This window comes from Flavobacterium sp. RSP15 (assembly GCF_003968755.1).
Lineage (GTDB): Bacteria > Bacteroidota > Bacteroidia > Flavobacteriales > Flavobacteriaceae > Flavobacterium.
On the sequence record NZ_RYDL01000001.1, the window covers coordinates 461,373 to 519,043 of the forward strand.

The following is a 57,671-nucleotide window of genomic DNA, read 5'->3' on the forward strand; positions in this document are numbered from 1 at the left end:
GCTTTATCGCCAATAGCATTAGGAACCAACTCGGCTTTCAATTTGTAATTTATCACATCAGCATTCAGGTGCATGACCGGATAATTGACAACCGCAGCTTCAAAAATGTTGAGATACAAACCTGATGGTGCTTTCATCATCAAAGGTGTTTGAACCATATATTTTCCCGGAATAGATTTTACTCCAATTCCATTATTCATATTGATTTTGCTGTTATCAATTTCAGAAAACTTAGTTTCATTGTATTCGTATTCATTGCTGTCAAAATCTCCTGGAATCCAGAATACTTTATTATTTTCGGTCAAATTGAATTGCGTAACCTCATCCGAAATGATGAAATAATTCAACTCCGCTTGTCTTGGAAAATCGTATCTGAAAGCTACACCTTCATCAAAAACTCTAAAAATGATGTTCATTTTTACTTTAGATTCTTTATTTATTAAAGAAACATTAAGCTCATTATACTGATTTTGAATACTGGTTTGTTCCCCTAAAACGGGTTTCCAGGATTCGCTGAAACTTGAAGTTTTTGAAGTCAGAATTTCAAAATTAGTGTCGAAATCCGGTTTTTCCTTTAATTTTATGCCTAAAAGACTTTCTAAAACAACTGTCTTTTTTTTGTAATTTACAGAATATGCCGGTTGGCCATTTCCTACTAATTTAAAATTTAGAGCTAGAGTACCTGATGGAGACTGAACGGTTTGGGCATGTCCAAAACTGAACATAAAGAGTAGAAAAAGAGAAAAGAAATATTTCATTTTGAATGATTTTTTGAATTGATAAAAGTAAATAAAATAGTCGTGTATCACAGTCTCACATGTAACAAATACCATTATTTTGTTTAAAAAAACCCTTCAGTACAAATACTGAAGGGCCGATCATAAATTAATAAACCAAATCTATTTAATCAACTCAAAACTAACTTTCCGGTCCGTGTTCGAATCTGTTCCTACAAAAACTTGAAAAGTTCCCGGTTCTGCAATAAACTTCAAATCCGAATTATAAAATTTCAATTCTTTTAATGAAATTTCGAAAGTAACTGTCTGTTTTTCTCCTTTTTTAATTGCTATTTTCTGGAATCCTTTTAACTCTTTGACTGGTCTTGTAACCGTACCCACTAAATCCCTTATATATAATTGAACGACTTCCTTACCATCAAAATTTCCGGTATTGGTGACATCAACAGTCACACTTAATTTCTCGATGAAACTCATTTTATCTGCTGATATTCTCAAATTCGAGTACTCAAAAGTGGTGTAACTCAATCCAAATCCAAAAGGATATAAAGGTTCATTTCTTTCGTCGATATAATTCGATCTGAATTTTTCGAACTTCCCTTCTTTGTTCCCTAAAGGTCTTCCTGTATTTTTTTGGTTGTAATAAATAGGTACCTGCCCTACGCTTCTAGGGAAAGTAGCAGTCAATTTTCCCGAAGGATTTTCATCGCCAAACAAAACATCAGCAATTGAACTGCCTGCTTCACTACCGGCAAACCAAGTATTCAAAATAGCAGGAACGGTTTCGTTTTCCTGAACCAAAACCAATGGACGGCCAGTAAATAAAACCAAAACCACCGGTTTTCCCGTTTTCAATAAGGCTTGCAATAAGTCTTTTTGCGCTTGTGGAATTTCTAAGTTCGTTCTGCTGCTGCTTTCTCCGGACATTTCTGCTGATTCTCCAAGTGCGGCAACAATTACATCCGATTGATTCGCAATTTTCAAGGCTTCCTCCAATAATTCTTCGGGAGTTCTGACATCGCGATGTAAGGTTTTGCCAAACATAGTTGCTTTTTCCTCGAAAGCGGCATCATAATCCAGATTGCTTCCTTTGGCGTAAAGCACTTTGGTCGAATTCCCAACCACTTCTTTGATTCCTGTCAAAAGTGAAATGGATTTATCCTGATTTGTGGCTACACTCCAGGTTCCAGCCATATTTTCTTTGGCATCAGCCAAGGGTCCGATTAAAGCAATAGTTCCTGACTTTTTTAAAGGAAGCAACTGATTTTGATTCTTTAATAAAACTAAAGACTGAGAAGCCGTTTTTCGAGCTTCCGCTCTGTTGCTGGCGGTGAATATTTCTGTTTTAGCTCTTTTAGCATCTGTGTAGCGATACGGATCATGGAACAAGCCCAAATTATATTTGGCATTTAAAATAAGACGAACGGCATTATCGATTTGTTCGATGCTAACTTTTCCTTCCTCCACTGATTTCTTTAAAGTCGTCAGAAAACCTTCGCCCACCATATCCATTTCAATTCCGGCATTTAATGCCAAAGCCGATACGGTTTGTAAATCTCCCATTCCGTGCTCAATCATTTCAGGAATTCCTGTAAAATCAGTAACCACAAAACCGTCAAATCCCCATTGCTTGCGCAACACATCCGTCATTAACCATTTATTTCCGGTTGCGGGAATTCCATCTACTTCATTAAAAGAAGCCATAACCGAACCAACTCCCGCATCAACAGCGGCTTTGTAAGGTGGAAAATAATCATTGTACATCCTGATTCGACTCATGTCAACCGTATTGTAATCACGTCCTGCTTCGGGCGCGCCGTATAAAGCAAAATGTTTGACACAAGCCAAAATGGTATTATTAAGAGACAAATCATCTCCCTGATACCCTTGGACCATTGCTTTTGAAATTTGGCTTCCCAAAAACGGATCTTCACCCGAACCTTCGGAAACTCTTCCCCAGCGAGGATCTCGGGAAATATCAACCATAGGAGAAAAAGTCCAGTTGATTCCATCAGCACTGGCTTCTTGTGCTGCAATTTGAGCACTTCGTTCTATCAGTTTCATATCCCATGTACAAGACAATCCAAGCGGAATAGGAAAGGTCGTTTCATACCCGTGAATTACGTCCATCCCAAAAAGCAACGGAATTTTTAATCGGCTTTTTTCGACCGCGATCTTTTGAACTTCATATATTTTTTGAACTGATTTGATGTTGAATAAACCACCCACTTTACCTTCTTCGATATTCTTTGCGACATTGGAACTGTTAGCCTGACCCGTGGTAATATCTCCCGAAGTAGGTAAATTTAATTGCCCTATTTTTTCTTCCAAAGTCATTTTAGAAAGTAACACTGAAACGAATTCTGTTTTCGGTTTAATTTTAACGTTCTTTTTAGTTGTCTTTTTTTGGCTGTAGCCAAAAAGAGAAATTCCAAAAATTAATATAATAAGTTTAATTTTCATTTTGTCTGTTTTTTGTTTGTTGGAACATCCAATCATAAATTTCTTGGTTGTCATACACACGCGGCCAACTGTCGTGGTTTGCATTATCAAAAATGGTTAATTCCACATTGAAGTTCTTTGGAATGTGCAAAACGTAATTTAGTTCGTGATTTTTAACGACTTCCGTTTTAATTTTCCCGTTGCTCTCAGTTTGAGAAAAAGAATTCCATTACATTAAAAAGGCGAGTATTAAAATTAGACCTTTCATCATTATTTAAAAATTATATTTTGTAGAATTAAAGCCCAATTTTGTCAAACCTGGTTTAATTTCCGGAGCGTTCATAAATAATTTCCATAATAAACCGGAACGGTGATTTTCAATCATAGGTGCAATTGTACCTTGATCAATAGCTAAATATCGTGGTGTTACCCAGTTATAATGCGGTGAAAAGGCATCATAAGGCCCTGCAATTCCAACATATTCTGTTCTTTTTTCATCATATAAATAATGAAGAAACTTCATGGACTCTACTGGTGTAAAAGGAAATGAAGACAGTGCAGCCGTAGGCGTAATTACCCCCAAATCATTGTTAGGCTGGTGTGCTGAATATCCTGTAGAACCATCAGTGTTGCGGGAATAACTAGCCGTTAATCCCCAACATTTATCTGAATATCCTTTCCATTGGCGTGGATTAGCAATGCAATATTGATTGATGATTTTAGAATGATTTTGGGTCAATGCCCAATAATCGGCATATTGATCTTTCAATGTAGTGGGATCTAATCCTAAATAAGAATATTGCGCCCAGAACAAAGGCCCTACATTTCCTGAAGCTCCATTATAATTGAAAATCACAGGAATTCCATATTGTGATCCTCCATTTGTAATGGCTCCATTTCTGGCCCAAGCCTGATGATAGGCCTGTGCCGAAATAGGATGCGTAGGCGAAGCGGCACCCAAAACATAGGTAATCAAACATTCGTTGTATCCTTCTAATTTAAAATTCATTTCCCAACCGTATTGCGGAGACCAATGCCAGTAAAGGGCGTTTTCTCCTTTGGTATACCAATCCCACTCTACTCCTTTCCAAAGTGCATCGGCTTTTGCAGCTAATTCTTTTTCTGAGGCAGAACCATTTTTAAAATATTCTCTGATGCTTAATAATCCTTGGCACAGGAACGATGTCTCTACTAAATCACCTCCATTATCTTTTATTCCAAAGGGAATTACTTTTCCGGTTGAACCATCCATCCAATGGGGCCAAGCACCGTGAAACCGTTCTGCTTTTTCGAGAAAATTCATGGCAGTTGTAAGACGTGAAACTGCTTCTGACCGATTTACAAAACCGCGTTCAATACCTACTATTATTGACATCAACCCAAAACCGGAACCTCCCGTGGTGACAATATTAGCTTCAAAACCAGGATCATTGGTATAATACCGTTCTCTTGCCAGTTTAGAATTAGGTTCTGCATACTCCCAAAAATACTTGATGGCATCTTTTTGAACCTGATCCAGAACCTCAATATCCGTCAAAGGAACTGTTGGAGTAACAGGATTTGTTGGCAATGGAGTTCCAGTACCTCCGTTACTCTCCGGAGTTGAGGAAGAACAGGAAATAAAAAAACTAATACAAAATAGTAAACTCAGAGAAATCTTCATTTTAATAAAAATAATAGGATTAATAGTTTTAAGATAAACCCCTAGTTTTAGAAATCTAGGGGTTTACAATCTTTTATCTGTTGTCTTTTTCTAATTTATATAAAGCAACAACTTCATTGTCAGAAAGAGCTGCGTTATAAATTCTAAACTCATCCATCATACCTGTATAATTCAACATCCAACCATCCGGAGCGTTCCATGGAGCACCTAAATGTTGCTGGAATCCACCAATAATGAACTTTGAAACATTCGAATTAGCTAAGGTTCCATATCCAAGCCCCCCAGTAAGAGGATCACTTGCATATCGCTTAGATAGTGATGCAGGCAAATCAAGCTTTTTTCCGTCAATATACATGCTGTAAGTAGAACTGGCCCCATTGTATGTCCATACCAAATGTTTCCAGGTCCCATACATATTCTTCAAAAGATTATCTCCTGAATGTTCCATAAACTGGCCTGACCATGCAATGCTTGGAGTCACATCTTTTTGAATATGATTTTTTAATAACATAGTTGCAGCAGGGCCTGTTCCTTCAACTAAAGTAAAAATGTTTCCCCAGAAATCTGATGTTTTTGGTAATGTATATAAAGATTGCGCTCCTCCTGTGTGTGGATTTGTATTAATCCACATAGAAACACTAATACTTTTTACATCAACTAAAACGCTTGGTACTGTGCTGTAGGCTATAAAAGAACTTGCAGATCCTTTGTAAGCCAAACCTTTGATTCCGTTTCCATAAGTCACATTTGTTCCAACTCCACCAGTTATTCCATTTTTTGAATCTGAAATAGTATTCTCAAAGCTGAATTTAGTTATTAAATTACCTGCAGCGATTTCATCTGAGCTTTCGTAACCTCCAATTGCTTCATAAGCAATTGGACTGTTTACGGTGTCGATACTGTCTTCATTGCAGCTCACAAAAAATGAGGAAACCAGAACAGAGGCGAACAAGAAAATATATTTATTTTTTTTCATTTTTACTGTTTTAAGAATTAATATCCAGGATTTTGAGTTGACAATCCAGACGCTTCGCTAATAAAGTTTTGTGGTAAAGGAAACACTTCATGTTTTCCTGCTACAAATGTTTTGCCATGAACAGCAAAAGCAGCTACAGCGCGAGCAGATCCTGTTCGAACTAAATCAAAAAATCTGTCGTGTTCAAAAGCCATTTCGACTCTTCTTTCTTTCCAAATTGCAATTTTTATATCCGCTTGTGAGGAGAATGTTGTATTGGCTAATCCGGCTCTAGTTCTTATTTGGTTCAATAAAACAATTGCTTCAGAAGTTTGATTTAATTCGTTCAGCGCTTCTGCTTTCATTAAGATCACTTCAGCATAACGCAAATACTTGATATTGGTATCTGAATTATCCTGACCAGAATAAGCGGAAGAATAGGCTTTGTAATTATACATTGGATTATCAGCATCGGCGGGAACTTTTCTTCCATCGTATAAAGTTGCGCCTCTAAACATAATTGTTGCATTTTTTCTGACATCATTCGCTTCATAAGCATTTAATAAACTTTGAGAAGGCGTATTGAAACCCCAACCCCAACCTTCGGTACCACGAGCACCTTGAGTTTGCGAATATTGTTTGATTCCTTGAGCAGGAAGAGATCCTCCTACACCTTGAATTTCAAATATAGATTCGGCATCATTTTCTCCAGCTAATCTAAACATAGATGCATAATCCGAAACAAGAGAATATCCGGTAACTAAATTGCAATTGTCAATCACTTTTTGCCAATTTTTTTGGTACAAATTTACTTTGGCTAACAAGGCATAAGCAGCTCCTTGAGAAGCTCTTCCTTTTTCGGAAGCGTTGTAAGCAGCTTTATTTGGTAACGCTGCAATCGCGTCAATTAAATCATTTTCAATAAATGCATAGACTTCTGCAGTTGATTTACGCGTTAATTGCATAATTCGATCTTCATCAGAAGAAGGATTTGGCAAACGATCTACAATGGGAACACCACCATAGGTTTTGACCAAAGTAAAATACATGAAAGCACGCAAAAACTTAGCTTCGCCAATTAATCTACTACGCAATGCAGCATTAGCCTGATCTAATTGAGGAATAATATTTAATGCTTGGTTGCATCTGTTGATCCCTTCGTAATTGGCTGCAAAAATTTCAGTGGTCGAAGGACTTGATGGATTATAGGTCAAGGCATCTAATAAGTCTTTATCAGAACCTGTGTCACTTGGTGATGATCCTTTATCGGCATCATCAGAAGCAATACTAGAAACCCCATTCCAAGAAAAGGAAGACATATTCCAATCTAAAAACTTATTATAAATTGCAGTAACAAAAGTTGCTGCACCGGCATCATTGTTTAATAATGCAACATCTTTGGTAGAAATAGATTCGGTTTGATCTACGTCTAAATACTCATCTGAACATCCTGAAATAAAGCAAGCGGATAGAACAAAAACGGAGATATATATTTTTTTCATACTCTTAAAATTTTAAATTAGCACCAATTACAAATGATCTTAAAGTAGGATAAGCATCTAGCTCGATTCCCTGACTTCCATAAGGATCACCATTTCCATTCAATTCAGGTGAAAAACCAGAGAATTTTTGTGTAATTAATGGATTGATCGCATTAACATATATTCTGCAAGAGTTTATAAAATCTCCTTTTAACGGAATTTTATACCCTAAAGTAATATTGTTGATTCTAAAAAAGTCACCTGATTCTAAATAATAAGTAGAAGCTACCGGAACTTGATTGAATGCTGCTGGATTAGAAGCTGTTGTATTGTTTATGGTCCAGAAATCAGTAGCTAGAGACTCTTCGATGTTTTCGTTTCCAAAACGTTGTGCTTTTTTACCATTGTACACTTTAGCTCCTGAAGTTCCGTACCCATCAACCGAGAAATCAAAGTTTTTATAGTTCAGTCCTAAAGTAACTCCATACGTTGAAGTGGGTAAAACAGATCCTACATATTTTTTATCTGCATCATTCAAGGTTCCTTGACTCACTTTTTCGCCTGCTGTATTGTAATACAACATAGCTCCATTTGTAGGATCAAAACCCGCGTATTCGTACATAAAGAAACTACCTAATGGTTGACCAACAGAACTATTGTCTAATACTTTTGTGTTTTGTCCGTTTCCTAAGCTTCCACCAAGACGTTGTGGTAACCTAACATCTTTTAGCCCTGAAAGTTCATTTTGGTTATTTGAAAAATTACCTCCAACCCAATAACTCAAATTATCAACTAATTGATCATCCCAACGCAAAGCAATTTCATATCCTTTGTTTGACACTTCACCCACATGTGCAGGAGAATCATTACTTATTCCAGACGTAATATAAGGTCTTGTATATAAAATAACATTTGTTGTGGTTTTGTCATACACATCAAAAGAACCTTTTAATCTGCTATTCAAGAATTCAAAATCGATACCTGCAGAAGCTTCCTCGGTAATTTCCCAGGATAAGCTAGGATCAATCTGAGAATTAATCGTAGTTCCTTCACTTAACAATATGGAACCTCCTAAAGGATAGCTCAATCCTGAAGAAAACGCTTGATTGTTGAGCGGTACGTTTTGGTTCCCCAGTTTACCCCAACCACCTCTTAATTTCAATAAATTAACTCCTTTGACATCCGCCATAAAACCTTCGTTGGTGATAATCCAACCTAAACCAAAGGCAGGAAAGGTTCCCCAACGGTAGTTTTTCCCAAAATTAGAAGAACCATCGCGTCTTAGCGTTCCCGTAATTAAGTAACGATCCATTAATTTATATTGGAAACGACCAAAATAAGACGCTAATTTACTTTCATTAGACACTGCATCAGTATAATTCATAATGTCAGCAGAATAATCAACTCCGTTTAAAGCCCAATAATTAGCATCTGCATTTACATTTTTTCTGGTAACAGTCAATGTTTCTCTAGACCCTCTAATAGAAGTTTCAATTCCTCCGGTAAGTTCCACATCATGAATTTCCCCAAAAACTTTATTATAGGTAAAGTAATTCGTTAAATTCCAATTGAAATATTGGGATCTCCCTTTTGTCAATAAATTTAAAGGAACTCCCTCATTAGCTGCTTCATAATCCGCAGCACTTGTATTTGGGTTGCGCGCCATCCAGATTCCTTCTGAATCAGAAAAGTTATAATTTTTCCAAGAATAGTATTCCCCATTAAATTGGGAAGTAAACTTCAAAGACTCTAAAATTTCATAATCTAATTTCAAACCACCCTGCAAAGTCAAACTCCTTTGCTCTTCATCAAAAAAGTCCAATTGCGCTACCGGATTGCCCACATTGTTAAATAAATTACCAGAAGTACCTGCAAAACCATTTGCGCCTACTAGAGGAACCCCATATTGACCGTCAGGAAAAAAAACAGGAACAATTGGTGATTGTTTATAAGCGGTGGTAAAAGCGCCCAAAGGTTTGGGAGTTGAATTAGTCGAACCAAAACTAAAGTTCTGACTTAAGGTTATCTTATCAGAAATCTTATACTCATTATTATTTCTAAAGGTGGTACGACCATAATCTAATCCGTTAAGAATACCTTTTTCTTCATAGTTTCCAATACTGAAAAAATATTTGATCTTTTCTGTTGACCCGGAAACCGAAACGTTATTTTGAGTATACATTCCTGTTCTGGTAATAGCATCAAACCAATCTGTATTTACCGGTTGATCTTGCGAGAAAGTAGTAGTTTGCAAAGCGGAATTCGAATAATGCGAAAACTTGTTACTTCCTGCCATTTTCACTTTTTTCAAAGGCTGTCTAAAACCTACAAAAGTTTCAAATTCTACTAAAACTTTATCACCTTTCCCTTTTTTGGTGGTAATAATGATAACTCCATTGGCCGCTCTGGTACCATAAATAGCAAGAGAAGAAGCATCTTTCAAGATCTCATAAGAAGTAATATCATTAGTATTGATGTTATTAATGTTATCTGTAGGCATCCCATCTACAACAAATAAAGGAGTTCGCCCCCCAATTGCCGTTCCTAAACCTCTAATGACTACCGTAGGTGAACTACCCGGTACATCCGAAGAAATGACTTGAACTCCCGCAGCTTTACCTTGTATGGCTTGCGAAGCATTCAAGACTTTAGTTTTAGAAATTTCTTCCGCTTTCAATGAAGTAATAGAGGACGTATTATCAATTATTTTACGGGTTCCGTACCCAATAACAACCACTTCATCTAATTGAGTGTCTTGATCTTCTTGCAGAACAACAGCCATGCGGTTTAACGACGCAGCTAACGACGTTGATTCAAAACCTAACATCGACATTTGTAAAATTTCACCTTCTGCTGCCCTAATTTCAAAATTCCCATCAAAGTCAGTAGTTGTATTCGTTTTTGAATCAACAGCCACTATAATGGCGCCCGGAATTCCTATGCCATTTTTATCTGATACCTTTCCTTTAATTACTTGACCAGACATATATGCCGGAAGTAGAATGAGTGCTAAAAAGCCCAAAATAAAATTTCTCATATAGTATTAATTTGTTAATATATTGCTAAAGCTAAAGTAGATAATTACAACGTTATAGTGAACAGAACAGAGTTACTACATAAATACATCAAAAAATAAAAATAGCAAAACAAATCAATGATTGGAAGTCGTTAGTAAAGAAAACGGGTATTGCAATAGATATCCATGATGTAATAATGATGTATTGTAATTTCAAAAAAATACAACACATTAACTACAGTATCTATAAAAAAAAGAAGGTATTTATATGTTTAACAAAAATTTAGAAAGGTTTTCATCCTGAGTAAGAGTTAATTTTTTTCTAAGGCGATACCGTTGCAACTCAACTCCTCTAAATGAAATGTTCATCATTGGAGCAATTTCTTTAGAAGAAAGATTCATTTTTAAGTAAATACAAAGTTTAATATCCTTACAGGTAAGGTTGGGATATTTCTTTGCTAGCTTGACAATAAATTCATTGTGAATCTGATTTAGGTTGGTCTCAAAAGTCTCCCATTCATGTTTATTCAAGGCATTTATTTTTATCACTTTTTTGATGTCACTTTTTAGTTTATTAAAGTCCGATTCAGAGTCTAAAATGCCTTGAATACTTTCTATCATTTCACTTTGTTTTGCTATGGAAAGAGACTTACCGGCAACCTCAGATGACTTTGTTTGCAATTCGAGTTCCAAAATGTGCTTTTCATATTCTTGAATATTCAACTTGTTTTGGGCTTTTAATTCCATTTCCAAAATTTTATTTTGATGTTTTAACTCCTCATCACGAAACTTTAATTTTTGAACATATCGTATTTTATTCCACTTATAATATAGGTATAATATTGTGCTTATCACAATAAGATACAACGAGATCATCCAAAAAGAAAAATACCAAGGCTTAGCCACAATGAATTGAAAATTAGAAATTGTAGTGTAATTCAGCCCATCATTTCCGTAAATAGTAACGCTATGAGCGCCACTGCTAAGGTTATTCAAAACAATCAATCCTTGCTTGATGGGTATAAAATGAGACGTGTTAGTGGTTTTATAAAATAAATTTGGCTTTGCTGCTCCAAATTTTCCAGATATTACATATATCTTCAACTCTGAATTGTACTTTATACTTGATTTATCCTCAATCAAACTATCTTCAGTAAAAGCTTCTATTTTTATATTCGTATTTTGTTTTTTTTCTTGTTGTAACTGAAGTGAAATAAAACCATCGTCAAGATTTAATAAATAACTTTCGTTGTTTTTAAAAATTTTCAAATTGTCATTGATAATCTTACCTGAGTAATATTTTTCCTGAATAACATTCCAAACAAATTTATTTGCATTGGCATAAATATGATACAAAAGACCACTCTGAAGTACTATGAATTGATTTTCGTCAATAGCGGCAATATTGGATATATTTTTGAAATTAGAATTAAATAATTTATTTTTCTCGAGTTGGTTCGTGATTGAATTATAAGTGTACCAAAACTTATTTATCAGAAAAAGAATTTCATTTCGGAATTCAAATATTTTCACGCCAAAATCATTCTCAATCTTACTGTGCTGGGTAATGTTTTCGACCTGTGTTTCATAGGCATCATTGTATTTGATCAAATACAAGCCTCTATAATTATCTGCAGCCCATATTTCATTTTTTCGATTTTGAGCTACATATTTTATAGGCTTCAAAAGACCTTTTATAACTTTTTTCTGATTTAAATCATTCTTGTCGTTGTAAATAATAATACCGCTGTAAGTAGCTTGCAAATAGGAATTGTTGATGCCACTTTTTACTAAATTCCAACCGCCATTTACCGTACTTAATTTAGAGATGCTTCCGTCCTTGTAAACAAAAGTACCTTCATTATGTCCTATAAGAAATTTATTGTTTATTTTACTGATGTTCCAAGCTTGCCCTTGTGTAGTTGGAATCAAAGAGAGTTCCTTATCCTCATATTTATAAACCCCGTGATTGGAAGCCATTAAATAGCCTTTGGTAGTACTTGCAACTGAATACACCGAACCTAAAATCCCAGAATTATCATAAAAAATTGAGATGGGAGAATTGACTTCAACATGGGCAATTCCATTATCCAAGCCAAGCCATAAATCATTTTCTTTGTCCAACCCCATGCTCAAAATCGAGTTGTTCATCAATACATTATTTCTATTAATGTTTTTATAGGAATTGGTTTTTAAATCAAACAGATACAACCCTTTGCTGGCAGTTCCAATAACTAATTTATTGTTTTTTATAAACGCCGCTGCATTGATATTAGCCGTTTTCAAAATAGCGTTTAAAGGATTTTTCCAAGGACTCAAAACACCTTTTTCATCAATGTAAACTCCATTTTTTTTTGTAAAAATATAGGTTTTGTTTTGGAACTTTTCTACAGCATGAATCACATTATTTTCTAATATGGACCATCTTTGAATTTTTTCAAAAGTGGAATTATTCATTTTATAGATTCCATTTTTTACTGAAGCAACGAGCAACTGATCGTCAACTACGAAACAATAAGAAATCAAAAAAGAAAACTTTTCCTTCTTGATTGCTTTTCCATCAAACAAAAAAATCCCATTGAATGATTGAAAGTGAATTTTTCCTTTGAACTTAAATATCTTCCAAATTTCTTCATTATCACTATCTTCAAAAACCTTCGTTTTATCAGAAAGGGAGACGTACAACATTTTTCCATTTTTTCTGTACCAATACCCAAATTCTTTATAAGAACCCGAATAAATCCTGTCGCCATCCACAAGTATCGAACGGATAATCGTTTTGTTGGGCAGTGTGTATTTCTCCCATTTTACACCATCATATCGCAACAAATAATAATTATTAGCAAAGTACATTGCGTCATCATTTCCCTGGGCTACATTCCAAATCTGGTTGTCGCCTTTATAATCTGATTTGTTATAATTTTCCACAAAAGGAAGTAGCTCCTGAGCAAAAAGTTGGGATGAAATAAAAGATAAAAGGATTATTATTGTAATTTTTACTTTCAAAACGCGGCATTTTTTATCTCCAAATATAGATAGATTTCTTAAATAAAAGGCATAAAAAAAGCATCTGAATACAGACGCTTTTTTTAGAACAGAGAATTTTCTTAATTTTTTAATAATTCAAATACCTGATTGGCAATTTCGATTTCCTCGTTCGTTGGTACGATCAATATTTTAGTTTTTGATTCCGGTTTATTGATTTCTCGAATTTTTTTTGAACGAACTTCATTTTTACCTTGATCCAGTTCAATTCCAAAATATTCCATCTCCGTACATACTAACTTTCTGATGTACGAAGAATTTTCTCCAATTCCCGCCGTAAAAACAATGGCATCCAATCCATTTAAAACTGCCGTGTAAGAGCCAATATATTTTTTTATTCGGTAGGCGTTCATGGCCAGTGCCAACTGACAATCTGCATTTCCCGCTTCTGCATTTGCTTCAATATCTCTTAAATCACTGTATCCCGTAAGCCCAAGCATTCCGCTTTGTTTTTGTAACATATCGTTCACGTTTTCAAACGAATACCCCAAAGAATTTACCAGGTAAAAAATCACTGATTGATCAATATCACCACTTCGAGTTCCCATGATCAAACCATTCATTGGAGCAAATCCTAACGTATGATCGATACTTTTTCCGTCTTTTATAGCAGTCATACTGCAACCGTTTCCTAAATGTATTGTTATGATTTTAGTCCCTTTATTCTTAAAATTTTGCTGTAAATAACCAATCGCTTGTTCTGAAACATATTTGTGGCTTGTTCCGTGAAAACCATACACACGAATTTTATTTTCTGTCAAAAGATAATTGGGCACCGCGTATTTGTGTGCCACAACAGGAATAGTTTGATGAAATGCAGTATCAAAAACAGCTACTTGTTGGGCCGAGTTAAAAATTGCTTCGGCAACATTTATCCCTTCTAAATTGGCAGGATTGTGCAAGGGTGCTAAATCAAAAAGCTGTCTGATTTTATCTTTTACCTCATTGGTAATGATTACCGTATTCGAAAAAGCGCTTCCACCATGCACCACACGATGCCCGACAGCTTCTATTTCATCCGTACTTTTAATCACTCCAACTTTTTCATCCATCAATAATTTAGCGATTTTTTCCAACCCAATTTTATGGTTAGCAATAGCTAAAGTCTCTTCTAATTTAGTCGCTTTGGTTACGTAAGTTAGATTCGAAGTTTCCAGTCCTATTCTGTCAATCATTCCCGAACAAATCACTTCATTTTCCGGTATTGTGATTAATTGGTATTTTATTGAGGAACTTCCGGCGTTTATAATTACTATTTTCATTATTTATTGTTTTTCTTCTCCCATCCCAAAGTTTCGGGACTCTATATAAAAGAGAGACTAGGTAGCACTACGTTATAAATATATTTTCTGTTTTTTTACTTTTAAAACCGTTAATCAATTAAACGATTAAACCTTTACCTTTTTTACAATCCTTGCGCTTGAATGGCTGTAATCACTACGGTATTTATAATATCATCAACGGTACAACCGCGGCTTAAATCATTAACAGGCTTGTTCAAACCTTGTAACATGGGGCCAATTGCCAACGCGCCAGTCTCTCTTTGTACTGCCTTGTAAGTATTATTGCCTGTATTTAAATCCGGAAAAATCAAAACACTCGCTTGTCCTGCCACTTCTGAGTTTGGCATTTTGCTTTGTCCCACGCTCATGTCAACTGCAGCATCATATTGAATGGGTCCTTCAATTTTTAAATCGGGACGTTTCTTTCTCACAATTTCTGTAGCCGTTCGCACTTTATCAACCTCATTTCCTTTGCCGGAGAAGCCGGAAGAATAGGAAAGCATGGCAATTTTGGGTTCAATCCCGAAAGCCAAACTCGAATCAGCGGATGAGATGGCTATTTCGGCAAGTTGCTCCGCTGTAGGATTTGGATTAATGGCACAATCCCCAAAAACAGAAACTCTATCCTCTAGGCACATAAAAAATATCGATGAAACTACAGAACAATTGGGTTTTGTTTTAATGAATTGCAAAGCAGGCAAAATAGTGTGCTGCGTAGTATGTGCTGCACCGGAAACCATACCGTCCGCATGTCCTTTGTACACCATCATCGTTCCAAAATACGAAACATCTTCCATTAAGTCTTTGGCCATTCCTAGAGTTACATTTTTTGCTTTTCGCAACTCAAAGTACGTATTTACATAATCATCATACTGATCTGACTCGATGGGATTAATAATTTTAACTTTCGAAAAATCAAAGTCCAGCCCCAACTCCGCGACTTTATTTTCTACTTCTTTTTTGTTGCCAATAATCGAAATATCGACCACATCCATTGCTAATAATCGTGAAGCAGCCCTAATAATTCTTTCATCATTTCCTTCCGGTAACACAATATGTTTTCTATGTTTTCTGGCTCTTTTGACTAAATTATATTGAAACATTTTTGGTGTCATGCCTTCGGCTTCAAAAGTGATAAGCTTCTCAGCCAAATTATCTATGTCCACATATTTTGCAAAAGTAGTAATCGAGATTTCAATCTTCTGTTTGTTATCCGCATAAATTTGGGATTTGATAGCCCCAATTTTATTAGTAATATAGTAGGTTCCTTCTTCAACGGCAATAATTGGAACAACTGGGGCAAGACCTTCTATTAATTTTAAAATACTAATCTCTGGCAAAATATTACCTGTTAAAACAATTCCTGAAATAGCGGGATAATTTATGGATTCATTGGCTTGCAGCGCCCCTAGAATAATATCTGCACGGTCTCCGGGAGTTATCACCAGACTGTTTTCTTTTAAATGCAACAAATAATTACACAATTGCATCGCCCCTACACTAAAGTTCCCGGTTTGATTGTTTAGATGGGCGGCACCAAATAAGACTTTGGCATCCAACTTATTCACAATCTCCTGAACGGTAGGATTATTCAAATTAGGAATCAATGGAATAGCATTTACCAGAAGACCTTCCGGTAAACTTTTTTTCAATCCATTGGTCACTAACTCAATGTTCTCAGGTTGCACTTTATTGGCTATTACCGCTAAAACCTCGACATCCTTTACCTTGAATGAATCATAGGCTAAATAAAGACTGTCTATTAGTTCTTCTAATGTTTTACCTACTCCGGAACCTACAATAATGGTTGGGATACCTAGATTTTTAGCAATCAGAACATTCATGTCTAACTCAATAACGGTTCCTTCCCCACTAAAACCAGTTCCTTCTACTAGAACAAAATCAAAACGCTCTTCTAATTTTTTATACTTTTCAATAATTAAGTCCAGCACCTCTCCTATTTTTCCCTTATTCTTCTTTTTGATTAACTTGCTTTTTGTAATGGCATAGGCATCCTCAAATTCTATATCCAACCCAAAATGGCCCATGACTGTTTCAATGTGATTGTCAAATCCACCTTCTTCAAAATCCTCAACAATGGGCCTAAAATAACCTACTTTAGCAGTTTTACCAATCAATATACTCATCAAGCCCAAAGTTATAATTGACTTCCCACTATTTTGTTCCGTTGTTGCTACATAAATGGCTTTACTCATTTTTTGATATTTGTATTAATTCCAAAACAAATTGGAGGTCCTATTATTATTTAATATTTTTTTGCACTACCGTTTTTATATTAAAACCACTGGCGTCTTTTAAAATATATAATCATTCCTATTACGATCAAAAACATAGCCCCCATAACGGTATGATAGCCATATTGGTATTTAAGTTCCGGTAAGTTTTCAAAATTCATTCCATACACACCTACAATAAATGTAAGCGGAATAAAGATTGCTGAAACAATAGTCAGTGTTTTCATAATCTCATTCATCTTATGTGTTTGTGCCGAGAAAAAAAAATTAGAGGCACTTTCTAATGACCCCATATCCGATTCTATTTGTTCTAAAAGTTCTAGGCTCTTTTGATGCAATCGCGCAAAAAAGCTAAAATTCTCTTTTTCTATCGCATTAAATACATTATCATCTTTGATGCTCTTTATGTTGTACAAAGAATCTCTAAGCGGAACTATGGAGCGCTTCAAAAAATTGAAATTATCCCTGTGTTTTTCGATTTTTTCTAAGATAATTGGGTTAGCACTTTGTTTGGAAAGATTGATGAGTTCCTCTACTTTATCTTCTTCGTTTTCTAAAGTGATGTAAAAATTTTCCATAATGGCATCTAAGAGAATGTACAACAAATAATCAGTTTTTTTGGTTCTCACAATGCCAGAATGCGTCCTAAGGCGTTCGCGAATATGCGTAAAAAAGTCACTACGCTTTTCCTGAAAGGAAATTAAGACCCCATCTTTGATCAAAAAACTAATTTGCTCTACGCTTATATTGTCTGAATTTCCTGTCGGAAGTAATGATTTTATATTAAAAAACAAAACATCTGATAATTCTTCAACTTTAGTTCTTCGTGTAGTATTTAAAATATCAGCTAAAATGAAAGTATCTATTTTGAAATAATTCCCAATAGCTTTTATATATTCAGTATTACTTAGACCGTGTAGGTTAAGCCAATTATTTTTTTGCAGATCAATATATTTATCAAAATCCGAAACTTTAAAATCCTCATACTCTGTCAGCATTAAATCATCAAAAACAAACAATTGCATTTCCGATTTATTGTCCTTATGAATCCCGGTATATTCTAAATTGTTGGGTTGTAGTTTTCTGCCTTTCTTGTATTTAATTTTTCTCATACAGCGTCATTTGTATCATAATATTACAAAAACTTTTAAAAAAAATCCCTCTTCATTACTTTTACAGCTGTTGAAAAGGAAAAAAATATTCTTGGTCTATTTATTATAAAACAAAGATAAGGCGAAAAAACACATCCTTTCATGAGAAAAATCATATTATGATATTAAAAAATCTTATTATTTAATAAATGTTAATTATATGATTTTTTGTAAATTATTGGTCTGTTTTTAAAAATATATCAATAGATTTGGATTTTAATTGTAAAAAAGAAAAAATTCCTACTTATTTATTAAAGCTAATCCTTAACCTTTTTAAAACATTTAACTAAATGCTAAAAAAAAAACTAACCCTAATTATTGTATGTCTGCTATTTTTTTCCGTCCAGGAAACATTTGCCCAAAGTAAGAAAAAGAAAAAAACAGATAAAAATGCCGTAACAGCAGTTGATGCCAAAGCAGCTGATGCCAAAAAAGAGCCTAAACCCTATAAAAAAGTAGTTGATAGTAGTGCCGTTACTCAAAAAGGATTAATTGATGTTCATAAAATAGACAATAAGTATCTTTTTGAAATTCCTGATTCCCTATTAGGAAGTGAAATAATGACCATAACCCGATATTCTAAGACTCCGGCCGGGGGAGGAATTTTTGGCGGAGAAGAAATCAACAGACAAGTCGTTCGTTGGGAAAAAGGACTTAACAACAATATACTGCTGAGATCAATTACCTATGTCATTATGTCTCCAGATGAAGACAAACCAATGGCTAAAGCTGTTAAAAACTCCACTTCAGATCCAATTATTGGTAATTATGATGTACTTGCATACAAAAAAGATGATTCTGGAAAAATAACGGGCTATGTTCTCGATTTATCTGCAACATTTGATGCTGATGTTCAAACTTTTTCATTAGATCCAATTAAGAAACAATTATTAAATATTCAAACATTTCAAAAAGACAAATCATTTATTTCAAAAATAAGTAGTTTTCCTATAAATACTGAAATAAGAAGTGTAAAAACATTTACAACTACACCGCCGAAAATCAATACAACACCAACGCCAAAAATTGGAGTTGATTTACCTTCGGCTCTAGATGCTGGTGTACTCACTGTAGAAATAAATACGTCTATGATTTTATTGCCAAAAACTCCTATGCGCAAAAGAGAATTTGATGCGCGTGTGGGATATTTCGCAAATCAATACGGTGTTTTTGAAGAAGAATCCCAAAAGTCCGACACCAAAGTATTTGCTGTCAGATGGCGTTTAGAGCCTAAATCTGCCGAAGATGCTCAAAAACAAAAAAATGGTGAATTGATAGAGCCTTTGAAACCAATTGTATATTATATTGACCCAGCTACACCCGATAAATGGAAAAAATTCATCAAACAAGGAATTGATGATTGGCAGATTGCTTTTGAAAATGCAGGTTGGAAAAACGCTATTCGTGGAGAATATTGGCCAGAGAACGATCCTACTATGAGCCTAGAGGATGCTCGTTTTTCAGTATTAAGATATTTCGCTGCTGAAATTCAAAACGCGTATGGACCAAATGTTCATGATCCTAGAAGTGGTGAGATTCTAGAGAGTCACATTGGTTGGTACCACAATATCATGAGCCTTTTGAGAAACTGGTATTTGATTCAGACTGCTGCTGTCGATCCGGCTGCTAGAGCTAAGAAATTTGATGATAAGTTAATGGGAGAACTCATTCGTTTTGTGTCTTCACATGAGGTAGGACATACATTAGGCTTGCGCCACAATATGGGAGCTAGCTCTGCCACTCCTGTTGAAAAACTAAGAGATAAAGACTACCAAGAGCAAAACGGACATACTTCATCTATAATGGATTATGCACGTTTTAATTATGTTGCACAACCAGAAGATGGCGTGACCAGTTTATTTCCTAGAATTGGAGACTATGATAAATGGGCTATTAAATGGGGATACTCTTACTTTGAAGATACAAAAACGGAAGCAGAAGAGAAAGCTTTTTTGAATGAAATGACTAAGGAAGCCTACAAAAACCGTCGTTTATGGTTTGGGTCAGAAACCAGTCCTTATGATCCAAGATATCAAACGGAAGATATTGGTGACAATGCCATGAGAGCCTCTGAATATGGTATTAAAAATCTAAAAAGAATTTTACCTAATTTACTAGAATGGTCTAAAGAAGATGGCGAAAGTTATACTGAACTGGATGAACTTTATGGTGCACTTACCGGTCAGTTTAAAAGGTATATGGGACATGTAACGAAAAATGTAGGTGGAATATATGATAGTCCAAAAACGTATGACATGACTGGTAATCAATTTGAAGTAGTACCAAAAAGCATACAGAAAGATGCTGTAGCTTTCTTGAATACCCAGTTATTCACCACGCCAAAATGGTTGTTGAATCAAGATATTCTTTCAAAAATTAACCCAGAAAATGGTGTCGAAGCGATTAAAGGAATGCAGGATGCCACCTTAAACAGTTTGTTAGCTGGAGATAGAATGGTTCGTCTTTTAGAAACCTCCTCGGTGAGTAAAGACAACTATTCTGTAGATGAATTAATAACCGATTTGAACAAAGGAATTTTCTCTGAACTGAAAAATAAAAATTCTATTGACATCTACCGCAGAAACATCCAGAAATTGTATGTAGACAAGATGATTGAATTACTAAAACCAGGTACGGCAAGCGTTAGATCTGTACCAGTAGGAGTCACTTATGGTTTCACCACCAGAAAAGTCAATCTGACGCAAACGGATTTACCATCTATTGCGAGAGGTCAACTGAATAGTTTACAAAATGAATTGAAGTTATCTACCTCTAGAATGTCAGATCGAATGAGCAAATATCATGTTCTCGATTTAATTTCCAGAATAGCAGAAGCTTTAGATCCTAAATAATAAAGGTAAAAGGTAAAATGTGTAACAACATTTTACCTTTTTTTAATGCCCTCTTGAATAGGAATTCAATGCTAAGTACACCGTAGGACGCACAATGCAGAGACGCACTGCAGTCCGTCTCTGCGGACATAACGACGACAGAATAATAATTCAAACCCGACCTGTTTATAAAACAGGTCGGGTTTTTATTTAATCAATATAAAAAAACCGAGCTATTTCTAGCTCGGCTTTAGTGAACAAATAAAAATAGGTTTTTGTTAGTTTGTTTGTGATTTTGAAGCAAGAGTGTAGATTACTAATCCAAACCCTATTTTGTTGATAGCATCCGCGATGTTGTAAACTGCATCAACGCTTCCTTTACCAAAAATACCCGTATACCATCCATCAGTTCCTAGCATGTAACCTAATGGGTAAATTGCCCATCCTACAAGCACGAACCAACATAGTATTTTGTGTGCATCAAGTGTGTTTCCACCGGCAGCTTTGGCCAATTTAGCGGCCTCACCAATCCATATTTCATAAACAATCAAGAAATAAGCTATTCCTGAAACTGCTCCCCAAGCTGCTGCATTACTAGGATCAACGACCTCTCCCCAATATCCTGTAACTAACATGACAAGAGAGTAGATAATCATTTTCCATAATAAAGACTGTTTTGCACCTGCTACTTTTAGTATCAGGTAAAACTCTAAACACATTAATGGCACCGTCAATACCCAGTCGACATAACGGAAAAAAGTGGGCGATTCACCGAAACTTGCCCAATAATCTCTCATGTAGAAATAATGTACTGCAGCAATAAAAGTAATCAAACCTGAAACCAACACTGAAGTACGCCATTTTTTATCAAACTGGCTCAGCGATAAAAAGAAAAATGCAGATGCAGCCATCATAGCCATGCAACCTACGAAGAAAGTAAAACCTACATAATCCGTAGGCGATAACTTTCCGACTAGTCCTGAAATAAACATGAAATTTGTCATAGTTAAAAAATTAGGTTATTTTTTTGTTCATGTAAATATAGGTATTGTTCAACAAAAAAAATTATTTTTGTCTATTATTTTTTACATATCTTTAAACAATAATTAAACTTATGAAAAATTATTTCAATATTGCAATTGTAGCAAGCTTTTTCGGATTATGGATGGATTCTTATTTTTCTCATCAGATCCAAATTATTTTGGGATTTTTATTGATATTTTCATTTGGAATTCTCCATGGCGCTAATGATTTGCTATTGATAAAAAACATAAACACAATAAAAGGAAGGAACTCATGGTTTAAGATTTTAGGATATTATGTTATGGTAGTGTTAACAGGGGTACTTTTATTTTATACCATTCCGCTATTTGCTTTATTATTGTTTATTATTGTCAGTTCTTATCATTTTGGTGAGCAACAATGGCAAAAATTAAAAGAAGACTTTCCAAAAATATTGGTTTTTACTTTCCAATTCCTCTATGGATTTATTATTTTACTGCTTCTCTTTAATTTTCACACCGTTCAAGTTCAAAATATTATTTTAAAAATTACAAGTGTAAGTATCCCCATCCCCTATTTTTTACTGTTGATTAAATATGCATTACCTCTTTTTCTTTTTTTATGTATTTATATTTTTTGGAAATCACAAGCGTTGAGAAAAAAAATGCTTCTCGAACTTTTTTTTATGGTGTTATTTACAATCCTATTTAAAGCGTCGAGCTTAATCTGGGGTTTTGCTATCTACTTTGTCTTATGGCACAGTATTCCGTCAATAATAGACCAAATAAAATATTTAAATGGCTCCTTTTCAATTAAAAATTTTATTGAATATTGCAAGGCTGCGGGGATATATTGGTTGATTTCAATAATTGGGATTACAGTGATTTACTTACTATTTAGAGATGAACAATTATTCAATGCTTTGTTTTTCTCTTTTCTTGCTGCCATTACGTTTCCACATGCTGTAGTAATAGCGCGAATGTTTAAGGGACAGATAACCGTATTAGAGTAATTGTACTGAAAAAAAATTTCATAAAAAAACCGTTTACCCAATGTGGTAAACGGTTTTAGTTATAAAAAATAGAGATGCAATAAATCACATCTCTAAATAATTATTTTACTTCTTCAAATTCAACGTCTTCAACATTGTCGCCTTGAGCAGCTTCACCTTCTGGTTTAGATGCTGCTTGACCTTGTTCTCCTTCAGCATACATTGCTTCAGTTGCTTTTTTCCATGCTGCATTGATGTTGTCAAGAGCCGTTTGAATTGCAGGAATATCTTGAGATTGGTGCGCCATTCTCAATTCAGTCAATGCATATTCTACAGCTACTTTATTATCATCAGATAATTTAGCACCAAGTTCTTTCAATTGTGTTTCAGTTTGAAAAATCATTCCATCTGCTTCGTTCAATTTTTCAGCTCTTGATCTAGCGATTTTGTCAGATTCTGCATTAGCTTCAGCATCTTGTTTCATTCTTTCGATTTCTTCAGATGTTAATCCAGAAGAAGCTTCGATACGAATATCGTGAGATTTCCCTGTTCCTTTGTCCGTTGCAGAAACTTTGATGATACCATTAGCATCAATGTCAAAAGTTACTTCAATTTGTGGAACCCCTCTTGGTGCTGGTGGAATACCGTCTAAGTTAAAACGACCAATTGTTTTGTTATCAGCAGCCATAGCTCTTGCTCCTTGAAGAACGTGTAGTTCAACTGTTGGTTGAGAATCTGCCGCTGTGGAGAAAACTTGAGATTTTTTAGTTGGGATAGTTGTATTAGACTCAATAAGAGTCGTCATAACACCACCCATAGTTTCGATACCTAAAGACAAAGGTGTAACATCAAGTAACAATACATCTTTTACATCTCCAGAAAGAACTCCTCCTTGAATCGCTGCTCCAATGGCGACAACTTCATCAGGGTTAACTCCTTTAGACGCTTTTTTACCAAAGAATTTCTCCACTTCTTCCGCAATTCTTGGCATACGAGTAGAACCTCCAACCAAAATAACTTCGTCAATATCAGAAACAGATAAACCTGCATCTTTTAGCGCTTTAGCCACTGGTGCCATAGAACGTTTTACTAATGAATCAGTCAATTGCTCAAATTTAGCTCTTGTCAATTTTTTTACTAAGTGTTTTGGTCCTGAAGCTGTAGCGGTTACGTAAGGCAAGTTGATTTCAGTTTCCGCAGAAGAAGACAATTCAATTTTTGCTTTCTCAGCAGCTTCTTTTAAACGTTGCAATGACATTGGGTCAAGACGTAAGTCAATCCCTTCTTCCGTTAAGAAATCAGCAGCTAACCAGTCAATAATTTCGTGGTCAAAATCATCTCCACCAAGGTGAGTATCACCATTTGTAGACAATACTTCAAAAACTCCGTCTCCTAATTCAAGAACAGAAATATCAAAAGTACCACCACCTAAATCGTAAACGGCAATTTTTTGATCTTTACCTTTTTTATCCAAACCGTAAGCAAGAGCTGCAGCTGTAGGTTCGTTGATGATACGCATTACTTTAAGACCTGCAATTTCACCCGCTTCTTTCGTAGCTTGACGTTGTGCATCATTAAAATAAGCAGGAACAGTAATAACTGCTTCGGTAACAGTTTGACCTAAATAGTCTTCTGCTGTTTTTTTCATTTTTTGAAGTGTCATTGCTGACAATTCTTGTGCAGAGTATAAACGGCCATCAATATCCACACGTGGTGTATTGTTGTCTCCTTTTACTACTTTGTAAGAAACTCTTTTTGCTTCAGCTGTAATTTCGCCGAAAGAATGTCCCATGAAACGTTTGATAGAAGCAATAGTCTTAGTTGGATTAGTTACCGCTTGTCTTTTAGCAGGATCTCCTACTTTAATCTCTCCACCTTCAACAAAAGCGATGATCGATGGTGTTGTTCTTTTTCCTTCTGCATTAGGAATAACAACAGCTTCATTACCTTCCATTACAGAAACACAAGAGTTTGTCGTACCTAAATCAATTCCGATTATTTTACCCATTTTTACTATATTTAATTTTATTGTATACTTGTTTTAATGACTCGGAGTCGATAAGTCAATCTTTGTGCCAATACAAAAGGGGCTAATGAATTGTCAGTTTATGTTAAAATTGGCGTAAAAAAATCTGACAATATGACACCACAGAGAAGTTGTCATTCTTCCTAAAGTCGTCATTCTTGATCACAGGAATACTGAGATCTCACTTCTTATTTATTGCATAATTAAAGAAAGAGCGCATAATTTCATTCATTAATTTATAAAAAATGAATGTTTCTGACCCAGATAATAAAATAATGGTTCCCTAATGTTAATTTAAACCTCAAAACATCCCAATCTAAAAATCAAAATTCTATTTTTGCGCCCTAATTTAATACAGTACTATTATGAAAGATTTAGTTGCAAAAATCAACGCTGAATTCGAAACATTCAAAACAGAATCTGAGTCACTAACGGAGAAAGGTATCAAAGCTGCCGGACCAAGAGCTCGTAAATCAACTTTGGAACTGGAAAAACTACTAAAAGAGTTTAGAAAAGTTTCTGTTGAAGAATCAAAAAAATAAATTTTGCAGCAAGCATCAGCCCTTTGGATTTTCTGAAGGGCTTTTTTATTTAATAGGATTTTTTATAAATTGGGCTTCACTATTCAATATTTCTAATAGTGCTAAAAACATACCACAATAAATGAATCGGATTTATAATTTCATTAGCTTTCCACTTGCTTTTTGTCGTACTTTTGAATTTCAAAAAAAACCCAGTGCTTCCTTGGTATCAAATCTTGGAAACATCTCTAAAAAAAAACAATGGCTTCATTTAAAAAAGAATTATCCTTTCGTTGGTCAGATCTTGATCCTAATTTTCACGTTCGGCACAGTGCTTATTATGACTTTGGCGCACAGCATCGTATCGAAATTCTGGAAAGTCTTGGTTTGACCATTAAGGTGATGCAGTCACAAGGCTTTGGCCCTATTCTTTTTAGGGAAGAATGTGTTTTTAGAAAAGAAATAAAGCTTTCTGACAACATTTTTATGCACACCAAAACTTCAAAAGTAAATGCGGATGCTTCCCGTTGGTCTATTGTTCATGAGTTTATAAATGAGGACAACAAATTATGTGCAACTATAACAGTTGATGGCGCTTGGATGGATCTCAAACTTCGCAAACTAGCCTCTCCTACTCCAAAAATTGCGCTTGAAGCCTTGAGTGTTTTTCCTAAAAGTGATCATTCTGCCACACTTTAAAGAAAGAACGATATATTGGCCTGTAAAATAGAAGCGTATCGTTGCTATTTTTCGAAGAACATTCTTCATTGCCTTTCATTATAATCTGCGTACTTTGAATTAATTAAACCCACATTCTTTCTAAAATTGTATTGCGATCAAAACTGACTCTTAAACCATAACAACCCAATTCTGATAAATCATGAAATCCAGAAATTACTCCGCCATTTACCGAATCATGCACTGGTCAATAGCCTTTTGTATGACGTTAATGCTTATTACCATATTTCTTAGAATGACCTGGATGAACAAAAATAATGTTGCACTGATCATGCAAGACTATCTTTCAACCACAGATCAATCCTTATCCCAGGATCAGCTTATTTTGCTTGCTAAAAAAATAAGAAAACCCATGTGGGATTGGCACGTTTATATTGGTTATGCGTTAGTGGGGCTGTACAGTATCAGATTGGCGCTTCCCTTTTTTGGACATATGAAATTCTCCAATCCCTTTACTAAAGGATTGGCATTTAAAGAAAAAATCCAGTGTTGGACGTATTTAGTTTTTTATGCTTGTGTGGCAATTTCCCTAATCACCGGTTTAATCATCGTTTTGGGTCCAGAAAATAGTAAGAAATCAATGGAAGATATACATGTCCTTTCCATTTATTATTTATTGACCTTTATTGTAATTCACTTGGCGACTATTTTCTTTTCTGAATTTACGAACCAACAAGGATTGATTTCTAGAATAATAAGTGGTTCACAAAAAAAGAACTAAAATTAAAGATTGTTCAAAGAGAATGCTTAATAATAGTATCTTAAAATCAATTTGTTACTCCATTTTATCTAATTTTAAAATATCCCATTACACACTGATTGTTACTTACTGTTAATCAAATTGAATCCGACAAAATATTTGAATCTTGTTGGCAGAAATTGCACTTTTGATGTTTTGAGAAATATTTTTTATGCTGTTGAATTAATTATTTTACACCAACACAATCAACACTTATAAATTTATATTTCACGTTATCAAAATCTATAGGTACGCCTTTCACAAAATAAGAAGCTCCTAAATAAGTTTCAATTTTTCCATTACCTAAAATGAGTTCGTTCCCATTCTTTAACATTGCCAATGGATTTTTATACGTTATTTTATCATAAGTTCCTTGAATAAACGAGTAGTCAGCAAATAATGTATCGCCTCGGAATTCGCCGTTGATTTTTCCAGTTTTTTTGGGCATGTTAAAAATCTTCATCACCATGTTTCCTGTAATTTTTCCGTTTTGCAGAGTGCTAATTTCTAAATCAATGGTGTCATTTTCGAACAAAGCTTTATAACACTGAACGTTTATTGGCTTTTCAGCTTGGGCTTGCACAGCATCTGTAGCGTTCAGATTTTGATTTTTTTTACAACTTTCGAACCCAAAGCAAGCTAACAGTAAACAAAAAAGGATTAGATTTTTCATGTAAGTATATATTTAGTTAATAATTGCACTTCGTAAAAAGTATAAAGATAAAGTTTCTTTTTAAGCTTTTTAGATAATTTCACCTAAATAAGGATTTGTCCATCAGGTATTAATTCTATAAACCCTACTATTTTATGGCGCTATTAGCAGGTGATGTTTTTGAAATATGTCGTTTAAAATCCTAAAATATATTTCAAAGAGGAATACTAAGGCCAAAAAAAAGCCGGCTCGAAAAAATGAGCCGGCTTTTTTTGATTATAAAAGATTATAAAATATAATCGGTATTAATAAAATTAGATTCTTTACTGCTCAATAATTCCTGTAAAATAGCATTGTTATAGGCATTGTCTTTAGAGGCTACAAAGGTTCTAATTGAGAACGAGCGCAACGCATCATGAATACTCAGTGTTCCTACTGCTGAATCTTTTCGTCCTGTAAACGGTAAAACATCCGGACCTCTTTGGCAAGAACTATTCAGGTTTACTCTGCACACTAAATTCACCAAAGCATCAATAAGTGGCGCAATAGTTTTAATATCTTTTCCAAATAAACTTACTTGTTGCCCATAATTCGATTCGGCCATATCATTCAAAGGTTCCTGAATGTCTTTGAAAGAAATAATAGGCACCACAGGACCAAATTGCTCTTCGTGATACACACGCATTTCTTTATTTACTGGAAATAAAACAGCCGGAAAGATGTAATTAGAATAATGCTGTCCTCCCTTTTCATTAATTATAATAGCTCCTTTACTAGTAGCATCATCAATCAATTCCTGAATGTAAGCTGGTTTTTCTTTTTCTGGTAAAGGCGTCAGAAACACGGAGGCCTCCCACGGATTTCCAAAAACTAAGGCATCCACTTTGGCAGCAAAACGCGTATTGAACTCCTCAACAATAGACTCATGCACATACAAAACTTTCAAAGCCGTACAACGCTGTCCATTAAACGATAAAGAACCAGCAATACACTCTTGGATGGCCAAGTCTAAATCAGCATCCGGAAGAACTATCGCAGGGTTTTTCGCCTCTAAGCCTAGGATCAAACGCAATCTGTTTTTATTAGGATGCTGGTCTTGTAATGCAATCGCTGATGTACTGTTTCCTATCAAAGCCAAAATAGCTACTTTACCGGATTTCATTATTGGAGAAGCCACTTCACGTCCGCGACCGTATACAATATTGATGGCTCCTTTTGGAAAACTGCTTCTAAAAGCTTCTAATAAAGGGGAGATCAACAGCACACCATGTTTTGCCGGTTTAAAAATTACTGGGTTCCCCATGATCAATGCTGGAATGAGCAACGAAAAAGTCTCATTCAACGGATAATTATAAGGCCCAAGGCATAAAACAACTCCAAGTGGTCCTCTACGAACCATCGCGTTTACTCCCTGAACTTTAGAAAAATGAGCACTACGGCTGTTCAATTCTTTTAAACTGTCAATAGTGTCATATATATATTCTACAGTTCTGTCAAATTCTTTTTCAGAATCACCCAATGATTTTCCTATTTCCCACATCAATAGTTTAACTACGTCTGTACGGGTCGTTTTCATTTGAGTAACAAAGTTTTCCATACACTTTATCCGATCCGCCACTTTCATCGTAGGCCATAATCCTTGACCGTTATTGTACGCTGCATTGGCTGCATTTACCGCCTCTAGCGCTTCCGTTTCCCCCATAAATGGAACAGAGCCTAAAATAGTTGGACCATATTCTTCCGTGGATGAAATTGTTGAAAAAACAGGAGTTGTCTGGCCGGTCCATTTTTTTAATTCTCCATCAATTAAGTACGTATCTTGATTTAATAAAGTGCTAATTTTAAATTCTTCTGGTATTACATTCATAAAGATAGATATTATATTTATAATTTGATTCCGCCACGATATGGGTATGTGTTACTTGTTATACTGTTCTACAAAATAAAGACTTAATGACACCTGTATTGAAGCATTATGTTAATTAAACTTACTGCTATTTAATGTATTAATGGTAAAAAAAAGATTCCCTAAGTAGTGTGATTTCTAATTAAACCCACACAAAAAGTGGTGAAATCTATAATTTAAATATTCAAAAGGTGCATTACCCTCTTTGTGCTTTATGGAGCTACTACTTCTCCATCCCATTCAATAATTCCGCCCATTAAATTGTAGGCATTTTCAAAACCAAGCTGATTCATTATTTCGCATGCTTTTGCACTTCGCATTCCGGAGCGACAATACACATAATACTTTTTATTTTTGTCCAAAGCTTCTATTTCAGTTACAAAATCTTGGCCGCTGTGAATATCAATATTGATGGCATTGGCAATATAGCCTTCGCTAAATTCATCTTCGGTTCTCACGTCGAGAATTACTGCATTTTCATCAGCTTCAAATTGAGAAACCCAATCTTCTTGTGTTAAATTCATAATGATGTTTTTTGTAAAAATACAACGTTTTTACCAAACAATAAACGTAACAATTGTTAATTAGATGTTTTTATTAAAAAATCATTTTCGCAAAACATTAAACATCAATAAACTAAAACTAACGCTTGAACTCTTATTAAAAATAGTCTATTAAATCCATAGACAACAAGCCATAAATCAGAGGCTTGGACACTGTTATAGTCTGAAAAACAGCCTTTTTTTTGAGTTTTTTATACTACTTTTACAAGGCATAATATAGAAAAAAAATAAAAAATGCTCGATTCCATAAAAAAAATATTTCCCTTATTTTCTACTGAACTAGTCAAAGATGTGGATGCAAATGCTGCGATCCAATCTTTCAAAACTGGTGATATCATCATGCGTACCGGACAGTACATAAAAAACACTGTATTGGTAATCAATGGGAAAATTAAGGTCTATCGCGAAGATGAAAATGGAGGAGAGTTTTTCATGTATTATTTACAACCCGGTCAGGCTTGTGCCATTTCCATGATATGTGCCACCAAAAATGAAAAAAGCCAAATCATGGCTAAAGTCGTTGAAGATGTTGAATTAATCTTAGTGCCCTTACCCTTGATGGACAAGTGGATGATGCAACACCGCAGCTGGTATGAATTTGTAATTGACACGTACAGAAGTCGTTTTGAGGAGGTTCTCGAAGTCGTTGACAGCATTGCTTTCCGGGCGATGGATGAGCGATTGGAATTTAATCTAAAACGCCATGCCGATGTTTGTGGTTGTAAAGAATTGAAACTCTCCCATCAGGAAATCGCATCAGAGCTTAATACCTCAAGAGAAGTAATATCGCGTTTGTTAAAAAAAATGGAACAACGCGGCATTGTGGCCTTCCACCGCAATAACATTGAACTGTTAAAATAAAATTTACGCCCTGAAGCGGTGTTTTTGTGCAACTATTTTTAAAATCAGAGCTTCAAAAAAATGTTACGATGGAATATTTAGGCTATTTTGCTTCAGTTATTATTGGTCTTTCTTTGGGTTTAATTGGCGGTGGCGGATCCATACTTGCCGTTCCCATACTGGTATATCTCTTTAATATCAATCCTGAACTAGCCACCAGTTATTCGTTATTTATAGTCGGAATAACAGCTATGATTGGGAGCTACAGCCAGTACAAACTTGGTAATTTAAAAATAAAACCAGCGTTAGCCTTTGCGATTCCTTCTCTTCTCTCTTTACTTTTTGTACGAGAAATTGTGTTGCCAAAAATTCCGGCCATTATTTTCACACTCCACCATTTTGAAGTGTCAAAAAATCTTTTGATTCTGATTGTGTTTGCGTGCCTTATGATTGCCACGTCCGTATCGATGATCAAAAAGGCAACACCAAAAAAAACTCTTCAAAAAGACAATTTCGGTAAGATAGCCCTCATTGGACTATTAGTAGGTTTCCTTACTGGTTTTTTAGGCGCTGGTGGTGGTTTTTTGATCATTCCGGCCTTGCTTTTCTTCGCAAATTTACCCATGAAACAAGCTATTGGCACCTCTTTGTTGATTATCTTTATTACTTCGTTAATTGGTTTTGGCGGCGATGTGTTAAACGGTATCAGCATTAATTTCAGACTGCTTTTTACCATTTCGGCAATTGCCATCCTGGGACTGTTCATTGGCACCTATTTATCTAAAAAAATCGATGGCGCAAAACTAAAACCGGCTTTTGGTTGGTTTTTGTTAGCTATGGGAATGTATATTATTATCAAAGAATTTCTCCTGAATTAAAAAAACAGAATGTAGCAATTGTTACCGTTTATCCTAAAAAACAAAAGTACATTTATACCATAAATTAAAAAAACGCAATCATGCAAATCGAACAAATATATACCGGATGTTTAGCACAAGGTGCGTATTATATTACTTCAAATGGGGAAGCAGCCATTATTGACCCGTTGCGGGAAACCCAGCCCTATCTGGATCGATTGGAACGAGATGGTGTGCAATTAAAATACATTTTTGAAACTCATTTCCACGCTGATTTTGTTTCCGGTCACATAGATTTAAGCCGTCAAACTGGTGCTCCTATCGTTTATGGCCCAAATGCAACATGTGAATTTGAATGCATTTCTGCAAATGACGGACAGGAATTCAGCATTGGAAACATCAAAATAAAAGTACTACACACGCCGGGACATACCATGGAAAGCACCACTTTTTTATTGATAAACGAAAACGGAAAAAACCATGCCATTTTCTCCGGTGACACCTTGTTCATTGGTGATGTGGGAAGACCGGATTTAGCCCAAAAAGCGGCACACATGACCCAGGAACAGCTGGCCACAACTTTATTTCATTCTTTACGAACAAAGATTATGACCTTGGCAGACGACGTCATCGTATATCCTGCTCACGGTGCAGGAAGTGCCTGTGGAAAAAACATGAGCAAGGAAACCGTTTCGACCATTGGCGACCAAAAAGCGACCAATTATGCGTTGCGTGCGAACATGACGGAAGCTGAATTTGTTCATGAAGTCACCGAAGGTTTATTGCCTCCTCCAGCTTATTTTGGTATGAATGTGGCAATGAACAAAAAAGGATATGAAAGTTTTGAAAACGTTTTGAATCTGGGAATGCGTGCACTTTCCCCTTCTGAATTTGAAGTAGCCGCTGAAGAAACCGGAGCTTTATTATTAGACACCCGTACTAACGGAGAATTTGCCAAAGGATTTATTCCGCAATCCATAAATATTGGGATTGATGGTGATTTTGCTCCTTGGGTAGGCACTTTAATTGCCAATGTGCAACAACCCATCCTGATTGTTTGTGAACCGGGACAAGAGGAAGAAACCGTTACGCGCTTGAGCCGTGTGGGTTTTGACAACTTAATGGGGCATCTGGCTGGTGGTTTTGATACCTGGGCAAAAGCAGGAAAAGAAATGGATACCGTACATAGAATTACTGCAGAACAATTTGCCAAGGAAGTAAAAATTGGCCAAAGCAAAGTAATCGACATTCGGAAAGAAAGTGAATACTCCGCAGAACATGTTGAGGAGTCCTACAGCAAGCCATTAGCAGCTATTAATGAATGGATCAAAGACGTAAATCCTAAAGCCCATTTTTACCTGCATTGTGCCGGTGGATACCGCAGTATGATTGCGGCTTCAATACTGGAAGCGCAGGGTTTTAGAAATTTTACTGAAATTGAAGGCGGTTTTAATGCTATTGCAAAAACGACTGCTCCTAAAACGGATTTCGTTTGCCAAAGCAAAATTTTGAAATAAAAATAATTTCAATGACAACGGCTGTTTCAAAGTAATGGCTATTTCAAAAAAATAAAATTATGGAGCATCTAAAATGTTGTGTCATTTCTAACAACGAACCGCTGGACCAAGGCTATTGGGAAACACAATACAAAACCAAAACAACCGGTTGGGATTTAGGCCAAGTATCTCCGCCCATACAAAGGTATATCAATACTATAACTACTAAAAACAGTCGTGTTTTGATTCCCGGTTGTGGCAACAGCTACGAAGCGGAATATCTTCTGGAGCATGGATTTACAAATGTTACCGTTATTGATATTGCTCCAACACCTGTTAGAGCTTTAAAAGAAAAATTTAAAAACAACCCTTCTATTAAGATTGTTTTAGGCGATTTCTTTACACATCAGGGAAACTATGATTTGATTATTGAGCAAACTTTTTTCTGCGCTTTGCCTCCAACAATGCGCCAGAAATACGTTTGGAAAATGCATCAACTCTTAGCTGAAGAAGGAATTCTGGCGGGATTATTATTCAATAGAACGTTTGAATCCGGACCTCCTTTTGGCGGAAGCAAAGAAGAATATGAGCTGATTTTTAAAGGTGCTTTTGACTTTTTGAAAATAGAGGTATCTAAAGATTCAATTGCACCAAGAGCAAATTCAGAGTTGTTTATCGAATTAAAAAAAAACAGTCAGGTTGTTGTGAATTTATATGAGCTGGAAGGCATTACAGAGAGCGTCTGTATGGAAAAACTTATAGAAAAACTACTGGCAATTAACAGTGTTTTAAATGTGAGTATCAGCAGTAATTTTGCCCATGTGCTACTTGTGAGTAAAAATGAAATTACAACCGAAACAGTACAGGAAGTGACTGCTTATGACGAAAAGTACACGATCAAAAAAATAAAGAACTAAATTCAGATTCCTTTTTTAGACAGCAAAAATGAAAATATTATTATTTACAAATTGGCATATTATGCGCCGGGTGCGCCTCGTGTTTAGGCTATATTTTTATTTGCACAAGCCAGTATCTTGGATAGCACTTAAAAAATAATTAACAAAAAAACCCAACACTTGTATATACAACTATAAAAAGTGTTACATTTGTACCAACAAATTACATATATACAAATATGAAAATTGAAGAAATTTTAAAAACAACTATACCAATAGATAATTCAAAAAAAATTATCCTTAATGTGTTGTACACACAAAATGTAATTGCAGAAAAATTTAATGAATTATTAAAACCTCACGAAATATCAGGAGAACAATACAATGTACTTCGAATATTAAGAGGCCAAAAAGGAAATCCTGCAAATATGTGGGCCATTCAGGAGCGAATGTTAGCCAAGACCAGTAACACCACTCGATTAGTTGACAAACTACTATTGAAAGCGTTTGTCACTCGAAAAGTGTGTCCTGAAAACAGACGTAAGATAGAAGTTCTGATTACACAAAAAGGATTGGATGTTTTAGCAGTATTAGATCCTAAAGTAATCGCACACGAAGCGTTTTTTTCAAAAAATTTGAGTGCAGAGGAAATCATTCAATTAAATCAATTATTAGAAAAATACAGAAACCAATAAATAGCACATATAATATGAATACCTTTTTAGACCACCAAAATTGGAGATACGCCACCAAAAAGTTTGACGCCACCAAGAAAATATCCAATGCAGATTTAAATATTCTAAAAGAAGCAATCCGTTTAAGTTCTTCTTCCTACGGATTGCAACCTTATAAAGTTATAATTGTTGAAAATCCTGAACTAAGAGCTAAAATTAGACCATCAGCTTGGGGACAATCGCAAATTGTAGAGGCATCACACTTAATTATCTTTGCTAATGAAATTAACTTTGGCACAACCGGAATCGATAATTATTTTAAAAATACTAGTGAAATTAGACAAATTCCTCTAGAAAGTATGAAGGGGTATCAAGATTTGGTGATTAAAAACATCACCTCTCTTCCTGAAGAAATGCGAAATATCTGGACGGCAAAACAAACGTATTTGGCTTTAGGAAATTTATTGAATGCCGCTGCTGAACTTAAAATAGATGCCACACCCATGGAAGGTTTTGTTCCTGCCGAGGTCAATGAAATACTAGGTCTGGACAAATTAGGTTTAAATGCCACTTTAATAGCAACTATTGGCTATAGACACGAGGATGATGCAACACAACACAACAAAAAAGTTAGAAAATCAAACGAAGAATTATTTATCACATTATAATTATTAATCAAATTCAAAATTAAATATTCAAACACATGAAAAATTTCAAATCAATCGCATTAGCATTAGTAGTGGTTTTATCTACGGTATCAGTATCAGCGCAAACTAAAAAAGTTGATGCTGCAAAAAGCACCATCAACTGGACAGGAAAAAAAGTAACGGGACAACATGAAGGAACAGTCAATCTGAAAGATGGCACATTAGTTTTTAAAGGAACAAAATTAGTTGGCGGTACCTTCAACGTAGACATGACCTCACTTGTGGCAACAGACTTAAAAGCAGGTCAAGGCAAAGAAAAATTAGAAGGCCACTTGAAATCAGAAGATTTTTTTGGAATTGAAAAATTTGCAACAGCAACCTTAGTATTTAAAAAACTAGTTACTAAAGCACCCAATGTGTACACTGTAACTGGAGATTTAACAATTAAAGGAATTACGAAACCAGTTATTTTTGATTTAACTACAACTGCAAATACAGCTTCAAGCACTGTAAAAATTGACAGAACAAAATATGATATCAAATACGGTTCTGGAAGTTTCTTTGATAACCTTGGAGACAAAGCAATCTCAGACGAATTTACTTTAGCCGTTGCTATGAAATTCTAATTTTCATTACATTTTTTTTAAACCCCAACAAGCAATTATTGGGGTTTTATTTTAAATAATTCTAGCCTGTAAATTTATTTAACAAAAAAAAATATTTTTTCAACATATTTAATGCCTACTATTTTTGAAAAATCAAATTTCATTTCTATCTTTGTACCATTAAAAAGAATATGAAAATAATTATAAACAATACTTGGTGGTGGAACTATTTACGTCAGTCGTCGTGAACAAAGCTCCTGTAGTATTATTAAAACTATAAATATAAAAGGCTTGTCATCACGACAGGCCTTTTTTTTGTTTCAAATTATAAATTAGAACACACATAGGATGAATCCTGTTGCTATCAAATAACAAAAACACAATGAAAACTTTGATATTAAATACCAAATACAAACAAATCCTGGCAGATACTATAACTCCTGTCAGCGTATATCTAAAAATTCGTGATAAATTTCCAAATAGTTTACTACTGGAAAGCAGCGACTATCATGGCAATGATAACAGCTTCTCCTACATTTGTTGCAATCCGATTGCTTCCATAAAAATAGAAAATGAAATCATCTACAAAACATTTCCTGACGGAAGTTTTGAGAAAATTGAAATTGATGCCAACACCAATATCCCTCAAATAATTCAAGAATTTTCAGGTCAGTTTAAATCAGAGAAAAATGATTTTAAATTCATCAATAATGGGCTTTTTGGATATATTTCGTACGATGCAGTTCGTTACTTTGAAAAAGTATCTATTGCCAAAAAAGAAAATAGCAATACCATTCCTGATGTGTATTATGCCGTGTACCAAAACATAATTGCTATTAATCATTTCAAGAATGAGGCCTATATTTTTTGTCATAGTTTAGATGGTAAAAATAACATTTCAGAAATTGAACAATTATTACAATCCCGAAATATTGCTTCTTATAAATTTGCGAAAGAAGGCGAAGGTTTTTCAAATCTGACGGACGAAGAATTCAAGCATAATGTGGCTTTGGCCAAAAAACATTGTTTTAGAGGTGATGTGTTCCAATTAGTTTTATCCCGAAGATTTACCCAAGGTTTCAAAGGCGATGAATTCAATGTCTACAGAGCGTTAAGAAGCATTAATCCTTCGCCGTATTTATTCTTTTTTGATTACGGTGATTTCAAAATATTTGGTTCTTCGCCCGAAGCCCAAATTATTGTCAAAGACCGTAAAGCTGAAATTCATCCTATCGCAGGAACTTTTAAAAGAACAGGCGATGATGAAAAAGATGCTATTCTTGCCAAAGAACTATCGATTGATAAAAAAGAAAATAGTGAACATGTGATGTTGGTGGATTTAGCCCGAAATGATTTAAGCCGCAACGGTCATAATGTAAATGTAGAGAAATATAGGGAGGTGCAGTTTTTCTCACATGTCATTCACTTAGTTTCAAAAGTAACCGGACATTTACATGAAAAAGCCTCTACGATGCAGGTTGTAGCCGATACTTTTCCAGCTGGAACATTGAGTGGCGCTCCCAAACACAGAGCCATGCAACTGATTGAGGAGTATGAAAAAACAAATCGTAATTTTTATGGTGGTGCTATAGGTTTTATGGATTTTGAAGGCAATTTTAATCATGCGATTATGATTCGGACTTTCCTTAGTAAAAACCATCAATTGCATTCTCAAGCCGGCGCCGGAATTGTAGCCAGTTCAGATGAAGAAAGCGAAATGCAGGAAGTATATAATAAATTGAGGGCCTTAAATGCCGCTTTGGATTTAGCGGAGACAATATAAATCCCCTTCCCAACCCTCCCTGAAGGGAAGGGAGCCAAATGTAAAAAAATTAGCAACTTATGAAGTTGTAAATAAAAATAACAATTAAAAAACCTATTTACCCCAATAGGTACTCCCCTCCTTCGGAGGGGTTGGGGGAGGAAAATGAAAAAAATACTAGTTATAGACAATTACGATAGTTTCACTTACAATTTAGTGCATTATCTGGAAGATTTAGATTGCGAAGTAACCGTTTATAGAAACGATGAATTTGACATTGATGAAATTGCCGTTTTCGATAAAATTCTTCTTTCGCCGGGACCCGGAATTCCGGATGAAGCGGGGTTACTCAAAGCGGTGATTCAAAAATATGGCCCTACAAAAAGTATTTTCGGGGTATGTTTAGGCCAACAAGCTATCGGAGAAGTTTACGGAGGAACGCTTTCCAATTTAGACAAAGTATATCACGGTGTGGCTACCAAGGTGAAAACAGTAGTAGATGATGACATTTTATTTGAAGGATTAGGAAACGAATTTGAAGTAGGACGGTATCATTCCTGGGTAGTTAATGCCAATTTACCGGATGTTCTAGAGGCAACTTCCTTTGATGAAAACGGGCAAGTAATGTCATTGCGCCACAAAACATACGATGTACGTGGTGTACAATTTCATCCCGAGAGTGTGTTGACTCCAAATGGAAAAAAGATGTTGGAGAACTGGGTTAAAAATTAGTCATAAAGTCAAATGTCATAAAGTTGAAAGACTTTAAGGCTTTAAGACTTTCAACTTTAAGACATATGTAAAAATGAAAAATATATTAAACAGATTAATCAATCACGAAATCCTTTCTCAAGAAGAAGCAAAAAACGTACTGGTTAATATTTCCAACGGGAGCTATAACTCGAGTCAGATAGCTGCTTTCCTAACCGTGTATATGATGCGAAGCATCAGCATTGAAGAACTAGCCGGTTTTCGTGAAGCGTTGTTAGAACTGTGCATTCGTGTGGATTTATCCGCTTACAATACCATTGATTTATGTGGAACTGGTGGTGACGGGAAAGACACATTCAATATTTCAACCTTGGCCTCTTTTGTAGCTGCCGGCGCTGGAATAAAAGTGGCAAAACACGGAAATTATGGGGTTTCTTCTATTTCAGGTTCCAGTAACGTGATGGAGAAGCTAGGCATCAAATTCAGCAACGATGCTGATTTTCTAGAAAAATGCATCGATAAAGCAGGGATTTGTATATTACATGCGCCCTTATTTCATCCCGCTATGAAAAATGTGGGACCTATTCGAAAAGAATTAGGGGTGAAAACTTTTTTCAATATGTTGGGACCAATGGTAAATCCATCGTTCCCAAAAAATCAATTGGTTGGTGTTTTCAATTTAGAAATGGCCAGAATGTATGCGTATTTATATCAAAATACTGATGTGAACTTTACCATCCTGCATTCGCTTGACGGCTATGATGAAGTGTCCTTGACGGGACCTACAAAAACGATTACCAGCTCCATGGAAGGCATGATAAATCCGGAAGATTTTGGTGTTCACCTTTTGCTGCAAAGCGAAATCGAAGGAGGGAAAACTATAGAACAATCTGCTCAAATGTTTACTGATATCATTTCCGGTAAAGGAACAGAAGCACAAAATAATGTGATTTGTGCCAATGCGGCCATGGCAATTGCGACTGTTACAAAATGTTCTCCTTTAGAAGGATTTCAAATAGCGAAAGAAAGTTTATTATCCGGTAAAGGACTTGTAGCTTTGAAGAAATTGAAAGATTTAAGTAAATAAAAATAGTTTGAAGTTCAAGGTTTAAAGTTGTTTGCATTTCGAACAACTTTAAACCTTGAACAAATAAAACTTTAAACAAAAAAATAAATGAATATTTTAGATAAAATCATAGTTGACAAAAAAAGAGAAGTCATTCTCAAGAAATCTATCATACCAGTTTCACAATTGGAAGCATCTGTTTTTTTTGAAAAAAAGACGATCTCTTTGAGTACTAATTTACAAAAAAGCACATCCGGAATTATTGCAGAACACAAACGCCGTTCGCCCTCCAAAGCTGAAATAAATTATAGTTTTACGGTTGAAGAAGTAACCAGAGGATATGAAAATGCAGGGGCTTGCGGGATTTCAGTATTGACTGATGGAAAATATTTTGGTGGTTCGTTAGACGATTTGCTTTTGGCAAGAGCCACAGTAAATATACCATTATTGCGAAAAGAATTCATTGTTGATGACTATCAAATATTGGAAGCCAAAGCCTATGGAGCTGATTTAATTCTACTTATCGCAGCAATTTTAACCAGAGAAGAAATCAAATCCTTGTCTGAATTTGCCAAAAGTTTAGGACTAGAAGTTTTACTGGAGGTACACAATCAAGAGGAACTAGAAAAATCAATTATGCCTACATTAGATATGATTGGTGTAAACAATAGAAACCTAAAAACCTTTGAAGTGAATTTGGATTTCAGCAAGCAATTAGCAGCGCAAATCCCAGATGATTTTATAAAAATTTCCGAAAGTGGGATTTCATCAATTGAAGCGATTAATGAATTAAAACCATTTGGATATAAAGGATTCCTAATTGGAGAAAACTTTATGAAAACTGATAATGCAGGTAAAGCTGCAACCGAATTTATCAGCCAACTATAAAAACAACCCTGTTAGGATTTAAAATTCTAACAGGGTTGGGTAAAGTTTAAAAAAATACCATAAAATGAAAAAACACACTGACAATCAAGATACTTCGGCTCGCTCCCCTTCTGGGAGGGCTGTGGTGGGGATTAAGATTTGCGGCATGAAATATCCGGATAATATACGTGAAGTAGGATCGCTCCTACCCGATTATATGGGGTTTATATTCTGGGAGAAATCAGCTCGGTATTTTGATGATGTGATTCCTGATGTACCAAAGTCGATCAGGAAAGTTGGGGTTTTTGTAAATGAAACCGTCGAAATTATTTTGGCGAAAGCTAAAAAACACGATTTGCAGGCCATTCAATTGCACGGTCACGAATCCGTTGCCTTTTGCCAGGAATTAAAAAATAAAACAGATCGTAAAATAGTTATTATAAAAGTATTCTCTGTTGATGATTCTTTTGATTTTGAGGAACTAAAACCGTTTGAAAGCGTTTGTGATTATTTTCTTTTTGATACCAAAGGAAAATTACCCGGCGGAAACGGAACCACATTTGATTGGAAAGTATTAGAAAAATATCCGTCAAGCAAACCGTTCTTCCTGAGTGGGGGAATCGGAATTGATGAAATGGATGCAGTGAATGAAATGTTGAAAACCAATTTACCTCTTTACGCTATTGATGTAAATAGTAAATTTGAAATAGAACCCGGATTAAAAAACATACAATTATGCAGAGACGCGCTGCTGTCCGTCTCTACAGATAACAAAATAAAAAAATAAAAATTATGTCATACAATGTCAACGAAAAAGGCTACTACGGTGAATTTGGAGGTGCCTACATTCCTGAAATGTTATATCCAAATGTAGAAGAATTACGCCAAAATTATTTAAAAATTACAGCTGAACCAGAATTTCAAGCTGAATTTAATGCTTTGCTAAAAGAATATGTGGGTCGTCCTACACCTCTTTATTTTGCAAAACGCTTATCAGAGCAATACAATACTAAAATCTACCTAAAAAGAGAAGATTTATGCCACACTGGGGCACACAAAATAAACAATACTATTGGGCAAATTTTGTTAGCCAAACGCCTAGGAAAAAAAAGAATCATTGCCGAAACCGGTGCTGGTCAGCATGGTGTAGCCACAGCAACCGTTTGTGCCTTAATGGGAATGGAATGCATCGTGTATATGGGTGAAGTTGATATTAAACGTCAAGCGCCAAATGTAGCTCGTATGAAAATGTTGGGAGCGGAGGTTCGTCCAGCACTGTCTGGATCAAGAACACTAAAAGATGCCACAAACGAAGCCATTCGCGACTGGATTAACAACCCTGTTGATACGTACTATATCATAGGATCCGTCGTAGGACCACACCCTTATCCGGATATGGTAGCTCGTTTTCAAAGTGTCGTTTCTAAGGAAATCAAGGAACAATTACTGGAAAAAGAAGGTCGTGAAAATCCAGATTATCTAATTGCTTGCGTGGGTGGTGGTAGCAACGCTGCTGGAACCTACTATCATTTTCTGGATAACGAAGACGTGAACATAATTGCTGTTGAAGCCGCCGGTTTAGGTGTCGATTCAGGCGAAAGTGCCGCCACATCAGCCCTAGGAAAAATAGGTGTTATTCACGGTAGTAAAACCTTACTGATGCAAACTACCGATGGCCAAATCACTGAACCATATTCCATTTCAGCAGGACTGGATTATCCGGGTGTTGGACCTATGCACGCCAATTTATTCACCACCGGAAGAGCACAATTCATCTCAATTACGGATGAGCAAGCCATGCAATGGGGAATCAAATTATCTCAAATGGAAGGGCTTATTCCTGCTATCGAAAGTGCGCATGCCTTTGCTGTTCTTGACGAAATGAAATTCAAACCGGAAGATGTGGTAGTTATCAATCTTTCCGGTCGTGGCGATAAAGATTTGAATACTTATATTGATTATTTTAAATTATGACTAGGTTTATCCTGATATTCTTCAGGGTTTATTCCGAATTTCTTTCGGGCCGTTCCCTCGCTTCTTCTGACGTTACAGCAAGGTCAGGATTTTCGTTGCAATCTTTTTTATCTCGGTTAAAAACGAGATAACAAAGTATTTTCACTGCGAACGAAGTTCACTGAACTCCAATAAGAGATAAGAGTATAATGAAGTAAACCTTAACGCTAACGAAACAACATAAAATGACGTTCAATTCACATTTTCAAAACAGAAATTATGGAAAAAATATTCGCTTACGGCAGCTTACAAAATGAGGATATACAAAAAGATCTTTTTGGACGTATTCTTGAGGGAACACCACAAACACTAATTGGTTACATCGTAAAAGAAATCCAAATTGAAGAAGAATTTGGAGTAGTGCGCTATCCCATCATTACGCAAACAGAAAAACCGGAAGACACCATTAACGGAATGGTATACTCCATAACCACAAAGGAACTCCATCAATCCGATCTTTACGAAGGATTGCATTATAAACGCATTGAAGTACATTTGCAATCCGACCAAAAAGCATGGGCATACAGTGCTGCAATTTAAACATTCCAATTAAAACTCTAAGGTAAAAAAGATCCTAAAAATAGAATAAAAAAATACAAAAATGAATCGAATAAATCAAAAATTACAAGAGACTAAGAAGATACTTTCCATCTACTTCTCCGCAGGATATCCAAACCTTAACGACACGGTACAAATCATTCAGGATTTAGAGAAAAATGGCGTGGATATGATTGAAATTGGACTGCCGTTCAGTGATCCGCTTGCTGATGGTCCGACAATACAAGCCAGTTCTACACAAGCGTTGCACAACGGGATAACTACCCAAGTGCTGTTTGACCAACTCAAGGACGTTCGTAAAACAGTATCCATTCCTTTAGTGATTATGGGGTATTTCAACCCAATATTACAATACGGAATAGAAAATTTTTGTCAAAAATGTGCGGAGATTGGTATTGACGGGTTAATCATTCCCGATCTTCCCGTTGACGTATATGCAGATGAATATAAAACTACTTTCGAAAAATACGGAATTAAAAATATTTTCCTAATTACGCCACAAACATCCGAAGAGCGCATTAACTTTATTGACAGTGTTTCTGATGGATTTATTTACATGGTAAGTTCCGCGAGCGTTACGGGATCACAATCTGGTTTTGGAAGCGTTCAAGAAAACTATTTCAAACGTATTGCCGATATGAATCTTAAAAATCCTCAAGTAATAGGTTTTGGAATCAATAATAAGGAAACCTTTAATCAAGCCACTCAATTTGCTAAAGGAGCAATTATAGGAAGTGCTTTCATTCAGCATTTAACTGAAAATGGTACTGGTAAAATAAAAGAATATGTAAACGCAATTCGATAAACAACTTCTATTATATAAAATCAAACGGTGTTTACAGTTCCTTTAAGCACCGTTTTTTTATAACCGTTTAGCTAAAAAAAAGCCTTTTTCATATTTTGTCAAGAAATATTCTTATACTAACGCAATAAATAAAAATCATCGTCTCATGAAAAAAAAGGTAGATTTAAGCCATTTTTATGAATCGTAAGTACAAATGCGTGGGATTATAAGAAATCACAATAAATACAAAACAAAATTGAAAATTATTCCTCTAATGCTGATATACTTAGAAAACAATTGCTTTTATAGAATTACATTAATTCCACAATCAGTATTAACACTGCGTCTATAAATTTAATTTTGTTTAATTAATTGTTAAAAAAGTTAAACAATGAATTTTAAAATGTACATTTGAATAAACAAATAATTTTAAACTTAAAAAATTAATTATGAAATTAGTAAAAACAATTACCACATTTGTATTATTAGGAGTAATTACAACTTCTTGTGGAGAAAAAAAGAAAGCAGAATCAGCTGAAATGACAGATTCTACTGCCGTAGCAATGGACACAACAGCCGTAGTTGAAACACCAAATATAGTAGGTGTAGCTGCGGGCAATGCAGATTTCACAACACTTGTTACTGCCGTAAAAGCAGCAGGATTAGTTGAAACATTAAGCGGAGAAGGTCCGTTTACTGTATTTGCACCTACCAATGAAGCATTTGCAAAACTACCTGCGGGAACTGTAGATGGTTTATTGAAACCAGAAAGTTTAGATAAACTTAAAGCTGTATTAACCTATCATGTTGTAGCAGGAAAATTTGAAGCTGCCGCAGTGATTGAGGCCATAAACAAAAATAACGGAAAATATACAGTAACTACTGTTCAAGGTGGTACGATTGTTTTAAGCCTTAAAGATGGAAAAGTAATCCTAACAGATGCAAATGGAGGAACTTCTACAGTAGTTCTTGCTGATGTAGCGGCTTCAAACGGGGTAATCCACGCGATTGATACAGTGGTTATGCCCAAATAAGATATTATAATACTTTTAAAAAAAGAGGCTGGCTCAAAATAAAAATGAGCCAGCCTCTTTTGTTTATATTTCAAAAAGGGAAAACCTACAATTTCCAAAAAGCTATTTCACTCTCAAGAAAGTGAGTTAAAAAGAAGCTTATTCAGCTGCTTTTTTTTATAAATATACCAATACGGACTTCATATAGGGCAAGATGTATAAATATTTTGGCCGCATCTGCCGTGTCGGGATGGACGGAGTCCTTTGTAATATAGTTGATTAAAAATAGTAATATTGCGATCACTTTCATCTTCCCCCATCATTCACTACACGAACTAGAAAACCCTGTGGAACTACCTCTTTATAAGGAGCAGACAAAAAAATATTTTGCAATTGATGAGAGGCCTTAAAAGTGGTTTTTTTGAGCTATCGTACAACTACATAAGCGTGATTACATACCTAAAAATTAATTTAATAAAACAAAAATAATCGTTTGTTCTATTAATTTTTAGTACCAAAAAGGGCTGTCAATTGACAGCCCTTTATAATTAATTAAATACTTAAATTAGAATTTATAGTTTAATGATAAATTAAACATTGTTCCTAATTGGCTAAAGTGATATCCATCATACGTCATTTGAGAGTAACGTTGGTTGAAAGTAATCAAGTCAGACTGTTCTTTGATGCCTACTGCATTATTTATTAAAGCCGTTCCAGCTGCATTCTCCGCTTTGAATTTCCATTCTGGTAGAACGTTTAATAAATTATTTACGTTTAGAGATACCGTTAATTTCTCTGTTGCAGAAAACGTAACGCCTAAGTCAGTAACTACTTTAGTTAAAAATTCGATTCTTAAATTGTCACTCATACCTGCGTTTTTGAATTTTGTAGGTCCAAAAACAGTATTGTTTAATGAGAACCCAAATTTACCAATTTCGTAATCTCCACCAAAAATATACTTAAATTTTGGTCTTGATGTAAAAAGTAATGCTTCCTGAGTAGCGTCAATAATAGTTTGATTTGCTAAAGGGCCAGATAAGTTTTTAACACTTTGAGGATCTTTTACCGCTCCGTCTCTTTCATTTTCGAAGGTGTAATTTCCAGAGAAATTAAGTGCTAATTTTCCTGTTCCTAATAAAATGTTTCTATAGCTGGCAACAACATCCACTCCAGAAGTTTTAGTATCCATACCGTTTACAAAGAAGCTTTGTCTGTTAGTAGGATCGCCATTTGTATCAACTTCAAATGCAATTTCATTACTTAGTAATACTCTGTCTTTAACTTTAATATTATAGTAGTCTAGCGTAAAGGTGAAATCTTTAGACGGTTTTAATCCAAAACCTAAAGTTAAGTTGTTCGATTTTTCAGCATCTAATTTAGGTATTCCATTTTGTCTAGCTGCAGATGAAACATTGTTTATCAAACCTGTAACTACAATGGCTCCACCAGCTTCGAAAGAGGATTGTGATTTTTGAGTGTAAATTTGGTGTAATGATGGCGCTCTAAAACCAGTTGAAAGCGAACCTCGTAAAGTGATTTTGTCATCTAGGAATTTATATCTTGAACTTACTTTCCAAACGGTTGCTCCACCAAAATCACTATAATCTTCATAACGTACAGTTCCGTTAACCAAGAAATCTTCGGTTACATCATACGCAACATCAAAATAGCCACCTAAATTGTACCGATTAAATTTTCCTGAATTCTCAGGAGTATTTCCTTGGAATGAATCTGCTCCAAGACCAACATAAGAAGCTTCATCACCAGCTATAATTTCAAAATTCTCTGTTCTGAATTCAGATCCAAAACCAATGCTGATTTTATCAGATACCACTTTAGAAATGTCTAAGTTTCCAACGATATGATTGAATGATGTTCCTCCTGGTCTGAATGAAATTGGGCTTAAACCACCGTAAACAAAATCATATGTTGCTGGATCTCCATCAAAGTCTGACCTATTGTGAGAATTACTAACCGTATAGCTTTGTTTGTTACCGCCTGTTGTAATACTAGCATCTGTATTCCATTCATTTTTAGTAGATTTATACCCTATTGTAGCATTATAATCATTCAAATCTCCAGTAAAAGTAGGTACATACCCCAAATAAGAACTTGGATTTGTTCCATCTCCAAATAAATCTAATAGATAAGGAAACTCCTCTAGTGTTCTCCAATATGGAGTTCTGTAGTTAGCAAATGAGTTTACTTTCTTGTAAACATAAGCGGCATTATAATATAACTGCGTATTTTCAGTATAATTAATACCACCATTTACTAAGAATTTTGCAGCAGCAGTTTCTGGAGAACCATTCACATTACCAGCATCCGGATATTTAGCAAGAAAAGCTTGGACATCAGCTAAAGGTGCTCCAAAACCTGTATTTCCATTAGCTTCAGCAGCTGCGTCAACTTTCCCAGGTCTGTTGGCCAGGTTCACTTTAGAAAAATCTACTGTATAATTGACAAATCCTCTATCGCCTACAGTAGATCCATTATTTAAACTTACACCTAACATTTCGCCGTCGCCTTCAGAAGTAACGCCACTTCTTAATGTTACAGATCCGTAATTAGTATTCTTTTTCAATATAATATTCATAACTCCGGCAATCGCATCTGATCCGTATTGTGCTGATGCTCCATCACGAAGTATTTCTACTCTTTCGATAGCATCTGTAGGAATTGCAGAAATGTCTGCACCCGTCTCACCACGTCCTGGAGAGGTTTGCGTATACAGCAAAGAACTCATGTTTTTACGCTTCCCGTTGATAAGGATCAAGGTTCTGCTAGGTCCCATGTTTCTGATTTCATACGGATCCAGTAATGAAGTCGCATCGTTTACAGGTGTTTGAACCGTGTTGAACGATGGAATTTTGTACTGCAATGCTTTGTCAAAAGTCGCTTGTCCGGTTGAGGCTAAATCCTTTGCAGAAATGACATCAATAGGCAGCGCTGATGTGGTATTACTTCTTGGCGCTGTTCTGGTTCCTGTAACTACAACTTCATTTAAATTTTGTCCACCTTCTTCAGATAAGACAACATTTAGAACAGAAGCGGTAACCACTTTTTCTAACTTGGCAAAACCTACATAGCTAAAAACTAGAGTAGCTCCTTCTTTAACTTTTATCTTGTACGCTCCATCCATATCAGTAGAAACCCCATTTTGAGTTCCTTTTTCAATAATATTAACACCCGGCAAGCCGCTGCCTGTGTCATCTTTGACGGTACCCGAGACTTCTTTTTGTGCAAAAAGCACCGAGATGTTGAGTAGAAATAATAACAATACGAATTTTTTCATAATACTTTGAATTAAGTTTTTGGTTTGGTTTAAAATCGTCCGCAATATAAATTTTTTTAACAAAATATTAGTAAATATTTTATTTTTTTATAAAAAAAAATTCAGACCCGTTTAATCTGAAATTTTACTTATTTAAACATTTTTAAAATCTTATCTTTGCACACTTTTAATGGCAGCTGCTGAATTTTAAGTTTAGCGTGTCATTCAAAAGAAAGTATCATGAAGTCGTCATGAAATCTGTTCAAAAAACAGCAAAAGTGACGACACCCTATTCCATTTAAAATAAATATTATCTACATATGAAAGCAGGAATTGTAGGATTACCAAATGTTGGAAAATCAACATTATTCAATTGTTTATCCAATGCAAAAGCGCAAAGTGCTAACTTTCCTTTTTGTACCATCGAACCCAATATAGGTGTTGTAAATGTTCCGGATTCCAGAATGGAAAAACTGGAAGAATTAGTAAAACCAGAACGCGTGCAAATGGCAACTGTCGATATCGTTGATATTGCAGGATTAGTAAAAGGAGCTAGTAAAGGGGAAGGTTTAGGAAATCAATTCCTTGGAAACATTAGAGAATGTAATGCGATCATTCACGTTTTGCGTTGTTTTGATAACGATAACATTGTTCACGTTGACGGAAATGTAAATCCTATCCGCGACAAAGAAACCATAGACATCGAGCTGCAATTGAAGGATTTGGAGAATGTTGAAAAACGCTTAGAAAAAGTAAATCGTGCCGCTAAAACAGGAAATAAAGAAGCACAAACCGAAAAAGCTCTTTTAGACCGAATCAGAGAAACATTGCTTCAGGCAAAATCAGCACGAATAGTAATTCCTCAAAACAATGATGAAGAGGTTTTGATGGAAGCGTTTCAGTTAATTACAGCAAAACCAGTTTTATACGTCTGTAATGTTGATGAAAACTCAGCAGTAAATGGAAACAAATACGTTGATCAGGTTCGAGAATTGGTCAAAGATGAAGATGCGGAAGTAATTATTCTTTCGGTTGGTGCTGAAGCTGATATTACCGAATTAGAAAGCTATGAAGAGCGTCAGGTTTTTCTGGAAGATATGGGTTTGACTGAGCCAGGAGCCTCAGTCTTGATACGTGCAGCTTATAAATTATTGAAGCAACAAACTTACTTTACAGCAGGTGTCAAAGAAGTTCGTGCTTGGACTATAGATGTTGGGGCAACTGCGCCACAAGCTGCAGGAGTAATTCACACTGATTTCGAAAAAGGATTTATCCGCGCCGAAGTGATTGCATACGAAGATTTTGTTCATTACGGTTCCGAAGCTAAATGTAAAGAAGCCGGAAAATTCAAGGTAGAAGGAAAAGAATACATCGTAAAAGATGGAGATGTGATGCATTTTAGATTCAACGTGTAAATAAGTCATAATGTCAAAAGTCATAAAGTCGAAAGTTAGTAATAGCTTTCGACTTTTTTGTATCCAATCCAGCTTTCCACTTCAAACGAAGTTCACTGAACTCCAATTAAAATAAAAGTTTAGTGAAGTACTATTTTCCCATCAATCTCTTTTTTCTAAGACAAAAAAAGAGACTGATTGGCAAAATGCTTTCCGTTGCAATCTGGGGTAAAATCGATTTTGCTAATATCAAATTTCATAATTTCATCTTTGTTTTCAAAATAGGTCAATCTGTGTCCAATTATTTTGTAAGAGAGCCAATTTTTAGTACTTTTAGTCAAAATAAAGTATCATGAAAATAATCGCTTTTGGCGCAAGCCCCAGCAAAAACTCGATCAATAAAAGATTAGCGACTTACGCAGCGAATCTTTTTGAAAATGCAGTAGTTGAGGTAGTGGATTTAAATGATTTCCAAATGCCGATATTTACCGTCGATATAGAAAAAGAAATTGGTCAACATGAATTAGCAAAATCATTTCTGGCTAAAATTGCCACTGCTGATCTTCTAGTGGTTTCCTTGGCAGAAAATAACGGGAATTATTCTGTTGCTTTCAAGAATATTTTTGACTGGTGTACCAGAATAAATGCGAAGGTTTTTCAGGAAAAACCTATGTTATTGATGGCAACTTCTCCTGGAGGCAAAGGTGGCGCTAGCGTTTTAGGAATTGCGAATAACGCTTTCCCATTTTATGGTGGAAACATTAAAGCCACGTTTTCATTACCTAGTTTTGATATTAATTTTGATGTAGAAAAAGGAATAATTTCCAATCCTGAATTTGATAATCAATTGAAAGAAATCATTAAAAATTTTTAAAATAGAGGAGTGTCAATATCATTCTTAATAACTTTGATGGCTTCCTGTTTTAAACTTTATCGAATTACATTACATTAGCACCAAATCCACAAAACCTACAATGTCCGATCAAAATCAATATACCGAAGACAACATTCGGTCACTCGACTGGAAAGAGCATATTCGCATGCGACCCGGAATGTACATCGGAAAATTAGGCGACGGCTCCTCCTCAGATGACGGAATTTATATTCTGCTAAAAGAAGTACTCGACAACTGTATCGATGAATTTGTTATGGGTGCCGGAAAAACTATCGAGGTAACGATCAAAGACAAAACCGTAACTGTCCGGGATTATGGACGTGGAATTCCTCTGGGAAAAGTGATTGATGTAGTTTCCAAAATGAATACAGGCGGAAAATATGATTCGCTTGCTTTTAAGAAATCCGTCGGCCTGAACGGAGTAGGGACAAAAGCAGTTAATGCATTGTCGAATTATTTCCGTGTAGAATCCGTTAGGGATGAAAAACAAAAAGCAGCTGAATTCTCTGCAGGAAACCTTGTTCTTGAAGAAAATATTATAGAAACCACAAAGCGAAAAGGAACCAAAGTTACTTTTATTCCAGATGAAGCAATTTTCAAAAATTACAAATATCGATATGAATATGTAATCAAAATGCTTAAAAATTATTGTTACTTAAACAATGGTTTGACAATTCTTTTCAACGGTGAAAAATATTTTTCAGAAAATGGTCTGAAAGATTTATTAGAAGAAACTATTCATGCTGAAGATTTAGAATATCCTATCATTCACTTGAAAGGCGAGGATATCGAAATTGCTTTGACACACAGTAAAACGCAATACAGCGAGGAATACCACTCGTTTGTAAACGGACAAAACACAACTCAAGGCGGAACGCATTTAGCAGCCTACCGGGAAGCAATAGTTAAAACCATCAGGGAGTTTTACAACAAGAGTTTTGAAGCTTCTGATGTTCGGAAATCAATCGTTACGGCGATCAGTATCAAAGTAATGGAACCGGTCTTTGAGTCACAAACCAAAACTAAATTGGGTTCAACAGACATGGGGTCCGAACCGGGAATGCCTTCCGTGCGTATTTTTGTGAACGATTTTGTGAAAACCAAATTAGATAATTATTTACACAAGAATCCACCAACCGCAGACGCATTATTACGAAAGATTATTCAAGCCGAAAGAGAACGCAAAGAATTGTCCGGAATACGAAAATTGGCGACAGATCGTGCCAAAAAAGCAAATCTGCACAATAAGAAATTAAGAGATTGCAGGGCGCATCTCCCAGATACTAAAAACCCTAAAAATCTGGAAAGCACTCTTTTTATTACCGAGGGAGATTCAGCTTCCGGATCCATTACTAAATCGCGCAATGTAAATACGCAAGCCGTTTTTAGTTTGCGTGGTAAGCCTTTGAATTCCTATGGAATGAGTAAAAAAATTGTATATGAAAATGAAGAGTTCAATTTGCTGCAAGCGGCACTAGATATTGAAGATGGCTTAGAAAAATTGCGGTATAACAACATCGTAATTGCTACTGATGCCGATGTTGATGGTATGCATATTCGCTTGTTATTGATTACTTTTTTCCTGCAGTTTTTTCCTGAATTGATAAAAGAAGGACATTTATACATTTTGCAAACGCCACTTTTCAGGGTTAGAAACAAAAAAGAAACAATTTACTGCTATTCTGATGAGGAACGAAGAAATGCTATTGAAAAATTAAAACCAAAACCAGAAATCACACGATTCAAGGGATTGGGTGAAATTTCACCGGATGAGTTCAAAAATTTCATTGGCGAAAGCATTCGTTTAGAACCCATTATGATGGATAAAAACACTTCGATTGAGCAATTATTGTCGTTCTATATGGGCAAGAATACTCCCGACAGACAGGAATTTATCATCAAGAATTTGAAGGTGGAATTAGATGTGATTGAGAAAATTTAAATAATTATAAAATGCCTACAAAAAGAATACTTATTCTTATTGCCTTACTGTTTATGATCAGTTTTTTAGCTACTTTTTTTATTATAAAGAGCAATGATCACAAGGAATGTGAAACAGTTGTAAAAAAAGAGTTAGATAAAAATGGAAATAGTGTCACAAAAGAAGAGCATATTTGTAAAGAAAAATATTCGTTTTAATCGAAGTTCTTTTTATTATAATTAACTGCCGTTCTTGCTTTTTTTTCCTTTTAGTTTAATTAGAAAAAGAGTCCGCAGAATAATTTTGCTTCTGAGCCAGAGTTAAACGATGCCGCCAATCTGGAATTACTCAAAAAAACATTGCAGACAAAGGAAGTTAATTATAATAAAGAAGAGCTACTAACAGAAAAATATTTTTTTAAAATATTAAGTGTAAATTAAAAATAAAACATGTCTAATAGCTACGGAAAAACCTGGTGGGGCCTGCAATGGCTGAACACATTATCGAACATTGATTATGACAACCGATTGCCAAGAGGTAAAAGTTATGCCAACAAGGGTTCCGTGACAAAAATCAATATCAAAGGCAATAGAATCGAAGCCAAAGTAACTGGCTCCAGACCCAAACCATATAATGTAGACATTACCTTACCTCCGTTTTTTGAACCAGAATTAGGGAATTTTATTAGTCAACTATCCAAAAAACCAACAATAATATCCAAACTTTTAAACAGAGAGCTCGACCCTGAGGTATTGACCATAGCCGAAAATTTAGGACTGAAAGTTTTTCCAAAACAATGGACTGATTTCAAGATGCAATGCTCGTGCCCGGATTGGGCGGTGCCTTGCAAACACTTGGCTGCTGTAGTCTATAAAGTGAGTGCAGAGATTGATAACAATCCGTTTTTAGTGTTTGAGTTGCACCAAGTGAATTTGATAGAAGAACTCAATAAATTAGGCATTTTTGTAAATATCACAACATCTGAAATTCCGAAAATTACCGATTTGTATTTTGATACCAAAAGTAAAAATACGCCTGAATATAAACCAGAAAACGCATACAAAAAGCTTTCATTTTCTAAACTATCGCCCATACACGAACCACTAACGGCTTTACTATCAGATTTTCCCGTTTTCTATCAAGGTTCCGGCAATTTCAAGGAAAAATACAGTACCAAAATAGGCAAAACGGTAAGGAACGCCCAAAAAGTGGTACAAGGAAAAATTTCACTTGAAAATCTATTCCTAAAAGTAAGCCTTCAGGAACAACAAATAAATCACCATAGCCACAACAAAATCACGATAGACGAAACCTATCAATCCAAGGTTTTTGTAAACGAAACCCAGTTTTCGTTTCTTGGATTTTTGCAACAAATTGCTCAAATTAATTCGTCTAAAACATTAGATTACCAACCGTCAACAGCTTCCTTGCATACGGTTTTGCAGTTTGCCGTTCATTTATTGGCCAATGGAGCCGTAATTCCACAAATTGTACAATTGCAAAACAAGGAATTTGCCATTCGCTGGTTACCTGCCATGTTAAGTAAGGATGTGCGGAGTTTAGTTGAAAAACTAGAAGGAATTTTACCACCCGCTATTTTTCTTTGGGAAGAAAAAAAAGGACAAAAAGCGATTAATAACAATCAAGCTTTCAACTTGCTGTCGTTATTCATTACGGAGATTATTCATGTTATGGAAGAGGCATCCAATCCAGATTTATTTTTGAATTTGTTTTTTAGAAATACAACGTATGCGTTCAAAAATCCTGGCGAAGAGGCGCTGAGTGGTGGTATTTTAGCTTGGTTACAAAAATATTACATTACCCAAGGTAATTATAAACCCCAAATTGTGGTGCAAGAACTGCCCAATGAAAACTTCAAATTGGTTATCAATATTCACGATACAAAGGAGAAAATTTTTAGTTTAAAGGATATTTTAACTAACGATAAATTCAACGAACATCGCTACGAAATCTTGCAAAGTCTTACTCAGTTGAGTTCTTTTATAGACGGATTAGATCATTATATCAATACCCAAGGAGAACGAGAAATTGTGATGAACAACGCTATTTTTACGCCTTTCTTGATGAGTATGATTCCGGCAATTCAGCTTTTGGACATTGATATTATGTTGCCAAAAGCATTGCGAGAAATTTTGAAACCCAAATCGAGTGTCAAAATAAAGAAAAGACCCGAAGGAAAATCATTCCTGAATTTGGCACAATTATTCGATTTCGATTGGCAAATTGCTATTGGTGACACTCTGATGGACGAAACTGAATTCAAGAAATTGATGACAAAATCAGATGGGTTAATCAAGTACAAAGCCAATTATATTTATGTAAATCAGCAAGATTTAGAAAAAATTCACAAACATTTCACCTCCACCAAGGAACTTTCGGCTTTCGAAATGTTGCGTGCAGTTTTGAGTGGTGAATACCAAGGAGCTGCCATTGGTTTGACAGATGAGGTCCGAGATTTGATTGCTGAACTGACTAATTTTTCCAAAATCGAATTACCAAAAGGTATCAACGCCACCTTGCGTCCCTATCAACATCGCGGGTTTTCATGGATGTATCGCAATGCGCAAATTGGTTTTGGATCCGTCCTTGCCGATGATATGGGATTGGGGAAAACCCTGCAAGTCATTACCACTTTATTGAAATATAAAGAAGAGGGATTGCTCGAAAAAGAAAAAGCTTTGGTCGTAGCTCCAACGGGACTTTTGACGAATTGGGAAACCGAAATAGCTAAATTTGCTCCAACCTTAAAAACTAAAATTTACCACGGATCAAATCGAAAGTTTGAAGCAACAGACGATTTTGATGTATTGATTTCCTCCTACGGAATCGTGCGTAGCGATGCAAAAGAACTGAAAAAGAAAAAATGGCATTCGCTGGTAATTGATGAAGCCCAAAACATAAAAAATAGCAATACCGAACAATCAAAGGCACTGAAAACCATTGGAGCCAATCATTTTATAGCAATGAGCGGAACACCTGTCGAGAACCGTTTGAGCGAATTATGGAGCATTATGGATTTCAGTAATCGAGGTTTAATGGGAAATAGTAAAGAATTTAGCCAAACCTACGGCATTCCCATCGAGATTAATAATGATGCCGAGGTAGCCGAGCAACTAAAAAAAGTAACCGCACCGTTTATGATGCGAAGATTAAAATCCGACAAAACCATTATTTCCGATTTGCCCGATAAAATTGAGATGGATTGCTATTCGGCTTTAGCCAAAGAACAAGCCACTTTGTATGAAGCCACCCTCGAAAAAGCGATGAAAGACATCGAAGAAATGGAACTTTCAGACAGCAAAGCCATGTTTGTTCGCCAAGGATTAGTATTGCAAATGATTATGGCATTGAAACAAATATGCAATCATCCCACGCAATTCCTGAAAAACAACATCCTCGATGCCTCTTTGAGCGGCAAAATGGATCTATTGTTTGACAAACTCGACAGCATTATCGAAAGCGGCGAAAAAGTATTGATTTTTTCCCAATATACTGAAATGGGTAAATTATTAAAGTATTTTATAACCGAAAGATACAAAGAAGAACCCTTGTTTTACCACGGAGGTTGCACCCTGAAACAAAGAAAGGAAATGGTCGATGGTTTTCAAAACAACCGTGCCGACAAAGTCTTTATCCTTTCACTCAAAGCCGCAGGAACAGGTCTAAATCTTACAGCCGCCAACCACGTCATCCATTTTGACCTTTGGTGGAATCCCGCCGTAGAGGCCCAAGCCACGGACAGAGCGTACAGAATTGGACAAAAATCTAATGTGATGGTACATCGTTTTATAACCAAAAACACCTTTGAAGAAAAAATAAACGATATGATTCAGGCTAAAAAAGCACTTGCCGAAATGACGGTTTCCACTGGAGAGAATTGGATAGGAAATTTAAGTAATAGGGAGTTGAAAGAATTGTTTACGGTGGGTTAGTTTAAGTATATTTGTAATTATTTATGGTTTAAGAGCAAAAGACAATTATAGAAGTGGGTTCTGATATAGATTTATCAATGTTTGGAAATAGTTTAAACTATGAATTAATCGGAAAAGTAAGTTCAGAAATTGATGATTTAAATACGCCTTATCGATTTGATATTTCAATTTTTAAATTGCTACATTCTCCAAGTTTAAAAGCACATATTAATAGAGTTGGCACAGTATTTTACAAAAAATAAATGAAAGACGAAGAAGACGACAACATATTACCAGAAGGTCAGGAAGACGAAAATACAGTTGGAGAAAATGCTTTTGAAGATATAATTTCTACAGGAGGCCAGCATTTTTACGACAATCAAGAAGACGGCAACGATACCATTACCAAAGTTACGGGAATGTATAAGGACTGGTTTCTGGATTATGCCTCTTATGTAATTCTGGAACGCGCTGTTCCCGCAATTGAAGATGGTTTTAAACCGGTGCAACGCCGTATCATGCACTCTTTAAAGGAGCTCGATGATGGTCGTTACAATAAAGTAGCCAATGTTGTTGGGCACACCATGCAATACCATCCTCACGGAGATCAGAGTATTGGTGATGCTATGGTACAAATAGGGCAAAGAGAATTATTGATTGACTGTCAAGGAAATTGGGGAAATATTCTTACAGGAGATGGTGCTGCGGCTTCTCGTTATATTGAAGCACGTTTGTCTAAATTTGCTTTAGAAGTGTTATATTCTCCAAAAATTACCGATTGGGGTGTGTCCTATGACGGAAGACGGGCAGAACCCAATAACTTGCCAGTTAAATTCCCCTTATTATTAGCTTCCGGAGCCGAGGGAATCGCAGTAGGTCTTTCTACGAAAGTATTGTCTCATAATTTTAATGAATTAATCGATTCATCGATAAAAATATTAAAAGGAAAACCGTTTACTTTATATCCTGATTTCTTGACACAGGGAATTGCAGATGTGTCCAATTATAACGATGGATTGCGTGGTGGACGCATCCGTGTGCGGGCCAGAATTAGTCAGCTAGATAAAAATACTTTGGTAATTAGCCAAATTCCGTTTTCAACCAATACGACGACTTTGATTGACAGTATTTTGAAAGCCAATGAAAAAGGGAAAATCAAAATCAAGAAAATTGAGGATAATACTGCTGCTGAGGTCGAAATATTAATTCATCTTTTTCCGGGTGTTTCGCCTGATAAAACCATTGATGCATTGTTTGCCTTTACGGCCTGTGAAACTTCGGTGGCACCATTAGGTTGTGTGATTGAAGACAACAAACCGCTGTTCATTGGGGTCTCTGCAATGTTGAAAATTTCGACCAACAGAACGGTCCAATTACTGAAAAGCGAACTCGAAATCCAGTTGAGTGAATTAGAGGAGCAATGGCATTTTCTTTCTTTGGAACGTATATTTATCGAAAATAAAATCTAT

General features: G+C 35.4%; 43 protein-coding genes (2 of these 43 cut by a window edge). 27 read left to right on the forward strand and 16 right to left on the reverse strand.

What is annotated here, in order from left to right:
- The 10 genes from EKM00_RS02080 to corA all read right to left on the reverse strand — a co-directional run.
- Positions 1-758, reverse strand: partial view of a glycoside hydrolase family 97 protein gene (locus tag EKM00_RS02080; RefSeq protein ID WP_126515060.1) — the beginning only. It extends 1,339 nt beyond the left edge of the window; the window shows 758 of its 2,097 coding nt (coding positions 1-758); its start codon is at positions 756-758; its stop codon lies beyond the left edge, outside the window.
- 141 nt (positions 759-899) lie between these two features.
- The gene (gene bglX, locus EKM00_RS02085; RefSeq protein ID WP_126515061.1) at positions 900-3,200 is read right to left on the reverse strand and encodes a beta-glucosidase BglX; all 2,301 of its coding nucleotides are present in this window, start codon (positions 3,198-3,200) and stop codon (positions 900-902) included.
- A 253-nt stretch (positions 3,201-3,453) separates the two neighbouring features.
- Positions 3,454-4,842: a glucoamylase family protein gene (locus EKM00_RS02095; RefSeq protein ID WP_126515062.1), complete on the reverse strand. Its 1,389-nt coding sequence runs from the start codon at positions 4,840-4,842 to the stop codon at positions 3,454-3,456.
- Between the two features lie 73 nt (positions 4,843-4,915).
- Positions 4,916-5,818, reverse strand: coding sequence for a LamG-like jellyroll fold domain-containing protein (locus EKM00_RS02100; RefSeq protein WP_126515063.1), 903 nt, complete (start codon positions 5,816-5,818; stop codon positions 4,916-4,918).
- 17 nt (positions 5,819-5,835) lie between these two features.
- Positions 5,836-7,299: a RagB/SusD family nutrient uptake outer membrane protein gene (locus tag EKM00_RS02105; RefSeq protein ID WP_126452512.1), complete on the reverse strand. Its 1,464-nt coding sequence runs from the start codon at positions 7,297-7,299 to the stop codon at positions 5,836-5,838.
- 4 nt (positions 7,300-7,303) lie between these two features.
- The gene (locus EKM00_RS02110) at positions 7,304-10,315 is read right to left on the reverse strand and encodes a SusC/RagA family TonB-linked outer membrane protein (RefSeq protein WP_126515064.1); all 3,012 of its coding nucleotides are present in this window, start codon (positions 10,313-10,315) and stop codon (positions 7,304-7,306) included.
- Between the two features lie 243 nt (positions 10,316-10,558).
- The gene (locus EKM00_RS02115; RefSeq protein ID WP_126515065.1) at positions 10,559-13,300 is read right to left on the reverse strand and encodes a helix-turn-helix and ligand-binding sensor domain-containing protein; all 2,742 of its coding nucleotides are present in this window, start codon (positions 13,298-13,300) and stop codon (positions 10,559-10,561) included.
- Positions 13,301-13,401: 101 nt separating this feature from the next.
- Positions 13,402-14,601 carry an acetate/propionate family kinase gene (locus EKM00_RS02120; protein ID WP_126515066.1) on the reverse strand — a complete coding sequence of 400 codons (1,200 nt, stop codon included), beginning with the start codon at positions 14,599-14,601 and terminating at the stop codon, positions 13,402-13,404.
- 143 nt (positions 14,602-14,744) lie between these two features.
- Entirely contained in the window at positions 14,745-16,838 is a 2,094-nt protein-coding gene (pta, locus tag EKM00_RS02125; RefSeq protein ID WP_126452520.1) for a phosphate acetyltransferase, read from the reverse strand.
- Between the two features lie 80 nt (positions 16,839-16,918).
- Positions 16,919-17,989, reverse strand: a complete 1,071-nt coding sequence (corA, locus tag EKM00_RS02130) for a magnesium/cobalt transporter CorA (RefSeq protein ID WP_126452522.1) — start codon at positions 17,987-17,989, stop codon at positions 16,919-16,921.
- Positions 17,990-18,318: 329 nt separating this feature from the next.
- On the opposite strand from corA, the gene EKM00_RS02135 reads away from it, so the two are divergent.
- The gene (locus EKM00_RS02135; protein WP_126515067.1) at positions 18,319-20,880 is read left to right on the forward strand and encodes a zinc-dependent metalloprotease; all 2,562 of its coding nucleotides are present in this window, start codon (positions 18,319-18,321) and stop codon (positions 20,878-20,880) included.
- A gap of 257 nt (positions 20,881-21,137) precedes the next feature.
- On the opposite strand, the gene EKM00_RS02140 is transcribed toward EKM00_RS02135, so the two are convergent.
- Positions 21,138-21,863, reverse strand: coding sequence for a bacteriorhodopsin-like (locus EKM00_RS02140; protein ID WP_126452526.1), 726 nt, complete (start codon positions 21,861-21,863; stop codon positions 21,138-21,140).
- Between the two features lie 110 nt (positions 21,864-21,973).
- Between EKM00_RS02140 and EKM00_RS02145 the strand changes: the two genes are divergently transcribed.
- Entirely contained in the window at positions 21,974-22,873 is a 900-nt protein-coding gene (locus EKM00_RS02145; protein WP_126515068.1) for a Brp/Blh family beta-carotene 15,15'-dioxygenase, read from the forward strand.
- A gap of 100 nt (positions 22,874-22,973) precedes the next feature.
- Here the strand turns inward: EKM00_RS02145 and dnaK are convergent, their stop codons facing one another.
- Positions 22,974-24,860 (reverse strand): molecular chaperone DnaK, encoded by a 1,887-nt coding sequence (gene dnaK / locus EKM00_RS02150; protein ID WP_126452530.1) that lies wholly within the window; start codon positions 24,858-24,860, stop codon positions 22,974-22,976.
- A 383-nt stretch (positions 24,861-25,243) separates the two neighbouring features.
- On the opposite strand from dnaK, the gene EKM00_RS02155 reads away from it, so the two are divergent.
- The 3 genes from EKM00_RS02155 (at position 25,244) to EKM00_RS02165 (ending at position 26,858) form a co-directional block, all read left to right on the forward strand.
- Complete coding sequence (locus EKM00_RS02155) at positions 25,244-25,420, forward strand: histone H1 (RefSeq protein ID WP_126515069.1); 177 nt, start codon at positions 25,244-25,246, stop codon at positions 25,418-25,420.
- Between the two features lie 240 nt (positions 25,421-25,660).
- Positions 25,661-26,098: an acyl-CoA thioesterase gene (locus tag EKM00_RS02160; RefSeq protein WP_126452534.1), complete on the forward strand. Its 438-nt coding sequence runs from the start codon at positions 25,661-25,663 to the stop codon at positions 26,096-26,098.
- A gap of 181 nt (positions 26,099-26,279) precedes the next feature.
- Positions 26,280-26,858, forward strand: a complete 579-nt coding sequence (locus EKM00_RS02165; RefSeq protein ID WP_126515070.1) for a cytochrome b/b6 domain-containing protein — start codon at positions 26,280-26,282, stop codon at positions 26,856-26,858.
- Between the two features lie 205 nt (positions 26,859-27,063).
- Here EKM00_RS02165 and EKM00_RS02170 read toward each other — a convergent pair whose 3' ends face one another.
- The 3 genes from EKM00_RS02170 to EKM00_RS02180 all read right to left on the reverse strand — a co-directional run bounded on the left by EKM00_RS02170 (position 27,064) and on the right by EKM00_RS02180 (position 29,958).
- The gene (locus EKM00_RS02170; protein ID WP_126515071.1) at positions 27,064-27,549 is read right to left on the reverse strand and encodes a hypothetical protein; all 486 of its coding nucleotides are present in this window, start codon (positions 27,547-27,549) and stop codon (positions 27,064-27,066) included.
- A 265-nt stretch (positions 27,550-27,814) separates the two neighbouring features.
- Positions 27,815-29,395, reverse strand: coding sequence for an NADP-dependent glyceraldehyde-3-phosphate dehydrogenase (locus EKM00_RS02175; RefSeq protein WP_126515072.1), 1,581 nt, complete (start codon positions 29,393-29,395; stop codon positions 27,815-27,817).
- A 251-nt stretch (positions 29,396-29,646) separates the two neighbouring features.
- Positions 29,647-29,958, reverse strand: a complete 312-nt coding sequence (locus tag EKM00_RS02180) for a rhodanese-like domain-containing protein (RefSeq protein ID WP_126452542.1) — start codon at positions 29,956-29,958, stop codon at positions 29,647-29,649.
- A gap of 273 nt (positions 29,959-30,231) precedes the next feature.
- On the opposite strand from EKM00_RS02180, the gene EKM00_RS02185 reads away from it, so the two are divergent.
- From EKM00_RS02185 to EKM00_RS02260, 16 genes are all read left to right on the forward strand, one after another.
- Positions 30,232-30,858, forward strand: coding sequence for a Crp/Fnr family transcriptional regulator (locus EKM00_RS02185; protein ID WP_126515073.1), 627 nt, complete (start codon positions 30,232-30,234; stop codon positions 30,856-30,858).
- Positions 30,859-30,926: 68 nt separating this feature from the next.
- Positions 30,927-31,715 (forward strand): sulfite exporter TauE/SafE family protein, encoded by a 789-nt coding sequence (locus tag EKM00_RS02190; RefSeq protein WP_126452546.1) that lies wholly within the window; start codon positions 30,927-30,929, stop codon positions 31,713-31,715.
- Positions 31,716-31,795: 80 nt separating this feature from the next.
- Complete coding sequence (locus tag EKM00_RS02195; RefSeq protein ID WP_126515074.1) at positions 31,796-33,211, forward strand: MBL fold metallo-hydrolase; 1,416 nt, start codon at positions 31,796-31,798, stop codon at positions 33,209-33,211.
- 59 nt (positions 33,212-33,270) lie between these two features.
- A complete protein-coding gene (locus EKM00_RS02200) occupies positions 33,271-34,107 on the forward strand; it encodes a methyltransferase domain-containing protein (protein ID WP_126515075.1) in 837 nt (278 codons plus the stop codon).
- A gap of 218 nt (positions 34,108-34,325) precedes the next feature.
- Positions 34,326-34,781, forward strand: coding sequence for a MarR family winged helix-turn-helix transcriptional regulator (locus EKM00_RS02205; RefSeq protein WP_126452549.1), 456 nt, complete (start codon positions 34,326-34,328; stop codon positions 34,779-34,781).
- Between the two features lie 14 nt (positions 34,782-34,795).
- On the forward strand, positions 34,796-35,428 hold the full coding sequence (locus EKM00_RS02210) for an NAD(P)H-dependent oxidoreductase (protein WP_126515076.1): 633 nt from the start codon (positions 34,796-34,798) through the stop codon (positions 35,426-35,428).
- Between the two features lie 35 nt (positions 35,429-35,463).
- The gene (locus tag EKM00_RS02215) at positions 35,464-36,033 is read left to right on the forward strand and encodes a YceI family protein (protein ID WP_126515077.1); all 570 of its coding nucleotides are present in this window, start codon (positions 35,464-35,466) and stop codon (positions 36,031-36,033) included.
- Between the two features lie 361 nt (positions 36,034-36,394).
- On the forward strand, positions 36,395-37,795 hold the full coding sequence (locus tag EKM00_RS02220; protein ID WP_126515078.1) for an anthranilate synthase component I family protein: 1,401 nt from the start codon (positions 36,395-36,397) through the stop codon (positions 37,793-37,795).
- Positions 37,796-37,939: 144 nt separating this feature from the next.
- Positions 37,940-38,506: an anthranilate synthase component II gene (locus EKM00_RS02225; RefSeq protein WP_126452557.1), complete on the forward strand. Its 567-nt coding sequence runs from the start codon at positions 37,940-37,942 to the stop codon at positions 38,504-38,506.
- 73 nt (positions 38,507-38,579) lie between these two features.
- A complete protein-coding gene (gene trpD, locus EKM00_RS02230; protein ID WP_126515079.1) occupies positions 38,580-39,572 on the forward strand; it encodes an anthranilate phosphoribosyltransferase in 993 nt (330 codons plus the stop codon).
- Positions 39,573-39,659: 87 nt separating this feature from the next.
- On the forward strand, positions 39,660-40,439 hold the full coding sequence (trpC, locus tag EKM00_RS02235; protein WP_126452561.1) for an indole-3-glycerol phosphate synthase TrpC: 780 nt from the start codon (positions 39,660-39,662) through the stop codon (positions 40,437-40,439).
- 64 nt (positions 40,440-40,503) lie between these two features.
- Positions 40,504-41,205, forward strand: a complete 702-nt coding sequence (locus EKM00_RS02240) for a phosphoribosylanthranilate isomerase (RefSeq protein ID WP_370453916.1) — start codon at positions 40,504-40,506, stop codon at positions 41,203-41,205.
- A 5-nt stretch (positions 41,206-41,210) separates the two neighbouring features.
- On the forward strand, positions 41,211-42,392 hold the full coding sequence (trpB, locus tag EKM00_RS02245; protein ID WP_126515080.1) for a tryptophan synthase subunit beta: 1,182 nt from the start codon (positions 41,211-41,213) through the stop codon (positions 42,390-42,392).
- Positions 42,393-42,650: 258 nt separating this feature from the next.
- Entirely contained in the window at positions 42,651-42,971 is a 321-nt protein-coding gene (locus EKM00_RS02250; RefSeq protein WP_126515081.1) for a gamma-glutamylcyclotransferase family protein, read from the forward strand.
- A 61-nt stretch (positions 42,972-43,032) separates the two neighbouring features.
- Positions 43,033-43,794, forward strand: coding sequence for a tryptophan synthase subunit alpha (trpA, locus tag EKM00_RS02255; protein ID WP_126515082.1), 762 nt, complete (start codon positions 43,033-43,035; stop codon positions 43,792-43,794).
- A gap of 428 nt (positions 43,795-44,222) precedes the next feature.
- Entirely contained in the window at positions 44,223-44,807 is a 585-nt protein-coding gene (locus tag EKM00_RS02260; RefSeq protein WP_199734581.1) for a fasciclin domain-containing protein, read from the forward strand.
- A gap of 544 nt (positions 44,808-45,351) precedes the next feature.
- Here EKM00_RS02260 and EKM00_RS02265 read toward each other — a convergent pair.
- On the reverse strand, positions 45,352-48,081 hold the full coding sequence (locus tag EKM00_RS02265) for a TonB-dependent receptor (protein ID WP_126515083.1): 2,730 nt from the start codon (positions 48,079-48,081) through the stop codon (positions 45,352-45,354).
- Positions 48,082-48,380: 299 nt separating this feature from the next.
- Here EKM00_RS02265 and ychF point away from each other — a divergent pair, with 299 nt between their 5' ends.
- The 6 genes from ychF to EKM00_RS02295 form a co-directional block, all read left to right on the forward strand.
- A complete protein-coding gene (ychF, locus tag EKM00_RS02270) occupies positions 48,381-49,475 on the forward strand; it encodes a redox-regulated ATPase YchF (protein WP_126452619.1) in 1,095 nt (364 codons plus the stop codon).
- A 331-nt stretch (positions 49,476-49,806) separates the two neighbouring features.
- Positions 49,807-50,328, forward strand: a complete 522-nt coding sequence (locus tag EKM00_RS02275; protein ID WP_126515084.1) for an NADPH-dependent FMN reductase — start codon at positions 49,807-49,809, stop codon at positions 50,326-50,328.
- Between the two features lie 100 nt (positions 50,329-50,428).
- Positions 50,429-52,291 carry a DNA topoisomerase IV subunit B gene (locus tag EKM00_RS02280; RefSeq protein ID WP_126515085.1) on the forward strand — a complete coding sequence of 621 codons (1,863 nt, stop codon included), beginning with the start codon at positions 50,429-50,431 and terminating at the stop codon, positions 52,289-52,291.
- An 11-nt stretch (positions 52,292-52,302) separates the two neighbouring features.
- On the forward strand, positions 52,303-52,488 hold the full coding sequence (locus EKM00_RS02285; protein ID WP_126452575.1) for a hypothetical protein: 186 nt from the start codon (positions 52,303-52,305) through the stop codon (positions 52,486-52,488).
- Between the two features lie 231 nt (positions 52,489-52,719).
- Positions 52,720-56,223, forward strand: a complete 3,504-nt coding sequence (locus EKM00_RS02290) for a DEAD/DEAH box helicase (protein ID WP_126515086.1) — start codon at positions 52,720-52,722, stop codon at positions 56,221-56,223.
- 242 nt (positions 56,224-56,465) lie between these two features.
- Positions 56,466-57,671, forward strand: the beginning of a protein-coding gene (locus tag EKM00_RS02295) for a DNA gyrase/topoisomerase IV subunit A (RefSeq protein WP_126515087.1). 1,488 nt of this gene lie beyond the right edge of the window; only the first 1,206 of its 2,694 coding nucleotides appear in the window; it begins with the start codon at positions 56,466-56,468; the stop codon falls past the right edge of the window.

Bases quoted from the DNA above. Each gene is read 5' to 3' on its own strand.
- trpB (WP_126515080.1), top strand. From the start codon at position 41,211: ATGTCATACAATGTCAACGAAAAAGGCTACTACGGTGAATTTGGAGGT.
- EKM00_RS02205 (WP_126452549.1), top strand. From the start codon at position 34,326: ATGAAAATTGAAGAAATTTTAAAAACAACTATACCAATAGATAATTCA.
- trpA (WP_126515082.1), top strand. From the start codon at position 43,033: ATGAATCGAATAAATCAAAAATTACAAGAGACTAAGAAGATACTTTCC.
- EKM00_RS02190 (WP_126452546.1), top strand. From the start codon at position 30,927: ATGGAATATTTAGGCTATTTTGCTTCAGTTATTATTGGTCTTTCTTTG.
- EKM00_RS02250 (WP_126515081.1), top strand. From the start codon at position 42,651: ATGGAAAAAATATTCGCTTACGGCAGCTTACAAAATGAGGATATACAA.
- EKM00_RS02195 (WP_126515074.1), top strand. From the start codon at position 31,796: ATGCAAATCGAACAAATATATACCGGATGTTTAGCACAAGGTGCGTAT.
- EKM00_RS02210 (WP_126515076.1), top strand. From the start codon at position 34,796: ATGAATACCTTTTTAGACCACCAAAATTGGAGATACGCCACCAAAAAG.
- EKM00_RS02160 (WP_126452534.1), top strand. From the start codon at position 25,661: ATGGCTTCATTTAAAAAAGAATTATCCTTTCGTTGGTCAGATCTTGAT.
- dnaK (WP_126452530.1), bottom strand. From the start codon at position 24,860: ATGGGTAAAATAATCGGAATTGATTTAGGTACGACAAACTCTTGTGTT.
- EKM00_RS02105 (WP_126452512.1), bottom strand. From the start codon at position 7,299: ATGAAAAAAATATATATCTCCGTTTTTGTTCTATCCGCTTGCTTTATT.
- trpC (WP_126452561.1), top strand. From the start codon at position 39,660: ATGAATATTTTAGATAAAATCATAGTTGACAAAAAAAGAGAAGTCATT.
- EKM00_RS02170 (WP_126515071.1), bottom strand. From the start codon at position 27,549: ATGAAAAATCTAATCCTTTTTTGTTTACTGTTAGCTTGCTTTGGGTTC.
- EKM00_RS02095 (WP_126515062.1), bottom strand. From the start codon at position 4,842: ATGAAGATTTCTCTGAGTTTACTATTTTGTATTAGTTTTTTTATTTCC.
- EKM00_RS02175 (WP_126515072.1), bottom strand. From the start codon at position 29,395: ATGAATGTAATACCAGAAGAATTTAAAATTAGCACTTTATTAAATCAA.
- EKM00_RS02185 (WP_126515073.1), top strand. From the start codon at position 30,232: ATGCTCGATTCCATAAAAAAAATATTTCCCTTATTTTCTACTGAACTA.
- corA (WP_126452522.1), bottom strand. From the start codon at position 17,989: ATGAGAAAAATTAAATACAAGAAAGGCAGAAAACTACAACCCAACAAT.
- trpD (WP_126515079.1), top strand. From the start codon at position 38,580: ATGAAAAATATATTAAACAGATTAATCAATCACGAAATCCTTTCTCAA.
- EKM00_RS02120 (WP_126515066.1), bottom strand. From the start codon at position 14,601: ATGAAAATAGTAATTATAAACGCCGGAAGTTCCTCAATAAAATACCAA.
- EKM00_RS02265 (WP_126515083.1), bottom strand. From the start codon at position 48,081: ATGAAAAAATTCGTATTGTTATTATTTCTACTCAACATCTCGGTGCTT.
- EKM00_RS02240 (WP_370453916.1), top strand. From the start codon at position 40,504: ATGAAAAAACACACTGACAATCAAGATACTTCGGCTCGCTCCCCTTCT.
- EKM00_RS02140 (WP_126452526.1), bottom strand. From the start codon at position 21,863: ATGACAAATTTCATGTTTATTTCAGGACTAGTCGGAAAGTTATCGCCT.
- EKM00_RS02225 (WP_126452557.1), top strand. From the start codon at position 37,940: ATGAAAAAAATACTAGTTATAGACAATTACGATAGTTTCACTTACAAT.
- EKM00_RS02280 (WP_126515085.1), top strand. From the start codon at position 50,429: ATGTCCGATCAAAATCAATATACCGAAGACAACATTCGGTCACTCGAC.
- pta (WP_126452520.1), bottom strand. From the start codon at position 16,838: ATGAGTAAAGCCATTTATGTAGCAACAACGGAACAAAATAGTGGGAAG.
- EKM00_RS02100 (WP_126515063.1), bottom strand. From the start codon at position 5,818: ATGAAAAAAAATAAATATATTTTCTTGTTCGCCTCTGTTCTGGTTTCC.
- EKM00_RS02135 (WP_126515067.1), top strand. From the start codon at position 18,319: ATGCTAAAAAAAAAACTAACCCTAATTATTGTATGTCTGCTATTTTTT.
- EKM00_RS02200 (WP_126515075.1), top strand. From the start codon at position 33,271: ATGGAGCATCTAAAATGTTGTGTCATTTCTAACAACGAACCGCTGGAC.
- EKM00_RS02285 (WP_126452575.1), top strand. From the start codon at position 52,303: ATGCCTACAAAAAGAATACTTATTCTTATTGCCTTACTGTTTATGATC.
- EKM00_RS02215 (WP_126515077.1), top strand. From the start codon at position 35,464: ATGAAAAATTTCAAATCAATCGCATTAGCATTAGTAGTGGTTTTATCT.
- ychF (WP_126452619.1), top strand. From the start codon at position 48,381: ATGAAAGCAGGAATTGTAGGATTACCAAATGTTGGAAAATCAACATTA.
- EKM00_RS02260 (WP_199734581.1), top strand. From the start codon at position 44,223: ATGAAATTAGTAAAAACAATTACCACATTTGTATTATTAGGAGTAATT.
- bglX (WP_126515061.1), bottom strand. From the start codon at position 3,200: ATGAAAATTAAACTTATTATATTAATTTTTGGAATTTCTCTTTTTGGC.
- EKM00_RS02110 (WP_126515064.1), bottom strand. From the start codon at position 10,315: ATGAGAAATTTTATTTTGGGCTTTTTAGCACTCATTCTACTTCCGGCA.
- EKM00_RS02275 (WP_126515084.1), top strand. From the start codon at position 49,807: ATGAAAATAATCGCTTTTGGCGCAAGCCCCAGCAAAAACTCGATCAAT.
- EKM00_RS02180 (WP_126452542.1), bottom strand. From the start codon at position 29,958: ATGAATTTAACACAAGAAGATTGGGTTTCTCAATTTGAAGCTGATGAA.
- EKM00_RS02155 (WP_126515069.1), top strand. From the start codon at position 25,244: ATGAAAGATTTAGTTGCAAAAATCAACGCTGAATTCGAAACATTCAAA.
- EKM00_RS02220 (WP_126515078.1), top strand. From the start codon at position 36,395: ATGAAAACTTTGATATTAAATACCAAATACAAACAAATCCTGGCAGAT.
- EKM00_RS02145 (WP_126515068.1), top strand. From the start codon at position 21,974: ATGAAAAATTATTTCAATATTGCAATTGTAGCAAGCTTTTTCGGATTA.
- EKM00_RS02165 (WP_126515070.1), top strand. From the start codon at position 26,280: ATGAAATCCAGAAATTACTCCGCCATTTACCGAATCATGCACTGGTCA.
- EKM00_RS02290 (WP_126515086.1), top strand. From the start codon at position 52,720: ATGTCTAATAGCTACGGAAAAACCTGGTGGGGCCTGCAATGGCTGAAC.